At 72.6% G+C, this 52,735-nt stretch carries 61 protein-coding genes, 2 tRNA genes and 1 pseudogene (2 of these 64 only partly in view); 35 read left to right on the top strand and 29 right to left on the bottom strand.

What is annotated here, in order from left to right; translation table 11 throughout:
• Positions 1-56, bottom strand: the 5' end (the start) of a protein-coding gene (locus Q9250_RS12325; RefSeq protein WP_306232174.1) for a hypothetical protein. Its footprint begins 196 nt before the window's first position; 56 of the gene's 252 nt are visible here — the first part of the coding sequence; it begins with the start codon at positions 54-56; its stop codon lies off the left edge, out of view.
• 104 nt (positions 57-160) lie between these two features.
• Here Q9250_RS12325 and Q9250_RS14200 point away from each other — a divergent pair.
• Both Q9250_RS14200 and Q9250_RS12330 read left to right on the top strand, forming a co-directional pair.
• Positions 161-217 (top strand): annotated as a pseudogene (locus tag Q9250_RS14200) (hypothetical protein); the annotation flags it as partial.
• Positions 218-337: 120 nt separating this feature from the next.
• Positions 338-1,057 carry an ABC-2 transporter permease gene (locus Q9250_RS12330; protein ID WP_306232175.1) on the top strand — a complete coding sequence of 240 codons (720 nt, stop codon included), beginning with the start codon at positions 338-340 and terminating at the stop codon, positions 1,055-1,057.
• 73 nt (positions 1,058-1,130) lie between these two features.
• On the opposite strand, the gene Q9250_RS12335 is transcribed toward Q9250_RS12330, so the two are convergent.
• A complete protein-coding gene (locus Q9250_RS12335; RefSeq protein WP_306232176.1) occupies positions 1,131-1,976 on the bottom strand; it encodes a sugar phosphate isomerase/epimerase family protein in 846 nt (281 codons plus the stop codon).
• 100 nt (positions 1,977-2,076) lie between these two features.
• Here Q9250_RS12335 and ilvD point away from each other — a divergent pair, with 100 nt between their 5' ends.
• The 8 genes from ilvD (at position 2,077) to Q9250_RS12375 (ending at position 10,829) form a co-directional block, all read left to right on the top strand.
• Entirely contained in the window at positions 2,077-3,774 is a 1,698-nt protein-coding gene (gene ilvD, locus Q9250_RS12340) for a dihydroxy-acid dehydratase (RefSeq protein ID WP_306232177.1), read from the top strand.
• A gap of 32 nt (positions 3,775-3,806) precedes the next feature.
• Positions 3,807-5,594 (top strand): acetolactate synthase large subunit, encoded by a 1,788-nt coding sequence (locus tag Q9250_RS12345; RefSeq protein WP_306232178.1) that lies wholly within the window; start codon positions 3,807-3,809, stop codon positions 5,592-5,594.
• The gene (gene ilvN / locus Q9250_RS12350; protein ID WP_306232179.1) at positions 5,594-6,112 is read left to right on the top strand and encodes an acetolactate synthase small subunit; all 519 of its coding nucleotides are present in this window, start codon (positions 5,594-5,596) and stop codon (positions 6,110-6,112) included. Before Q9250_RS12345 ends, ilvN begins: the two co-directional genes overlap by 1 nt.
• Before the next feature lie 36 nt (positions 6,113-6,148).
• The gene (gene ilvC / locus Q9250_RS12355; protein ID WP_306232180.1) at positions 6,149-7,174 is read left to right on the top strand and encodes a ketol-acid reductoisomerase; all 1,026 of its coding nucleotides are present in this window, start codon (positions 6,149-6,151) and stop codon (positions 7,172-7,174) included.
• Between the two features lie 152 nt (positions 7,175-7,326).
• Positions 7,327-8,817: an FAD-dependent oxidoreductase gene (locus Q9250_RS12360; RefSeq protein WP_306232181.1), complete on the top strand. Its 1,491-nt coding sequence runs from the start codon at positions 7,327-7,329 to the stop codon at positions 8,815-8,817.
• A 30-nt stretch (positions 8,818-8,847) separates the two neighbouring features.
• Positions 8,848-9,837 carry a DUF2332 domain-containing protein gene (locus tag Q9250_RS12365; protein WP_306232182.1) on the top strand — a complete coding sequence of 330 codons (990 nt, stop codon included), beginning with the start codon at positions 8,848-8,850 and terminating at the stop codon, positions 9,835-9,837.
• Positions 9,838-10,092: 255 nt separating this feature from the next.
• Complete coding sequence (locus Q9250_RS12370; RefSeq protein WP_306232183.1) at positions 10,093-10,485, top strand: hypothetical protein; 393 nt, start codon at positions 10,093-10,095, stop codon at positions 10,483-10,485.
• Positions 10,482-10,829, top strand: coding sequence for a hypothetical protein (locus tag Q9250_RS12375; protein WP_306232184.1), 348 nt, complete (start codon positions 10,482-10,484; stop codon positions 10,827-10,829). Before Q9250_RS12370 ends, Q9250_RS12375 begins: the two co-directional genes overlap by 4 nt.
• A 19-nt stretch (positions 10,830-10,848) precedes the next feature.
• Here Q9250_RS12375 and Q9250_RS12380 read toward each other — a convergent pair whose 3' ends face one another.
• Complete coding sequence (locus Q9250_RS12380) at positions 10,849-11,244, bottom strand: DoxX family protein (RefSeq protein WP_306232185.1); 396 nt, start codon at positions 11,242-11,244, stop codon at positions 10,849-10,851.
• A gap of 128 nt (positions 11,245-11,372) precedes the next feature.
• On the opposite strand from Q9250_RS12380, the gene serA reads away from it, so the two are divergent.
• Positions 11,373-12,965: a phosphoglycerate dehydrogenase gene (gene serA, locus Q9250_RS12385; RefSeq protein WP_306232186.1), complete on the top strand. Its 1,593-nt coding sequence runs from the start codon at positions 11,373-11,375 to the stop codon at positions 12,963-12,965.
• 33 nt (positions 12,966-12,998) lie between these two features.
• On the opposite strand, the gene Q9250_RS12390 is transcribed toward serA, so the two are convergent.
• Positions 12,999-13,712, bottom strand: coding sequence for a hypothetical protein (locus Q9250_RS12390; RefSeq protein ID WP_306232187.1), 714 nt, complete (start codon positions 13,710-13,712; stop codon positions 12,999-13,001).
• A 100-nt stretch (positions 13,713-13,812) separates the two neighbouring features.
• On the opposite strand from Q9250_RS12390, the gene Q9250_RS12395 reads away from it, so the two are divergent.
• Positions 13,813-14,538, top strand: a complete 726-nt coding sequence (locus Q9250_RS12395) for an alpha/beta fold hydrolase (RefSeq protein WP_306232188.1) — start codon at positions 13,813-13,815, stop codon at positions 14,536-14,538.
• Between the two features lie 147 nt (positions 14,539-14,685).
• On the opposite strand, the gene Q9250_RS12400 is transcribed toward Q9250_RS12395, so the two are convergent.
• Positions 14,686-15,876, bottom strand: coding sequence for a sensor histidine kinase (locus Q9250_RS12400; protein ID WP_306232189.1), 1,191 nt, complete (start codon positions 15,874-15,876; stop codon positions 14,686-14,688).
• Between the two features lie 73 nt (positions 15,877-15,949).
• Complete coding sequence (locus Q9250_RS12405; RefSeq protein ID WP_306232190.1) at positions 15,950-16,489, bottom strand: TetR/AcrR family transcriptional regulator; 540 nt, start codon at positions 16,487-16,489, stop codon at positions 15,950-15,952.
• 78 nt (positions 16,490-16,567) lie between these two features.
• On the opposite strand from Q9250_RS12405, the gene Q9250_RS12410 reads away from it, so the two are divergent.
• A complete protein-coding gene (locus Q9250_RS12410; RefSeq protein WP_306233991.1) occupies positions 16,568-18,088 on the top strand; it encodes an MFS transporter in 1,521 nt (506 codons plus the stop codon).
• A gap of 45 nt (positions 18,089-18,133) precedes the next feature.
• Here Q9250_RS12410 and Q9250_RS12415 read toward each other — a convergent pair whose 3' ends face one another.
• Positions 18,134-18,391 (bottom strand): DUF6458 family protein, encoded by a 258-nt coding sequence (locus tag Q9250_RS12415; RefSeq protein ID WP_306232191.1) that lies wholly within the window; start codon positions 18,389-18,391, stop codon positions 18,134-18,136.
• Positions 18,392-18,562: 171 nt separating this feature from the next.
• Between Q9250_RS12415 and Q9250_RS12420 the strand changes: the two genes are divergently transcribed.
• From Q9250_RS12420 to Q9250_RS12440, 5 genes are all read left to right on the top strand, one after another.
• The gene (locus Q9250_RS12420; protein WP_306232192.1) at positions 18,563-19,621 is read left to right on the top strand and encodes a 3-isopropylmalate dehydrogenase; all 1,059 of its coding nucleotides are present in this window, start codon (positions 18,563-18,565) and stop codon (positions 19,619-19,621) included.
• Complete coding sequence (locus tag Q9250_RS12425; protein ID WP_306232193.1) at positions 19,618-20,706, top strand: branched-chain amino acid aminotransferase; 1,089 nt, start codon at positions 19,618-19,620, stop codon at positions 20,704-20,706. Before Q9250_RS12420 ends, Q9250_RS12425 begins: the two co-directional genes overlap by 4 nt.
• Entirely contained in the window at positions 20,706-21,479 is a 774-nt protein-coding gene (locus Q9250_RS12430; RefSeq protein ID WP_306232194.1) for a fumarylacetoacetate hydrolase family protein, read from the top strand. The genes Q9250_RS12425 and Q9250_RS12430 overlap by 1 nt, the downstream gene beginning before the upstream one ends.
• A gap of 84 nt (positions 21,480-21,563) precedes the next feature.
• Positions 21,564-22,271, top strand: coding sequence for a DUF937 domain-containing protein (locus tag Q9250_RS12435; RefSeq protein ID WP_306232195.1), 708 nt, complete (start codon positions 21,564-21,566; stop codon positions 22,269-22,271).
• 75 nt (positions 22,272-22,346) lie between these two features.
• Positions 22,347-22,673 (top strand): helix-turn-helix transcriptional regulator, encoded by a 327-nt coding sequence (locus Q9250_RS12440; protein WP_306232196.1) that lies wholly within the window; start codon positions 22,347-22,349, stop codon positions 22,671-22,673.
• Here the strand turns inward: Q9250_RS12440 and Q9250_RS12445 are convergent.
• Positions 22,642-23,346, bottom strand: coding sequence for a permease prefix domain 1-containing protein (locus tag Q9250_RS12445; protein WP_306232197.1), 705 nt, complete (start codon positions 23,344-23,346; stop codon positions 22,642-22,644). The two genes, Q9250_RS12440 and Q9250_RS12445, sit on opposite strands and share 32 nt — an antisense overlap.
• Before the next feature lie 37 nt (positions 23,347-23,383).
• Here Q9250_RS12445 and gltX point away from each other — a divergent pair, with 37 nt between their 5' ends.
• From gltX to Q9250_RS12465, 4 genes are all read left to right on the top strand, one after another.
• Positions 23,384-24,874 (top strand): glutamate--tRNA ligase, encoded by a 1,491-nt coding sequence (gltX, locus tag Q9250_RS12450; RefSeq protein WP_306232198.1) that lies wholly within the window; start codon positions 23,384-23,386, stop codon positions 24,872-24,874.
• On the top strand, positions 24,874-25,791 hold the full coding sequence (locus Q9250_RS12455; protein WP_306232199.1) for an NAD(P)/FAD-dependent oxidoreductase: 918 nt from the start codon (positions 24,874-24,876) through the stop codon (positions 25,789-25,791). The genes gltX and Q9250_RS12455 overlap by 1 nt, the downstream gene beginning before the upstream one ends.
• Before the next feature lie 125 nt (positions 25,792-25,916).
• Positions 25,917-26,669 carry a hypothetical protein gene (locus tag Q9250_RS12460; protein WP_306232200.1) on the top strand — a complete coding sequence of 251 codons (753 nt, stop codon included), beginning with the start codon at positions 25,917-25,919 and terminating at the stop codon, positions 26,667-26,669.
• A gap of 5 nt (positions 26,670-26,674) precedes the next feature.
• Positions 26,675-27,550 carry an AraC family transcriptional regulator gene (locus Q9250_RS12465; protein WP_306232201.1) on the top strand — a complete coding sequence of 292 codons (876 nt, stop codon included), beginning with the start codon at positions 26,675-26,677 and terminating at the stop codon, positions 27,548-27,550.
• Between the two features lie 22 nt (positions 27,551-27,572).
• Here the strand turns inward: Q9250_RS12465 and Q9250_RS12470 are convergent, their stop codons facing one another.
• A complete protein-coding gene (locus tag Q9250_RS12470) occupies positions 27,573-28,121 on the bottom strand; it encodes a DUF4287 domain-containing protein (protein ID WP_306232202.1) in 549 nt (182 codons plus the stop codon).
• 145 nt (positions 28,122-28,266) lie between these two features.
• Here Q9250_RS12470 and Q9250_RS12475 point away from each other — a divergent pair.
• A tRNA-Gln gene (locus Q9250_RS12475) sits at positions 28,267-28,338 on the top strand.
• 62 nt (positions 28,339-28,400) lie between these two features.
• Here the strand turns inward: Q9250_RS12475 and Q9250_RS12480 are convergent.
• Entirely contained in the window at positions 28,401-28,742 is a 342-nt protein-coding gene (locus Q9250_RS12480; protein ID WP_306232203.1) for a hypothetical protein, read from the bottom strand.
• A gap of 83 nt (positions 28,743-28,825) precedes the next feature.
• The gene (locus tag Q9250_RS12485) at positions 28,826-29,776 is read right to left on the bottom strand and encodes a PLP-dependent cysteine synthase family protein (RefSeq protein ID WP_306232204.1); all 951 of its coding nucleotides are present in this window, start codon (positions 29,774-29,776) and stop codon (positions 28,826-28,828) included.
• A 155-nt stretch (positions 29,777-29,931) separates the two neighbouring features.
• On the opposite strand from Q9250_RS12485, the gene Q9250_RS12490 reads away from it, so the two are divergent.
• Genes Q9250_RS12490 through Q9250_RS12500 form a run of 3 tightly spaced genes read left to right on the top strand, consistent with a single transcriptional unit; the run spans position 29,932 to position 31,008 of the window.
• On the top strand, positions 29,932-30,177 hold the full coding sequence (locus Q9250_RS12490) for a PLDc N-terminal domain-containing protein (protein ID WP_306232205.1): 246 nt from the start codon (positions 29,932-29,934) through the stop codon (positions 30,175-30,177).
• 34 nt (positions 30,178-30,211) lie between these two features.
• Positions 30,212-30,610 carry a DUF1304 domain-containing protein gene (locus tag Q9250_RS12495; protein ID WP_306232206.1) on the top strand — a complete coding sequence of 133 codons (399 nt, stop codon included), beginning with the start codon at positions 30,212-30,214 and terminating at the stop codon, positions 30,608-30,610.
• Positions 30,610-31,008: a DoxX family protein gene (locus Q9250_RS12500; protein ID WP_306232207.1), complete on the top strand. Its 399-nt coding sequence runs from the start codon at positions 30,610-30,612 to the stop codon at positions 31,006-31,008. Before Q9250_RS12495 ends, Q9250_RS12500 begins: the two co-directional genes overlap by 1 nt.
• Before the next feature lie 23 nt (positions 31,009-31,031).
• Here the strand turns inward: Q9250_RS12500 and Q9250_RS12505 are convergent, their stop codons facing one another.
• The 8 genes from Q9250_RS12505 to Q9250_RS12540 form a co-directional block, all read right to left on the bottom strand.
• Positions 31,032-32,306, bottom strand: a complete 1,275-nt coding sequence (locus Q9250_RS12505) for a YihY/virulence factor BrkB family protein (protein WP_306232208.1) — start codon at positions 32,304-32,306, stop codon at positions 31,032-31,034.
• Positions 32,307-32,387: 81 nt separating this feature from the next.
• Positions 32,388-32,927 carry a TetR/AcrR family transcriptional regulator gene (locus tag Q9250_RS12510; RefSeq protein WP_306232209.1) on the bottom strand — a complete coding sequence of 180 codons (540 nt, stop codon included), beginning with the start codon at positions 32,925-32,927 and terminating at the stop codon, positions 32,388-32,390.
• The gene (locus Q9250_RS12515) at positions 32,920-33,753 is read right to left on the bottom strand and encodes an alpha/beta fold hydrolase (RefSeq protein WP_306232210.1); all 834 of its coding nucleotides are present in this window, start codon (positions 33,751-33,753) and stop codon (positions 32,920-32,922) included. The genes Q9250_RS12510 and Q9250_RS12515 overlap by 8 nt, the downstream gene beginning before the upstream one ends.
• Positions 33,754-33,757: 4 nt before the next feature.
• Positions 33,758-34,897: an ABC transporter transmembrane domain-containing protein gene (locus Q9250_RS12520; protein WP_306232211.1), complete on the bottom strand. Its 1,140-nt coding sequence runs from the start codon at positions 34,895-34,897 to the stop codon at positions 33,758-33,760.
• Complete coding sequence (gene cydD, locus Q9250_RS12525; protein WP_306233992.1) at positions 34,894-36,558, bottom strand: thiol reductant ABC exporter subunit CydD; 1,665 nt, start codon at positions 36,556-36,558, stop codon at positions 34,894-34,896. Before cydD ends, Q9250_RS12520 begins: the two co-directional genes overlap by 4 nt.
• Complete coding sequence (cydB, locus tag Q9250_RS12530) at positions 36,555-37,589, bottom strand: cytochrome d ubiquinol oxidase subunit II (protein ID WP_306232212.1); 1,035 nt, start codon at positions 37,587-37,589, stop codon at positions 36,555-36,557. Before cydB ends, cydD begins: the two co-directional genes overlap by 4 nt.
• A gap of 9 nt (positions 37,590-37,598) precedes the next feature.
• Positions 37,599-39,014 carry a cytochrome ubiquinol oxidase subunit I gene (locus Q9250_RS12535; protein WP_306232213.1) on the bottom strand — a complete coding sequence of 472 codons (1,416 nt, stop codon included), beginning with the start codon at positions 39,012-39,014 and terminating at the stop codon, positions 37,599-37,601.
• Positions 39,015-39,113: 99 nt separating this feature from the next.
• A complete protein-coding gene (locus tag Q9250_RS12540; RefSeq protein WP_306232214.1) occupies positions 39,114-39,770 on the bottom strand; it encodes a TetR/AcrR family transcriptional regulator in 657 nt (218 codons plus the stop codon).
• Positions 39,771-39,836: 66 nt separating this feature from the next.
• Between Q9250_RS12540 and Q9250_RS12545 the strand changes: the two genes are divergently transcribed.
• From Q9250_RS12545 to Q9250_RS12565, 5 genes are read left to right on the top strand one after another with little or no spacing between them, the layout of a single operon-like run.
• Positions 39,837-40,511 (top strand): SOS response-associated peptidase, encoded by a 675-nt coding sequence (locus tag Q9250_RS12545; RefSeq protein WP_422665045.1) that lies wholly within the window; start codon positions 39,837-39,839, stop codon positions 40,509-40,511.
• A gap of 53 nt (positions 40,512-40,564) precedes the next feature.
• A complete protein-coding gene (locus tag Q9250_RS12550) occupies positions 40,565-41,602 on the top strand; it encodes an App1 family protein (protein WP_306232216.1) in 1,038 nt (345 codons plus the stop codon).
• Entirely contained in the window at positions 41,599-42,024 is a 426-nt protein-coding gene (locus tag Q9250_RS12555) for an NUDIX domain-containing protein (protein WP_306232217.1), read from the top strand. The genes Q9250_RS12550 and Q9250_RS12555 overlap by 4 nt, the downstream gene beginning before the upstream one ends.
• A 46-nt stretch (positions 42,025-42,070) precedes the next feature.
• The gene (locus Q9250_RS12560) at positions 42,071-42,409 is read left to right on the top strand and encodes a PadR family transcriptional regulator (RefSeq protein WP_306232218.1); all 339 of its coding nucleotides are present in this window, start codon (positions 42,071-42,073) and stop codon (positions 42,407-42,409) included.
• Positions 42,410-42,413: 4 nt separating this feature from the next.
• Positions 42,414-42,896 (top strand): HAAS signaling domain-containing protein, encoded by a 483-nt coding sequence (locus tag Q9250_RS12565; protein ID WP_306232219.1) that lies wholly within the window; start codon positions 42,414-42,416, stop codon positions 42,894-42,896.
• On the opposite strand, the gene Q9250_RS12570 is transcribed toward Q9250_RS12565, so the two are convergent.
• On the bottom strand, positions 42,893-43,507 hold the full coding sequence (locus Q9250_RS12570) for a DUF8185 domain-containing protein (RefSeq protein ID WP_306232220.1): 615 nt from the start codon (positions 43,505-43,507) through the stop codon (positions 42,893-42,895). The two genes, Q9250_RS12565 and Q9250_RS12570, sit on opposite strands and share 4 nt — an antisense overlap.
• 72 nt (positions 43,508-43,579) lie before the next feature.
• Between Q9250_RS12570 and Q9250_RS12575 the strand changes: the two genes are divergently transcribed.
• Both Q9250_RS12575 and Q9250_RS12580 read left to right on the top strand, forming a co-directional pair.
• Entirely contained in the window at positions 43,580-44,464 is an 885-nt protein-coding gene (locus Q9250_RS12575) for an acyl-CoA thioesterase (RefSeq protein ID WP_306232221.1), read from the top strand.
• Positions 44,465-44,469: 5 nt separating this feature from the next.
• Positions 44,470-45,039 carry a GNAT family N-acetyltransferase gene (locus tag Q9250_RS12580; protein WP_306232222.1) on the top strand — a complete coding sequence of 190 codons (570 nt, stop codon included), beginning with the start codon at positions 44,470-44,472 and terminating at the stop codon, positions 45,037-45,039.
• A gap of 44 nt (positions 45,040-45,083) precedes the next feature.
• Here Q9250_RS12580 and Q9250_RS12585 read toward each other — a convergent pair whose 3' ends face one another.
• The 6 genes from Q9250_RS12585 to msrA all read right to left on the bottom strand — a co-directional run bounded on the left by Q9250_RS12585 (position 45,084) and on the right by msrA (position 50,468).
• Positions 45,084-46,613, bottom strand: a complete 1,530-nt coding sequence (locus Q9250_RS12585; protein WP_306232223.1) for a CoA-acylating methylmalonate-semialdehyde dehydrogenase — start codon at positions 46,611-46,613, stop codon at positions 45,084-45,086.
• Positions 46,614-46,724: 111 nt separating this feature from the next.
• Positions 46,725-47,180: an acyl-CoA thioesterase gene (locus Q9250_RS12590; protein WP_306232224.1), complete on the bottom strand. Its 456-nt coding sequence runs from the start codon at positions 47,178-47,180 to the stop codon at positions 46,725-46,727.
• The gene (gene ettA, locus Q9250_RS12595; RefSeq protein WP_306232225.1) at positions 47,180-48,862 is read right to left on the bottom strand and encodes an energy-dependent translational throttle protein EttA; all 1,683 of its coding nucleotides are present in this window, start codon (positions 48,860-48,862) and stop codon (positions 47,180-47,182) included. The genes Q9250_RS12590 and ettA overlap by 1 nt, the downstream gene beginning before the upstream one ends.
• 4 nt (positions 48,863-48,866) lie before the next feature.
• Positions 48,867-49,322, bottom strand: a complete 456-nt coding sequence (locus Q9250_RS12600) for a DUF6993 domain-containing protein (RefSeq protein WP_306232226.1) — start codon at positions 49,320-49,322, stop codon at positions 48,867-48,869.
• A gap of 62 nt (positions 49,323-49,384) precedes the next feature.
• Positions 49,385-49,861 (bottom strand): single-stranded DNA-binding protein, encoded by a 477-nt coding sequence (locus tag Q9250_RS12605; protein ID WP_306232227.1) that lies wholly within the window; start codon positions 49,859-49,861, stop codon positions 49,385-49,387.
• 82 nt (positions 49,862-49,943) lie between these two features.
• Entirely contained in the window at positions 49,944-50,468 is a 525-nt protein-coding gene (msrA, locus tag Q9250_RS12610; RefSeq protein WP_306232228.1) for a peptide-methionine (S)-S-oxide reductase MsrA, read from the bottom strand.
• Between the two features lie 69 nt (positions 50,469-50,537).
• Here msrA and Q9250_RS12615 point away from each other — a divergent pair, with 69 nt between their 5' ends.
• Positions 50,538-50,789: a hypothetical protein gene (locus Q9250_RS12615; RefSeq protein ID WP_306232229.1), complete on the top strand. Its 252-nt coding sequence runs from the start codon at positions 50,538-50,540 to the stop codon at positions 50,787-50,789.
• A 57-nt stretch (positions 50,790-50,846) separates the two neighbouring features.
• Here the strand turns inward: Q9250_RS12615 and Q9250_RS12620 are convergent, their stop codons facing one another.
• The 3 genes from Q9250_RS12620 to Q9250_RS12630 all read right to left on the bottom strand — a co-directional run bounded on the left by Q9250_RS12620 (position 50,847) and on the right by Q9250_RS12630 (position 52,094).
• Positions 50,847-51,521 carry a DedA family protein gene (locus Q9250_RS12620; protein WP_422665046.1) on the bottom strand — a complete coding sequence of 225 codons (675 nt, stop codon included), beginning with the start codon at positions 51,519-51,521 and terminating at the stop codon, positions 50,847-50,849.
• A 9-nt stretch (positions 51,522-51,530) separates the two neighbouring features.
• The gene (locus Q9250_RS12625) at positions 51,531-51,980 is read right to left on the bottom strand and encodes a hypothetical protein (protein ID WP_306232230.1); all 450 of its coding nucleotides are present in this window, start codon (positions 51,978-51,980) and stop codon (positions 51,531-51,533) included.
• A gap of 41 nt (positions 51,981-52,021) precedes the next feature.
• A tRNA-Arg gene (locus tag Q9250_RS12630) sits at positions 52,022-52,094 on the bottom strand.
• A gap of 316 nt (positions 52,095-52,410) precedes the next feature.
• Here Q9250_RS12630 and Q9250_RS12635 point away from each other — a divergent pair.
• Positions 52,411-52,735: the 5' portion of an HAD family hydrolase gene (locus Q9250_RS12635; RefSeq protein ID WP_306232231.1), read on the top strand. The gene runs 317 nt beyond the window's last position; only the first 325 of its 642 coding nucleotides appear in the window; the start codon lies at positions 52,411-52,413; its stop codon lies off the right edge, out of view.

Below are 52,735 nucleotides of genomic sequence, written 5' to 3' on the forward strand. Positions count from 1 at the left end.
CGCACGTCGAGCCGGCTCGCCTCGACGCTCTCGCCGGCCACGTCGAGCAGCCGCACGGGCAGCGGCGGCCGGAAGACGACCGCGGGCCGCGGCGGCCGCCGCGCAGCTCGCCGACGGCCTCGCCCAGCTCGACGGCGGCTTCGGCGCCTCGGTCAGCGGCGCCGCGCAGCTGGCCGACGGCACCGGCTCGCTCGCCGGTGGGCTCGAGGAGCTGGAGACGGGCGCGATCGCGCTCGCCGACGGCACGCGCGCCGCCGGCAGCGGCGCGGCGCAGCTGGGCGACGGCGCGAGCGAGCTCGGCGCGGGACTGCGCCAGAGCGTCGACGCGCTGCCGCAGGTGAGCGACGCCGAGCTGGCCGACCTCTCGGAGGTCGCCACGAGCCCGGTCGGCTTCGACCTCGACGAGCAGGGGGCGCTGCCGAGCGGCGAGGCGCGCGTCGCCTCGCTCGCCGTGCCGATCGGCCTCTGGCTGGGCGCGCTCGCGCTCGTGCTCGCGCTGGCCCGCAGCGCCCGCCGCATCGCCGCCTCGGCCGAGTCCGACGGGCGCGTGCTGGCCACGATGCTGATCCGCTCGGCGTGGGTGGTGGCGCTGCAGTCGGTGCTGGCGACGGTCGTCGTGCACGCCATCGGCGGCGTCAGCTGGGCGGCGAGCCCGGCGACGCTCGGCGTCGCGCTGCTGTTCGCCGGCGTGGCGACCCTGCTGCACCTCGCCTTCGTCGCGTGGTGGGGGCCGGTGGGCACTGCGGTGTCGGTTGTGCTGCTGGGCCTGCAGGCGGTCGCCGCCGGCGGGATCCTGCCCCGCGACGTGCTCGGCGTGCCGTTCGCCGACATCGCGCCGGTGCTGCCGATGACGCACGCGGTGGATGCGCTGCAGGCGATCGCGGCCGGCACCGGGGGAGCGGCCGGCACCGCAGCGGTGGGCGGTGCGGTCGCGATGCTCGTGCTGTTCGTGCTGCTGGGGCTGCTGGCGGCCTTCCTGGCGGTGCGCGCCGCCCGGCGACGCATGACCGGGGAGCGGATCCGGGCGCTCGACGCCCTCGCCTCCGCGGGAGCGTGACGGAGCCGAGCGCGACCTGCGGAGGACCGCGCCCCGGGGGCGGTCGCCGACGGCTGAGCGGCCGAGCCCCGGCTCAGGCCGGCGGCTCGGGGACGGAGCCGACCGACTCGGCGGGCTGCGCCGCCGCGTCGCGCTGCCCCAGGTGCTCGCGCGCGAACTCGAGCGTCTCGACGAGCAGCCGCATGCGGTCGCGCTCCGACCGCGCGTGCCGCGTCTTGATCTCGGCGATCACCTGCCCCGTCCACTGCTGCTCGGCGAGCATCTGCAGCACCTCGGCGACCGGCTCGTTGCCGTGGCCGGGAATGAGGTGCTCGTCGAACACGCGCCCCTCCTCGGCGGCCACGCCGTCGGTGAGGTGCAGGTGCCGCAGCCGGTCGCCCAGGTCGCGCGCGAGCTGCATCGAGTCGCGCTTCGCGAGCGCGCAGTGCGAGAAGTCGAGGGTGGCGTGCTCGACGTCCATCAGGCTCGGGTCGATGCCGGGCAGGTAGGCCTGCCGGTCGATGCCGCCCGCCGCCCAGGGGAACATGTTCTCGACCGCCACCTCGACGCCGTGCTTCTGCTCGGTCTGCCGCACCGCATCCTCGAAGGTCCTGGCGTACTTGCCCTGCCACCGGAAGGGCGGATGCACGACCACGGTGGGCGCGCCGACCTCGACCGCGAGCTCGGCGGAGCGGTCGAGCTTCACGAACGGGTCGCGGCCCCAGACGAAGGTGGTCAGGAGCACCACCGGCGCGTGGATCGCCATGATGGGCTGCTCGTAGCGCTCCGCGAGCTCGAGGAGGCGCTCGGGCGAGCGGGTCTTGGCATCGGTGGTGACCATCACCTCGACGCCGTCGTAGCCCGCGTCGCGCGAGAGGCGGAAGCCGTCCTCGACCCCCTTGGGGAAGACGGAGATCGTGCTCAGGCCGACCTGGATCATGCTGACGACGGTAGACCCTCCCGGTGGGCGACATGCTCCACGAACGCCTCGGACTCTGCGCGAGACCGATCTGACATCCCGCGCGGCGTAGGATCGGGCCATGCCTGAGATCGACATCAAACCGCGCTCGCGCGCCGTCACGGACGGCGTCGAGGCCACCACCAGCCGGGGCATGCTGCGTGCCGTCGGCATGGGCGACGGCGACTGGGAGAAGCCGCAGATCGGCATCGCCAGCTCGTGGAACGAGATCACCCCCTGCAACCTCTCGCTCGACCGCCTCGCGCGCTCCTCGAAGGAGGGGGTGCACGCCGGCGGCGGCTACCCGCTGCAGTTCGGCACCATCTCGGTCTCGGACGGCATCTCGATGGGCCACGAGGGCATGCACTTCTCGCTCGCCAGCCGCGAGGTGATCGCCGACAGCGTCGAGACCGTCGTGATGGCCGAGCGCCTCGACGGCACCGTGCTGCTGGCCGGCTGCGACAAGTCGCTGCCCGGCATGCTGATGGCCGCGGCCCGCCTCGACCTGGCGAGCGTCTTCGTCTACGCCGGCTCGATCGCGCCCGGATTCGCGAAGCTCGAGGACGGCACGATCCCGCAGTCGATGACGATCATCGACTCGTTCGAGGCCGTCGGCGCCTTCAAGGCCGGCAAGATCTCGGCCGAGGACCTGCACCGCATCGAGTGCGGCTTCGCCCCGGGCGAGGGCGCCTGCGGCGGCATGTACACCGCCAACACGATGGCGTGCGTCGCCGAGGCGCTCGGCATGAGCCTGCCCGGCTCGTCGACGCCGCTGTCGGCCGACCGCCGCCGCGACTTCTACGCCCGCCGGTCGGGCGAGGCTGTGGTCGAGCTGCTGCGCAAGGGGATCACCGCCCGCGACATCCTCACCAAGGAGGCGTTCGAGAACGCCATCACCGTCGCCATGGTGCTCGGCGGCTCCACCAACGCGGTGCTCCACCTGCTCGCGATCGCGCACGAGGCCGAGGTCGAGCTGACCCTCGACGACTTCCGCCGCGTCGGCGCGCGCTCGCCGCACCTGGCCGACGTGAAGCCCTTCGGCGCGTACGTCGCGCAGGACTTCGACCGCGTCGGCGGCATGCCGGTGGTCATGAAGGCGCTGCTCGACGCCAGCCTGCTGCACGGCGACGTGCTCACCGTGACCGGCCGCACGCTCGCCGAGAACCTCGCCGAGCTCGCGCCCGCCCCGATCGACGGCACGGTCGTGCGCGCGCTCGAGAACCCCCTGCACGCCACCGGCGGCCTGACGATCCTCGACGGCACGCTCGCCCCCGACGGCGCGGTCGTGAAGACGGCCGGCTTCGACGCCGAGGTGTTCGAGGGGCCGGCGCGCGTCTTCGACCGCGAGCGCGCCGCGATGGACGCGCTCACCGAAGGCCGCATCCAGGCGGGCGACGTCGTCGTGATCCGCTACGAGGGCCCGAAGGGCGGCCCGGGCATGCGCGAGATGCTGGCGATCACCGCCGCCATCAAGGGCGCTGGCCTCGGCAAGGATGTACTACTCTTGACGGACGGCAGATTCTCAGGCGGCACAACCGGCCTGTGCATCGGCCACATCGCCCCTGAGGCGGTCGACTCCGGTCCGATCGCCTTCGTGCGCGACGGAGACCGCATCCGTGTCGACATCGCCGCTCGCTCGCTTGACCTGATCGTCGACGAGGCAGAGCTCGCCTCCCGGCGTGAGGGCTGGGAGCCGCTGCCACCGCGCTACACGCGCGGAGTCCTCGCCAAGTACGCCCGACTCGTGCAGTCCGCCGCCCAAGGCGCTGTCACGGGCTGACGTCCGTCATGCGTGACGAGTCCAGGAGAGCCATGTCCATCGCACCCAGGCCTGCCGCACCGCGCAGCGCCGAACCACCGATCCTGACCGGATCCGGTGCCGTCCTGAAGTCGCTGGAGCTGCTGGGCGTCACCGACGTCTTCGGCATCCCCGGCGGCGCGATCATCCCGTTCTACGACGAGCTCATGCAGCAGACGGCGATCCGCCACATCCTGGTGCGCCACGAGCAGGGCGGCGGCCACGCCGCCGAGGGCTACGCCGCCGCCACCGGCAAGGTGGGCGTGTGCCTGGCCACCTCCGGCCCCGGCGCGACCAACCTGGTCACGGCCATCGCGGATGCGTACATGGACTCGGTGCCGATGGTCGCGATCACCGGCCAGGTGTTCAGCCACCTGATCGGCACGGATGCTTTCCAGGAGGCCGACATCACCGGCATCGTGATGCCGATCACCAAGCACACCTTCCAGGTGGCGCGCCCCGAGGACGTGCCGGCCGTGCTGCGCGCCGCGTTCCACATCGCCTCGACCGGCCGCCCCGGACCGGTGCTCGTCGACATCACGAAGGATGCGCAGCAGGACTCGGCGCCGTTCGTCTGGCCCGACAAGGTCGACCTGCCCGGCTACCGGCCGGTGCTGAAGGCGCACGGCAAGCAGATCACCGCGGCCGCGCAGCTGCTGTCGGCCTCGGAGCGCCCGCTGCTCTACGTCGGCGGCGGCGTGATCCGCGCGAAGGCGTCGGACGAGCTGATGGAGTTCGCCGAGGCGACCGGCGCGCCGATCGTGACGACCCTGATGGCGCGCGGCGCGTTCCCCGACTCGCACCCGCAGCACCTCGGCATGCCCGGCATGCACGGCTCGGTGCCGGCGGTGCTGGCGTTCCAGGAGTGCGACCTGATCATCGCGCTCGGCGCCCGCTTCGACGACCGCGTCACCGGCAAGGTCAAGGAGTTCGCGCCGAACGCGAAGGTCATCCACGTCGACGTGGACCCTGCGGAGATCTCGAAGATCCGCGCCGCCGACGTGCCGATCGTGGGCGACGTGCGCGAGGTGCTCACCGACCTGTCGATCGCCTTCCAGGAGCTCGCCCAGAGCGAGCGGCCCGACCTCACCGACTGGTGGGAGCGGCTGCAGGGCCTGCAGGAGCGGTTCCCGCTCGGCTTCTCGCAGCCGACCGACGGCAAGCTCTCGCCGCAGCACGTGATCCAGCGCATCGGCGAGCTCACCGGCCCCGAGGCGATCTACGCCGCCGGCGTCGGCCAGCACCAGATGTGGGCGGCGCAGTTCATCAAGTACGAGCGCCCGAACGCGTGGCTGAACTCCGGCGGCGCCGGCACCATGGGCTACTCGGTGCCCGCGGCGATGGGCGCGAAGGTCGCGGAGCCCGACCGCGTGGTCTGGTCGATCGACGGCGACGGATGCTTCCAGATGACCAATCAGGAGCTCGCCACCTGCACGCTGAACGACATCCCGATCAAGGTCGCGATCATCAACAACTCGTCGCTCGGCATGGTGCGGCAGTGGCAGAGCCTCTTCTACGAGGGTCGCCACTCGTTCACCGACCTCGAGACCGGCGACGACGCGAAGATGATCCCCGACTTCGTGAAGCTCGGCGAGGCCTACGGCTGCCTCGCGATCCGCGTCACGAAGCCGGAGGAGATCGACCCGGCGATCAAGCTGGCGCTCGAGACCAACGACCGCCCGGTCGTGATCGACTTCATCGTCTCGAAGGACGCCATGGTGTGGCCGATGGTGCCGCAGGGCGTCTCGAACTCGTTCGTCCAGTACGCCAAGGAACACAGCCCCGTCTGGGAGGAGGAGTGATGAGCACCCACGTCCTGTCGCTCCTCGTCGAGGACAAGCCGGGTCTGCTGACCCGCGTCGCGGGCCTGTTCGCCCGCCGCAGCTTCAACATCGAGTCGCTCGCCGTCGGCAAGACCGAGGTGCCGGGCCTCAGCCGCATCACCGTCGTCGTCGACGTCGAGGACCAGCCGCTCGAGCAGGTCACGAAGCAGCTGAACAAGCTCATCAACGTCGTGAAGATCGTCGAGCTCGAGCCCGGCCAGTCGGTGCAGCGCGAGCACATGCTGATCAAGGTCAAGGTCGACAACTCGACCCGCTCGCAGATCCTCGAGGCGGTCACGCTCTTCCGCGCGCGCGTCGTCGACGTGAACGCCGACGCGCTCGTGATCGAGGTCACCGGCGACTCGCCGAAGTGCCAGGCGCTGCTGCGCCTGCTCGAGCCCTACGGCATCAAGGAGATCGCGCAGTCGGGCCTCCTGGCCGTCGGCCGCGGCGGCAAGTCCATCAGCGAGCGCGTGCTCAAGTCCGACAACCGCTGATCACCCAAGCTTCAGAAACCAACGAAGGAGAGACTCATGACTGAGGTCATCTACGACGACGGTGCCGACCTCGGCATCATCCAGGGCAAGAAGGTCGCCATCATCGGCTACGGCTCGCAGGGCCACGCCCACGCGCAGAACCTGCGCGACTCGGGCGTCGAGGTGCGCGTCGGCCTGCAGCCCGAGTCGAAGAGCCGCGCGAAGGCGACGGAGGCGGGCTTCGAGGTGGGCACGCCCGCAGAGGTCGCCGAGTGGGCGGACGTCGTCGTCCTGCTCGCGCCCGACCAGCACCAGCGCGGCATCTACGCGAACGAGATCGCCCAGCACATGGGCGAGGGCAAGACGCTCGTCTTCAGCCACGGCTTCAACATCCGCTTCGGGTACATCGAGGCGCCCAAGGGCGTCGACGTGGTGCTCGTCGCGCCGAAGGGCCCGGGCCACACCGTGCGCCGCGAGTTCCAGGCCGGCCGCGGCGTGCCCGTGATCGTCGCGGTCGAGAACGACGCGACCGGCTCGGCATGGGCGATCGCCTGGTCGTACTCGAAGGCGATCGGCGGCCTGCGCGCCGGCGGCATCACCACGACGTTCACCGAGGAGACCGAGTCCGACCTGTTCGGCGAGCAGGCAGTGCTCTGCGGCGGCGTCTCGCAGCTCGTGCAGTACGGCTTCGAGACCCTCACCGAGGCCGGCTACCAGCCCGAGATCGCCTACTTCGAGGTGCTCCACGAGCTCAAGCTCATCGTCGACCTCATGTGGGAGGGCGGCATCGCCAAGCAGCGCTGGTCGGTCTCCGACACGGCCGAGTACGGCGACTACGTCTCGGGCCCGCGCGTCATCGACCCGAGCGTCAAGGCCAACATGCAGGCGGTGCTGAAGGACATCCAGACGGGTGCCTTCGCCGAGCGCTTCATCGCCGACCAGGACGCCGGCGGCCCCGAGTTCAAGGAGCTGCGCGCCAAGGCCGAGGGCCACCCGATCGAGGCGACCGGCCACAAGCTGCGCGGCCTGTTCGCGTGGGAGCAGCCGGACGCCGACTACACGGACGGCTCGGCGCAGCGCTGACCCGGCAGTCGATCGAGTAGCCGCCGCAGGCGGCGCATCGAGACGTGATGCGACGAAGGGCGGGAACCCATGAGGGCTCCCGCCCTTCGTCGTGCGCGGACCTTGGAGCCCGCCGATTGCGCGGCGACGCCGCCGGGCGTTGAGTGGGCGGCATGACCTCCCTCTGGCATGCCTCCGGTCCGACGATCGCGCTCGAGAAACCTCAGCAGCGCGACGGCTTCGACGCCGTGGTGGTCGGCGCCGGCATCACCGGTCTCACCACCGCAGCGCTGCTGGCCGAGCGCGGCGCCCGGGTCGTCGTGCTCGAGGCGCGCGAGGTGGGTGCCGCCGCGACCGGCAGCACCACCGCGAAGCTCAGCCTGCTGCAGGGCGATCGCCTGCACCGCATCCTGGGGCTCGCGCCCCGCGACGCGGTGCAGGCGTTCGTCGACGGCTCGCTCGAGGGCGCCCGGCAGCTGCGCGCGATGCTCGACGGCACCGAAGCGCTGCGCTCGAAGCCGGCGGTCTCCTATGCGACGACCGCAGAGGGCGCCGAGGCGGTCGACCGCGAGCTGCATGCCGCGGCCGAGCTCGGGCTGCCCGTCGAGCGCGGCGGCGCCGCCTCGCTGCCGTTCGAGATGAGCGCGGCGATCCAGCTCGCCGACCAGGGCGAGCTGGATCCGATGGCGATGCTGGCCACCCTCGCCGAGCTGCTGCGCAGTCGCGGCGGGCGCATCGTGCGCGCCTCGGTGCGCCGCGTGCGCGTCAGCGGCGGCCGTGTCTCGGTCGAGACGGATGCGGGGGCATGGTCGGCGCGCACCGTCGTGCTCGCCACGGGTGCGCCCGTGCCGGCGCGCGGCAGCGCCGCGATGCTGGGCGCGCACCGCTCCTATGCCGCGTCGTACCGCACCTCGGCGCCGCTGCCGGCCGTGATGGCGCTGGGGGTCGACGCTCGCGGGCACTCGCTGCGGACCGCCCGCATCGACGGCGAGGAGCTGCTGATCGCCGGCGGCGGCGGCCACGCCGTGGGCCGCCATCACGATCCGCGCGAGATCGTGGCTGAGCTCGACCGCTGGGTGCACGCGCACTGGCCCGATGCCGAGCGCACGCACGCCTGGAGCGCGCAGGACTACCGCACGCCCGATCGCTTGCCGTGGATCGGCGCTCGGCCGGGGTCGCGCGGCCGCGTGCTGCTGGCGACCGGCTTCGACAAGTGGGGCATGAGCTCGGGCGCGATGAGCGCCCTGGCGCTGGCGGGCCGCATCGACGGCGCCGAGCCCGAGTGGGCGGAGATGCTCCGTCGCCGCGGCACCACGCCCGCCGCCGCGGGCTCGCTCGTGGGCACGGTCGCCGCGACGGCCCGCGCACAGGTCGTCGCGGTCAGCCGGGCGCTCGCGCCGGCGTCGCCCCCGGCCGAGGGCGAGGGTGCGCTCGGCCGCAGCGGCCTGCGACTGGTGGCGACCTCGACGGTCGACGGCGAGACCCGGCAGGTCTCGGCCGTCTGCCCGCACGTGGGGGCGCTCGTGCAGTGGAACGCGCAGGAGCGCAGCTGGGACTGCTCGGCGCACGGCTCCCGCTTCGCGCCCGACGGCACCCGCCTCGAAGGGCCGGCCGCGTGCCCGCTCAGCGCCGCGCGAGCACCGGAGGGCGCGCAGCGGCACTGACCGGCGCTCGCCTGCTGGCAGAGTGGGCGGGTGGAGAGCGTGCGCGACGACCAGCGAGTGAGCCAGGCCTACCTGCGGTGGGCCGAGGTCGAGGCCGAGGGTCGCTCGCCCCGCTACGCCGAGTGGGCGCGCGGCGTCGCAGGCGACGAGGCGCTGTGCGCTGCGCTCGGCGAGCTCGAGCCGCTCAAGCGGCAGCCGAACCTGCTGTTCGCGGCGGCCCGCTTCGAGGGGGTGCCGCTGCAGCCGTGGAGCGCGGTCCGCGACATGATCGCGGGGGCCTGGGAACCCATCCGCTCGACCATGCTCGCGCGCATGACGCAGACCAACGAGGCACGCCGCATGGCCACGCTGCTGCCCGCGATCGCGCACCTCGAGGGCCCGATCGCGCTCGTCGAGGTGGGCGCGTCGGCGGGGCTGTGCCTCTACCCCGACCGCTGGCGCTACCGCTTCGGCGCCGGCAAGTACGTCGGCGACGCGAACCTGCCGCTGCTCGAGACCGACGCCTCCCCGTCGACGCCGCTGCCCGCCACGCTGCCGCAGATCGCCTGGCGCGGCGGGCTCGACCTGCAGCCGCTCGATCCCGACGACCCCGACACCAAGGCGTGGCTCGAAGCGCTGGTGTGGCCGGATGCCTCCGGTGGCGTCGACGGGGCACGCGTCGACCGGGTGCGCACCGCGATCGCGATCGCGCGCAGGGAGCGCGCGCACCTGCGCCGCGGCGACCTGACGACCGACACGCGCGCCCTCGTCGAGGAGGCGGCGCAGCAGGCGCCGACCGTCGTCGTCTGGCACTCCGCCGTGCTCGCCTACGTCGCCGCGTTCGAGCGCGCCGCGTTCGCCGACCTGATGGGCGAGCTGCCGGTCACCTGGGTGGCGAACGAGGGGGCGACGCTCGAGATCGGCCCGCCGGCGCCCTGGGCGCAGCCGGGCGACTTCGTGCTGCGCCGCGACGCCGAGCCGGTCGCGGTCACCGACCCGCACGGCGCCGCCATCACCTGGCTCGACGACATCCCGCGCTGACGGCCCGACCTCGCCCTCGCACAACGCAAGCCCGATCGATGGTCTGCGGGCGCGGCAGCCGCCGCCTGTCGCCTGGCGGCCGATTCCGGCGGATGGGCTTGCGTTGTGCGCGAGCAGGTTCTCAGCTCCAGCGGTGCCGGTGCCGGTGCCGGTGCCCGGTGCACAAGGCCCGGGACGGGCCTCGGCGCTGGGGTCGCGGCGGAGACCCGAAAGGGGCTCCGCTCCAGAGCTCCACCGCGCAGTAGGCTCGATCGGGTGAGCCGCGACGAGGAAGCCTTCCGCTGGGAGGGCGACGACGAGCCCGATCCCCCTACCCTCGACGACGACCGGGCGGCCGACGACGCGGCCGGGCGCGACGCATCCGCCGTCGTCGAGCGCCCGGCGCGCGGCCCCCTCGGCTGGCTGACGCTCGCGCTCGCGGTCGCCGCGACCGCCGGCTGGATCGTCGTCATCGTCGCCAACCCGGTGCAGCAGCCGAGCCTGCTCGGCCTCGTGATGTACCAGCTGGGCGAGCTGCTCGCGGTCATCGCGCCGCTGCTGTGGTGGTGGTGCGTCGACCGGCTGGCGACGGCCCGTCGTGCGCCCTGGTGGCTCGCGGGCCTGGTCGTCACCGCGCCGTGGCCGCTCGTGGCGGGGGTGCTCGCATGACCGAGCGCGCGCCGGGCGAGGAGCGTGGCGGCGACGCATGGATCGTCGCGCTGCTGCTCGCCCTCTTCTTCGCCTACGACACGGTCGAGGCGGCCACCAACCTGCAGCAGCTGCCGCTGCTGTACACCGGCGCCGACATCGCCGGCGCGATCCCGTGGTGGCTGCTGATCGCCGGCGTCGCCCTGCCGGGCCTGCTGTTCGCCCTGTCGCTGTGGGTCGGTCGGCGGATGCGCCTGGTCGCCCGGGCGGGCATCATGCTGCTCGCGCTCGCCGTCAGCGCGCAGGCCAGCCTGCTCGCCGAGCAGCTCGCGCGGCAGATCGCCGTCGCGGCGCTGGGCGGCTAGCCCGAGGGGACTTCGGGCCTCAGATCACCGCGACGAGCAGCAGCACGCCCAGCAGCGCCTGCCCGATGGCGCGCGGCACGACGGGCACCGCCGCGGGGCCGAAGCGCTCGGGCTCGCGCGCGGCCTGCACGTTGGCGGGGAAGACGGCGATCAGCAGCGCGATGAGACCGAGCCCGGCCGCGAAGCGCACGCCCCACCACGGTGCGAGGAGGCCCACGCCGCCGATGATCTCGGCGATGCCCGAGACGGTCACGAGCGTCGGCGCCCAGCGGCGCTCGGGCCCGGCGAGGCCGGCGGGGATCATCGCGGCCATCGCCTTCCGCACGCGCGGCACGAAGTGGGTCGCGCCCATGCCGATGAAGATCAGGGCGAAGAGGATGCGCAGCACCAGCTGCGCGATTGCGAAGGCGTCCATCGTCCCCATTCTCCCGCACGCCCGTGGCGCCCCGTGACGCCCGCTCGCGAGCGGGCACGCGTCGCTCGGTAGAGTTGGGGCTCTTGGCACGACGACGTGCTGCCTGCCACACACCGCGAGGAGTCCGCATGTCCAAGCCCGTCGTCCTGATCGCCGAGGAGCTCTCGGCCGCCACCGTCGATGCCCTCGGGCCCGACTTCGAGGTGCGCAACGTCGACGGCACCGACCGTGCCGCGCTCTTCGCGGCCCTCGCCGACGCATCCGCCGTGCTCGTGCGCAGCGCGACGCAGATCGACGCCGAGGCGCTCTCGCACGCGCCGAAGCTCAAGGTGATCGCCCGCGCCGGCGTCGGCCTCGACAACGTCGAGATCCCCGCCGCCACCAAGGCCGGCGTCATGGTCGTGAACGCGCCCACCTCGAACATCGTCTCGGCCGCCGAGCTCGCCATCGCGCACCTGCTGGGCCTCGCCCGGCACATCCCGGCAGCGGATGCTTCGCTGAAGGCCGGTCAGTGGAAGCGGTCGGCGTTCACCGGCGTCGAGCTCTACGAGAAGACCGTCGGCATCGTGGGGCTCGGCCGCATCGGCGTGCTCGTCGCCGAGCGCCTCGCCGCCTTCGGCACGAAGCTCATCGCCTTCGACCCGTTCGTCAGCCCCGCCCGCGCCGCCCAGCTGGGCGTCGAGCTGCGCTCGCTCGACGAGCTGATGGCCGAGAGCGACTTCATCACGATCCACATCCCGCGCACGCCCGAGACGGTCGGCCTCATCGGCGAGGCGCAGTTCGCGCTCGCGAAGCCGACCTTGCGCATCGTCAACGCGTCGCGCGGCGGCATCATCGACGAGGCCGCGCTCGCCTCGGCGCTGCGTGCGGGCACGATCGCCGGCGCCGGCATCGACGTGTTCGTCTCCGAGCCGCCGAAGGACGACGCGCTCACGAGCGCCCCGAACATCCAGGTCACCCCGCACCTGGGCGCCTCGACCGACGAGGCGCAGGAGAAGGCCGGCGTCGCCGTCGCCCGCTCGGTGCGGCTCGCGCTCGCCGGCGACCTGGTGCCGGACGCGGTGAACGTCGCGGGCGGCATCATCGACGAGTACGTGCGCCCCGGCATCGCGCTCGCCGAGCGCCTCGGCCAGTTCGCCGCGGGCCTTGCGGCCGGCCCGGTCGAGGCCGTCGACGTCGCGGTGCACGGCGAGCTCGCCGCCTACGATGTCAAGGTGCTGCGCTTGGCCGCGCTGAAGGGCTTCTTCTCGTCGATCGTGAGCGAGCAGGTGACGTTCGTGAACGCGCCGGTGATCGCCGAGTCGCGGGGGGTGACCAGCGACCTGAGCGCCGACGAGCGCAGCGACGAGTACCGCAACGTGGTCGAGATCGTCGTCGCCTGCAGCGACGGCCGCCGGGTGAGCGTCGCCGGCACGCTGACGGGCCCGAAGCAGATCGAGAAGATCGTCGCCGTCAACGGGCAGTCGGTCGAGGTGCCGATGGCCGAGCACTTCGTGGTGATGGAGTACGAGGACCGCCCGGGCATCGTCGCCGCCTACGGCGCAGCGTTCGGCGAGGCCGAGATCAACATCGCCGGCATGCAGATCGCCCGCACCACGGCAGGCGGCACGGCGCTGTCGATCATCACGATCGACCAGGCCGCGCCCGACGCGCTGGTCGACCAGCTCGGCACGCAGATCGCGGCGAAGGCGATCCGGCAGATCGAGATGCGCGAGCTCTAGCGGGCAGGCGCCGGCGGGCGGCCGCCGGCCGGTTCATCCCGCCGGCCAGACGTCCATCGTCTCGAGGAACGCCTCGAGCACCTCCCGTGCAGACCCCATGCCCCGCACGGGGAAGCTTGAGGCGCGCCAGACGGCGAGGGTGACGATGCGCGAGGCGTGGTCGCCGCCGGTGACGTAGGCGTGCACGTCGAACTCGAACGGCACGAGCAGGCCCGGGTGGCAGTCGCGCCGCTCGAGGCAGAGCGGCTCGGCGCGCTCGCCGATCGTCGCGCAGCTCGGGTCGCCGATCTGCAGGCAGAGCTCCTCCGCCCAGGTCTGCACGCCCTCGAGCGTCTCCCCGCCGCTGTACGGCACCGACCAGAGCGTGATCCAGACGTCGCCCGCCGCCGACATGAAGCCGTCCTGACCGGGGCTCTCGATCGCGCCCGCGTCCTCCGCCATCGACCACTCGCGCTCGGCCGGCACGACCGTCCAGCCGGGCGGATGCGCGAGGTCGACATCGTGGATCTCGGAGGAGTAGCGGATCCATGCGCGGGCGTCGACCGCCTCGCCCACCGGCGTGCCGAGGATCGACGGCGTGGGCGTGGGCGTGGGCGCCGGTTCGGCCGGGGCCGCGGTGGGTGCGGGGCTCTGCTCGGTCGGCGTGCTGGCCGGGGGCGACTCGGTGGGCTCCGGCGGGGTCGCGGTGCACCCCGCGGCTCCCGCGGCGAGCAGGATCACCAGCGCTGCGCATCGCATCCACGACATGGCGCGACCCCCTCCGAGACCATTCACGCTACGCCCGATGCGCGCCCCGCAGAAGCGTCGACCTGGCAGGGTGTCAGCCGCCGCCAGTAGCGTCGCAGCCATGGACACCACGAGATCCGCCCGCATCATCCTCGTCCCCGGCTTCTGGCTCGGCGCTTGGGCGTGGGACGAGGTCGCCGCCATCCTGCGCGAGCAGGGTCGCGACGTCACCGCTCTCACCCTGCCGGGCCTCGAGCCCGAGCATCCGGCGCGCGGCGAGGTCTCGCTCGAGGATCACGTCGGCGCCATCGAGGCCGCCATCGGGGCGGGCGAGGGCCCGGTGCTGCTGGTCGCGCACAGCGGCGCCGCGATCCCCGCGACCGTCGCGCTCGACCGGAACATCGACCGGATCCCGCGCACCGTCTGGGTCGACACGGCCCCCGTCGTCGACGGGAGCGCGATGGACGCGTCGTTCGAGGGCGACGAGATGCCGCTCGATGCATTGTGGGAGGAAGAGCTCGGGCAGGGCTCGATGCGCGACCTCACCGACGAGCAGCTCGCCCAGTTCCGCCGCCGCGCGGTGCCCGAGCCTGCGGGCGCGGTGCGCGACCGGCCGTCGCTCACCGACGACCGGAGGCTCGACGTGCCGGCGACGATCGTCTGCACCGCCTACTCGGCCGACGACTACCGCTCGTACGCCGAGCAGGGCGCATCGTTCCTGGCCGGTGTGCTCGAGCATCGGGCGCTGACCATGATCGACCTGCCCACGGGCCACTGGCCGATGTGGTCGAAGCCCGCAGAGCTCGCCGCCATCATCGCCGACGAGGCAGACGCCGCGGCGCGCTGATCGGTCGCTGCCCTGCGGCGCCGGCCCTGACTTGAGACGCCGGCACAGACTTGCGGCGCCGGCCCTGACTTGAGACGCCGGCACAGACTTGCGGCGCCGGTCAGCGCTCGGGCAGCAGCACCCACACGCTCGCGCCGCCAAGGGGCNTCAGCGCTCGGGCAGCAGCACCCACACGCTCGCGCCGCCAAGGGGCGAGTCGTCGATGCCGATGCGCCCGCCGTGCGCCTCGACGATCCGCCGACAGGTCGACAGGCCGATGCCCAGCCCCTCGACGTCGCTCGCGCCCCGCTCGAGCAGCGCGAAGACGCGCTCTCGCTGCTCGAGCGGCACGCCGGGGCCGTCGTCGTCGACGGTGATGCGCCAGCCGCCGCTGAGCAGCTGCGCCCGCACCTCGACGACCGGGGCCTCGCGGGTCGCGGCGCTGAACTTCACGGCGTTCGCCACCAGGTTCTGCAGCAGCGCCCGCAGCTGCGTCGCGTCGCCATCGACCTGCGGCAGCTCGCCGACCGACACCGTGGCCGACGACGCGCGCAGCTGAGCATCGAGGTCGTCGACGACGTCGCGGAGCACCGCGCCGAGATCGACCGGCTCGCGCCGCGCCTGCCCGCCGAGCCGAGCGAAGTCGAGCAGGTCGGCGACCATCGCGCCCATGCGGGAGGCGGCCGACTCGGCGCGCTCGAGCGCTCGCGACGCCTGCGGCGCATCTGCCAGCTCAGGGCTGTCGGTCGCGAGCTCGAGGAAGCCCTGCAGGGCCGCGAGGGGATTGCGCAGGTCGTGGCTGACCTGCGCGGCGAAGTGGGCGAGCTGGTCGTTCGAGCGGCCCAGCTCGCGGGTGATGCGTCGCAGCTCGAGCACGTCGATCACCTGGTGGGCGAGCAGCCGCAGCGAGCGGCTCGCCTCCTCCGTCAGGTCGCCGACCGCCTCGTCGAAGACGCAGAGCGTGCCGATCGGCACCCCGTCGGGCGTGATGAGCGGGCTCGAGGCGTAGAAGCGCACGTCGGCGATCTCGCCGGTCACGAACGGGTTGTCGCGGAAGCGGTCGTCGGCCCGGGCGTCCGGCACGACGACGTGGCCGGGCTCGCGGAAGACGACGGCGCACATGGAGTCCTCGCGCGAGCAGACGCTCGGCTCGAACCCGATGGCGGCGATCTGGTGCTGATCGCGGTCGTCGATGATGTTGATCACCGCGGTCGAGACCCCGCAGATGACGGCGGCGAGCTGCACGAGCCCCTCGAGGTCGGGCTGCGGCGGCTGCCCGATGACGCGGTACTCGGCGATCGCCTCGCGCCTGGTCACGTCCTCCGCCTCGCGGCGCGTGATCTCCTCGACTGCGCTCACGCACATCCCTCCGTCGCTCGTGCGGCCAGGCTATCCATGGTGAGAGCGCAGACGGCGGATGCGGTGGGTCGCGTCAGGCGCCGAGCCGGCGCGCGATGCGCAGGAGCACCTCGACCTCGTCGCCCGCCCGCTGCGCCTCGAGGGCGCCGAGGGCGGAGCGCAGGTAGACGCCGTCGGAGAGCAGCACGATCGCGAGGGCGAGCTCCTCGTCGCCCAGGCGCTCGGTGAGCGCGGCGGCGTAGTCGTCGTCCTGCCGCTGGAGCGCGGCACGCGCGAGGGCGCCGCTGGGCGCCTGCGCGAGCCGCACCACCGCCACGATCGCCCGGTCGAGCGGCGAGCCCGATGCGACCGAGGTGCGCAGGAAGGTCTCGACCATGTCGTCGGCCTCGCGCAGCGCCTGGATGTCGGCGGCCCCGAGCTCGTCGAGGCGCTCGATCAGCCCCGCCTCCAGCGCCGCCTTGGAGCCGAAGTGGTAGAGCAGTCCGCCCTTGGAGACGCCCGCGCGATCGGCGACGGCCTGCACCGTCGCGGCGCGCTCGCCGCCCTCGATGAGCAGGCTCTCGTAGGCGTCGAGCAGCTGTGCTCGAACGGTGCCGGAAGCGACGCGGGCCATGGCTCCGAGCATAGCCTTTCCAGCAAACCGTCCAGACGGTACAGTTGCGTGGTCATGGATGCGGAAGAGGAGCGGCAGATGCTGGAGCAGCGCGAGACCGACGGCGCGATCGCGCCGCGCGCGGGTCGTCGGGAATGGGTGGCGCTCGCGGTGCTGATGCTGCCGGTGCTCGTCATCTCGATCGACAACACCGTGCTGGGCTTCGCGCTGCCGCAGATCGCGCTCGATCTCGAGCCCGACGCCGCGCAGCAGCTGTGGATCGTCGACGCCTACTCGCTGGTGCTCGCCGGCCTGCTCGTCGCGATGGGCGGCCTGGGCGACCGCTTCGGGCGCCGACGGATGCTGCTCATCGGCAGCGCCGGCTTCGCGGTCGTCTCGGTGCTGGCCGCCTTCGCGCCGACCGCCGCCGCGCTGATCGCCGCCCGTGCCGCGCTCGGCTTCTTCGGCGCGATGCTCATGCCCTCGACGCTGTCGCTGATCCGCTCGACCTTCCCGCACCGCGGCGACCGGCGACTCGCGATCGCGGTCTGGGCGACCGCGTTCTCGGTCGGCAGCGCTGTCGGCCCGACCGTCGGCGGGGTGCTGCTCGAGCACTTCGCCTGGGGCTCGGTGTTCCTGCTGGCCGTGCCGCTCTTGGTGCCGCTGCTCGTGCTCGTGCCGCTGCTCGTGCGCGAGAGCCGCGACCCCCGTCCCGGGCGGTTCGACGCCCTCGGCATCCTGCTGTCGATCCTGGCGCTCGGCGCGCTCGCCGCCGGCATCAAGCACGTGGCGCTCGAGGGGCTCGACGTCGTGGCGCTCGGCCTCGCCGCCGTCGCCGTCGCGGCGGGCTGGGGCTTCGTGCGCAGGATGCGGGCGTCGGCCGCGCCGATGCTCGACGTCGACCTGCTGCGCATCCCCGCGTTCTCCGGGGCGATCGCCATCAACCTGCTCAGCGTGATGGCGCTGGTCGGCGCGATCTTCTTCCTCACCCAGCACCTGCAGCTGGTCGAGGGCATGTCGACCCTCGACGCGGCGCTGCTGCTCATCCCGGGCACGGTCGCGATGGTGGCCACCGGCCTCGGTGTGGTGCCGCTGGTGCGGCACATGCCGGCACACCGGGTCGTCGCCCTCGGCCTGGCCAGCTCGATGGCGGGATACCTCGTCGTGGCGCTCAGCGGCGATGCGCTGTCGCCGCTGCTCGTCGCGGTCGCCTACGGGCTGCTCGGCGCCGGTGTCGGCGCGGCCGAGACGCTCTCGAACGAGATCGTCGTCAACACCGCACCGCCCGAGCGGGCCGGTGCCGCGAGCGCGGTCAGCGAGACCGCCTACGAGCTGGGCGCCGTGCTCGGCACGGCGCTGCTGGGCGGCGTCGTCAGCGCCGTCTACCGCGGGTCGCTGGTGCTGCCGACGGGCATCGGTGCGACGGATGCCGTCGCGGCGCAGGAGACGCTCGCCGGCGCGCTCGACGTCGCGGAGCGCCTGCCGGCGGCGCTGGGCGACGCGCTAGCCGCCGCGGCGAAGGCCGCCTTCGACGCCGGAGCGCTCGCGACGGCCGTCACTGGCGCGGCGCTGATGGCCGTGTCGATCGTGATCGCGCTGCGGGCGCTGCGCCGGGCATAGCGAAGCGGCAGGGGATCGATGCCCCTGCCGCTTCGGCCGATCGTGTCAGAGCAGGTCGTCGTTGCGCTCCGTGCGCTCGACGCGGGTGCCCGTGTCGGGATCGACGCGCGACCGCGAGACCGAGGTGCTGCGACCGGCTCGCGCCGCCATGATGATGCCGAAGAGGGTGACGAGCGCACCCGCCGCCAGCAGGATGTAGCCGATGAGGGTCCAGTTCGCGCCCTCCACCGCCCAGAGGGCGGGCACCGCCCACGCGACGATCGCGCCAACGGCCATGAGGAAGATGCCGAAGCCGATGCTCAAGGTGCTCTCCATTCGTCGGGGCGCCCCGGGACCAGGCCGCCGCTGGGGGGAATGTACCCCGCGAACCTGCACGCATCGCGGGAATCCTCTGCGCGGCTAGGCTGGATCCACGGTCCGCGAGGTCGCGGGAGCCGGTCGACGCGCACCTTCGCGTGCGCCCAGGGAGGAACTGTGGAGCAGCTGCGCCTTGCCGTCATCGCAGGAGACGGCATCGGTCAGGAGGTCACCCTCGAGGCCCGCAAGGCCATGCGAGCGGCGCTCGACGGGGTCGAGCTGGTCGAGACCGAGTACCGGCTCGGCGCGGCGCACTACCTCGAGACCGGCGAGGTGCTCGACGAGGCCACCCTCGCGAGCCTCGCGCAGCACGACGCGATCCTGCTCGGCGCGGTCGGCGGCGACCCCGCCGACCCGCGCCTGGCCGGCGGCATCGTCGAGCGCGGACTGCTGCTGCGCCTGCGCTTCGCGTTCGACCACCACGTGAACCTGCGGCCCACTCGGCTGCACCCCAAGGTCGAGAGCCCGCTGCGCGACCCCGGCGAGATCGACTTCGTGGTCGTGCGCGAGGGCACCGAGGGTCCCTACGTCGGCAACGGCGGCTCGATCCGCACCGGCACACCGCACGAGGTGGCGAACGAGACCAGCGTCAACACGGCCTTCGGCGTCGAGCGGGTGGTGCGCTTCGCCTTCGAGCTCGCCGAGCAGCGCAGCAGACGACTGACGCTCGTGCACAAGAAGAACGTGCTGGTGCACGCCGGCGGCCTGTGGCAGCGCATGGTCGACCAGGTCGGCGCTGAGCACCCCGATGTCGCCGTCGACTACCTGCACGTCGACGCCGCCATGATCTTCCTCGTCGACCGGCCCAGCCGCTTCGACGTGATCGTCACCGACAACCTGTTCGGCGACATCATCACCGACCTCGCGGGCGCCGTCGGCGGCGGCATCGGCCTGGCAGCCTCGGGCAACCTGAACCCGAGCGGCGAGTTCCCCAGCATGTTCGAGCCCGTCCACGGTTCGGCGCCCGACATCGCCGGCCGCGGCATCGCCGACCCCACCGCCGCGATCCTCTCTGCCGCGCTGCTCCTGGAGCACACCGGCCAGCCCGAGGCGGGCCAGCGCATCCGCACCGGCGTCGACGCCGACGTCGACGCGCGCGACGGCAGCGCCCGCACCACCAGCCAGGTCGGCGACGCCATCGCCGACCGCATCCGCACCGCGAAGGAGCAGGCATGACGCTCGAGTTCACGCTGACGCGATCCGCGCAGCCCGTCGCCGGCGACACCCGCCAGGGCGTGCTCGCCGAGCCCGGCTTCGGCCGCCACTTCACCGACCACATGGTCTCGATCGACTGGACGGTCGACGGCGGCTGGCACGACGCCCGCGTCGAGCCGTACGGCCCGCTGCAGATGGACCCTGCGTCGGCCGTGCTGCACTACGGCCAGGAGATCTTCGAGGGCATGAAGGCCTACCGCCGCGCCAACGGCTCGGTCTGGACCTTCCGCCCCGAGGAGAACGCGAAGCGCATGCAGCGCTCGGCCGCCCGCCTGGCGCTGCCGCAGCTGCCGGTCGACGACTTCGTCGAGGCCGTGCGGCAGCTGGTCGAGGTCGACGAGGCCTGGGTGCCCGAGGGCGGCGAGAACTCGCTGTACCTGCGCCCCTTCATGATCGCGAACGAGGTCTTCCTCGGCGTGCGCGCTGCGCAGACCGTGCGCTTCATGGTGATCGCCAGCCCGGCCGGCCCCTACTTCGCGGGCGGCGTGAAGCCCGTCTCGATCTGGCTCTCGACCGAGTACAACCGGGCGGGCAAGGGTGGCACCGGCGCCGCGAAGTGCGGCGGCAACTACGCCGCGAGCCTGCTGCCCACGCAGCAGGCGGCTGAGAACGGCTGCGCGCAGGTGCTGTTCCTCGACGAGTCGGGCAGCGACCTCGAAGAGCTCGGCGGCATGAACGTCGTGCTCGTCAAGGCCGACGGCACGCTCGTCACCCCCGAGTCCGAGTCGATCCTCGACGGCGTCACGCGCAACTCCCTGCTCCAGTTGGCGGCGGATGCCGGCCACACGGTCGAGCGACGCCCGGTCACCCTGTCGGAGTGGCGCGACGGCGTCGCCGACGGCTCGATCACCGAGGCCTTCGCCTGCGGCACCGCCGCCGTGCTGACCCCGATCGCCGCGCTGAAGAGCCCGGACGAGGTGATCGGCGATCCCGACGCGCCCGCCGGCCCGGTCGCGACCAGCCTGCGCAAGCAGCTGACCGACATCCAGTACGGCCGTGCCGACGACCGCCACGGCTGGATGCACCGGCTGACGGGTGCCCGCTGATGCGCGTCGCGCGCTTCGCCCACGGCGAGCGGATCGGCTACGGCGTCGTCGACGAGGACGCCCTGGTCGAGCTCGTCGGCGACCCGATCGTCGCTGGCTTCGACACCACCGGCACCCGCATCCCGCTCAGCGAGGTGCGCCTGCTGGCACCGGTCATCCCGCGCTCCAAGGTGGTCGCCGTCGGCCGCAACTACGCGAAGCACGCGGCCGAGCTGGGCAACGAGGTGCCGACCGAGCCGCTGGTGTTCCTGAAGCCCAACACCTCGGTCGTCGGCCCCGGCGACGCGATCGTGCTGCCGCCGGAGTCGCAGGACGTGCACTTCGAGGGCGAGATCGCGCTCGTGATCGGCCGGGTCGCTCGCCGGCTCACGAAGGCAAACGCGCTCCACGCCGTCTTCGGCGTGACCGTCGCGAACGACGTCACCGCCCGCGACCTGCAGCAGCGCGAGCCGCAGTGGGCGCGCGCGAAGGGCTTCGACACCTTCTGCCCGCTCGGCCCGGCGATCGAGACCGAGCCCGACTACAGCGCGCTCCGGCTCATCACCCGCGTCGACGGCGAGGTGCGGCAGGACGGGGTCTCGAGCGACTGGATCTTCGACGCACCGACCGTGCTCGAGTGGATCACCGCATCCATGACCCTGCTGCCCGGCGACGTCGTGCTGATGGGCACGCCCGAGGGCGTGGGCCCGATCGTGGCCGGCCAGACCGTCGAGGTCGAGGTGCCGGGCGTCGGCACGCTGCGCAACCCGGTGATCGCGCAGACCGTCGTCTGAGATCGACCTCCGCCCTCGGAGGTCGCGCCCCTAGGCTCTGCACCAGCGGCGGCGCCGGTCGCCGAGAGACTCGAGGAGGAGTCCATGTCGGAGATCCAGCAGCTGCTGTCGCAGCTTCCCGTGCAGCAGATCGCCCAGCAGGCGGGGGTGGGGGAGGACGAGGCGCGGCAGGCGCTCGAGGCGATCGTGCCGACGCTCGTCGGCGGCATGCAGGCGAACGCGCACGACCCGGCAGGGGCGCAGTCGCTGATGGGAGCGCTCGGCGCGCACGCAGGGCACTTCGACGAGCGCGTCGCGGGCGACGTCGACACCGCCGACGGCGAGAAGATCGTGCACAACATCTTCGGCGACAACACCGACCAGATCGCTCGGGCCGCGGGTGGCGGCGGCGCGCTCGGCGACATCATCAAGAAGATCCTGCCCATCGTCGCGCCCATGGTGATCGCCTGGATCGCCAATCGGCTCTTCAACCGGGGCGGCGGCCAGGCGGCCCCGACCGAGCAGGGGCAGGCGCCCACGCCCACGCAGGGCGGCGACTCGCCCTTCGGACAGGGCTCGGCAGGCGCAGAGCAGAAGATCCAGGTCCCGCAAGGGCAGTCGCCCACGCAGGGCCAGGGCCAGGCCCAGCAGCAGAGCGACGGCTTCGGCCTCGACGACCTGCTCGGCGGCATCCTCGGCGGCGGCTCGGGGCAGAGCGGCCAGGGCGGCGGCCAGAGCGGCGGCCAGGGCAGCGGCCCGCTCGGCCCGCTGGGCGACCTGCTCGGCGGCCTCCTCGGCGGCGGCCGCCGCTGACGCACGGGCGTCAGGGAGCCACGCCTTCCTGCAGTCTGTCTGCATATGCAGACAGGCTCACGCTAGAGTGTGCGCATGGCTTCCCCTGACGCGCTCCGCGGCCACGTCGACGCGATGCTGCTGTCGGTGCTCTCCGACGGTCCCGTGCACGGCTACGGTGCGATCGAGCGCATCCGCGCCCGCTCCGGTGGCGAGCTCGACTTCCCGAGCGGCACCGTCTACCCGGCGCTCAAGCGCCTCGAGCGGCGCGGCCTGATCGAGGGGGAGTGGGAGGCCGCGGGGCGCTCGAAGCGCGTCTACCGGCTGACGCCGGCTGGCGAGCGCTCGCTCGCCGAGCAGCGCAGCGAATGGGCGCTCACGGCGTCGCTGATCACGCGCGTGCTCGGCGCGGCGCGAGCCTGACGGCTCCCCACCGCACGAGCAGCATCGCCGCGGCCGCGGCCATCGCGCCGCCGACCAGCACGGTCAGGGTCACGAGCGCGATGAGCGTGGCCTGACCGTCAGCGGGCACGGCCACCATGCCGACCAGCGCGACGGCGCCGAGCACCAGTGCCGACGCGAACGCCAGCTGCAGCGCGGCGACGGCGACCAGCGCGGCCAGCGAGCCGGTGCGCCTGATCGCGAGCCAGCCCGCGACCGCGGCACCCGCACCGATCCATCCCGTGACGTCGAGCGCCCGCGAGACCGGCAGCATCCACGCCGCCGCGATCGGCACGCTGAACCCCGGCACCGCAGCCAGCGTCGTCATGCCGACGAACCACGCCAGCAGCAGGCCCACGGCGGCGATCGCCGCGACCGGCGCGAACCTGCGGCCGCGCTCGGCGAGCAGCTCCACCGACAGCTCGGTCGCCACCTGACGCGCATCGCCGAACTCTGCGACGACGGCGGATGCGGCGGTCGCCTCGGGCGCGCCGGCCCCGACCCGCGCGGCGACGGCCTCGCGCAGGTCGCCCTCGATCTCGCGCAGCAGCTCGCTGCGCTCGCGGCGCGAGGCCACGACGCCGCGCTCGAGGCGGCCGAGCAGCTCGGCGAGCGGTTCGGCGGCGGGGCGTGCCCGGGGGCGGAGGGACGGCATCGTCGGCGATTCTCCCACGCCTAGACTGGGATCCATCATGAGCGTCCCCTTCTCGACGGCGACGGGCAGCGATGTCGTCGTCCGCTTCTGCCCATCGCCCACCGGCACCCCGCACGTCGGCCTGATCCGCACCGCGCTGTTCAACTGGGCCTACGCGCGCCACCACGGCGGGAAGCTGGTCTTCCGCATCGAGGACACCGACGCGGCGCGCGACAGCCAGGAGTCGTACGAGCAGCTGCTCGACGCGATGCGCTGGCTCGGCATCGACTGGGACGAGGGCGTCGAGACCGGCGGCCCGCACGAGCCCTATCGGCAGTCGCAGCGCGGCGAGATCTACGCCGAGCTCGTCGAGCGCCTCAAGGCGGCGGGCCACCTCTACGAGTCGTTCGCGACCGCCGAGGAGATCGAGGCGCGCAACCTGGCGAACGGCCGCGACCCGCGGCAGGGCTACGACAACTTCGAGCGCGAGCTCACCGACGCCGAGCGGGCAGCACTGCGCGCCGAGGGCCGCCAGCCCAGCCTGCGGCTGCGCGTGCCCGACGAGGACCTCTCGTTCGACGACCTGGTGCGCGGCGAGATCACCTTCCCCGCCGGCTCGTTCAGCGACTTCGTGGTCGTGCGCCCCAACGGCGCCCCGCTCTACACGTTCGTGAACCCCGTCGACGACGCCCTGATGGGCGTCACCCACGTGCTGCGCGGCGAGGACCTGCTGTCGTCGACGCCCCGCCAGATCGCGCTCTACCGCGCGCTCGCCGACATCGGCGTCGCCACCGCGATCCCGCGCTTCGGCCACATGCCCTACGTGATGGGCGACGGCAACAAGAAGCTCTCGAAGCGCGACCCGCAGTCGAACCTGTTCCTGCTGCGCGAGGCCGGCTTCATCCCCGAGGGGCTGCTGAACTACCTGGCGCTGCTCGGCTGGTCGATCGCGCCCGACCGCGACGTCTTCAGCCGCGACGAGCTGATCGCGGCGTTCGACGTCGAGGACGTCAACCCGAACCCGTCGCGCTTCGACCCGAAGAAGGCCGAGTCGATCAACGGCGACCACGTGCGCATGCTGGCGCCCGACGACTTCGCGAAGCGCCTCGAGCCGTACCTCGGGCAGGTCTTCGGCGGTGCGCCCAGCGACGCGGAGCGCGCCCTGCTGCAGCAGGCGGCGCCGCTCGTGCAGGAGCGCATGCAGCTCATCGGCCAGGCCGAGGACATGCTGGGCTTCCTCTTCCTCGACGCCGAAGACATCCATCACGACCCCGACGCGGTCGCGAGCCTGGGCGACGACGCGCACGCGGTGCTCGAGGCCTCGCGCCGCGCGCTCGCCGAGCTCGAGACGTTCGATACCGCATCCATCGAGGCTGTGCTGCGGGAGGTGCTCATCGACGGGCTCGGCATCAAGCCGCGCTTCGCGTTCACGCCGCTGCGCGTGGCCGTCACCGGCCGCCGCGTCTCGCCGCCGCTGTTCGAGTCGATCGAGCTGCTCGGCCGCGAGTCGGCGCTCGCCCGCATCGACCGGCTGGCCGCGAGCGTCTGATGGCGACCGACGTCGACGTCGTCGTGATCGGCGCGGGGCCGGCGGGGCTTGCGGCGGCGCTCAACCTCGCTCGGCAGCAGCGCACGGTGCGGCTGCTCGACTCCAACCGCCCGCGGCACGCGGCGACGCTGCAGTCGCACGGCTTCCTGACGCGCGACGGCATCTCGCCGCTCGAGCTGCGCACGCTCGGCCGCGAGGAGGTGCTGCGCTACCCGACGGTCGAGCACGAGCGCACGATGGTGCGCCAGGTGGTCGCGGTCGAGGGCGGCTTCGCGGTGCAGGCCGAGCAGCCCGGCTCGCGCGCCGAGAGCGAGACGCGCGCCGCGGCGGTGCTGATCGCGACGGGCCTCAGCGAGACGCTGCCGCTGTCGCAGCACGTGCGGCCCTGGTACGGCACGAGCCTGCACTCCTGCATGGACTGCGACGGCTACGACAAGCGGGGCCAGGCGCTCGCCCTGATCGGCGAGACGCCCGACCTGGTCGACCGCGCGATGGTGATCCGCCGGCACACGGCCGACCTCGCGGTGTTCACGAACGGGTCGGATGCGGTGGGCGAGGCCGGTGAGGCACGGCTCGTCGAGCACGGGGTCACCCTCGTGCGCACGCCGATCGCGGCCATCGAGGGCGATCGCGACGGCATGCAGGCGATCGTGCTCGAGGACGGCAGCCGCAGCGTGCGCACGGGCGGCTTCGTGCGGCCGTGGTGGCACCCGCAGCTCGAGTTCGCCGAGTCGCTGGGCCTCGAGACCGACGAGGAGGGCCTCGTCGTGGTCGACCGGGCGCAGCGCGCCTCTGCCGAGGGCGTCTACGCCGCCGGCGACATCACGCCCGGCTTCCGGCAGCTGGCGGTCGCCGCGGGCGCCGGCACGATCGCGGCTTCGGTCATCAACCGCGACCTCATCGCGCGCGGCCGCTGACCGAGCGCGCGGGCGCAGTCGGAGGGCGCAGGACGCACGGCCCGCAGCCCAGCCCGCGCCTATCCCGCCCGTCGCCCGGGGAGTAGCCTGATCTGCACGCGGGACGCCGCGGAGGAGGCACTGCGATGACGCTCATCGACGAACGACCGGCTGAGTCTGGAGCGAGGCCGCTGTCGGCGCCGGAGCGCAAGGCGCGGCGCCGCAAGCTCTTCACCTGGCTGCTGCCGGCCATCGGGGTGGCGCTGATCGCGGGCCTGTTCGTGCTCACCCAGTCGCTGCTCGCTGGCGGCCTCGGCCAGGCGCGCGAGCCGCTGCCCGAGGAGGTGTCGGCGAACAACACGACGCAGTTCACCGAGGCAGGCACCTCGTACGCCGTGCAGTTCCAGGTCGTCACCCTCAACCTCACCGACGTGCCGATGGCGGCCGACCAGCTGGGCATGCCCGCCAACGGCCAGTCGGTGATCGCGCCGGGCTACGGCTTCCTCGACACCACCTTCTACGTCGGCGAGGGCGGCGGCCTCAACGGCCAGGGCTACTTCACCGAGATGATGTCGTCGGTGACCGCGACCACCGAGAACGGCGTCGTGCAGCGCTTCGACATGGCGCGCTCGCCGGTCGGCTGGGCCGAGTTCCCGTCGGCCATGCGCGCGGTCGAGACGGGCGCGGTCGCCTTCGGCTGGGCGATCGATCCGGCCGACATCGACGCGTTCGCCAGCGAGACCGCCGAGGCCGTGCGCCAGGGGCAGCCGAGCAGCTGGGAGATCTCGGCCGCGAACGCCATGGGCGTGCCGGTGAGCGGCCTGGTGCAGTGCACGGGCGACGGCATGTGCACGCTCAGCTACTCGGTCGACGTGAGCGGGCAGGGCGCCGGGCGCTGACGCCGGTGCGCTACCTCGAACGAGCTGCCCCCGCGGCGCTCGCGGGCATCGCGACGCGGCTGTGGGTGCTCGAGGTCGACGCCGAGCGGCCGTTCGAGAAGATCCTGCCGATGCCCTTCGTGCACCTGATCGTCAACCTGTCGGCGCCCTACCGCATCCATGACGCCGATGGCGGAGCGACGGTGGTGGCGGATGCCTTCGTCTCCCGTCTGCAGTCCGGGTGCCTGGTGATCGAACCGCCCGACCGCATCCGCCATGTGGGGGTCGAGCTGACGCCCGTGGGGCTGAGCGCGCTCGCGCCGGCAGAGCGCGCGCCGACGGCCACTGACCCGCCGAAAGCCGGCGCAGCCGCGGTGCGCGATGCCCGGGAGCTGCTCTTCGGCGTCGACGCGCTGGTCGAGCAGTTGGAGTCGATCGCGGCCGGTGCCGCGCCCCTCGAGTCGGCGCTCGACGTGCTCGAGGCGTTCCTGCTCGCGTCGACGGTGCGTGCGCCCGACGCGCTCGTGGTGCGGGCGCTCGCGGCGATCGACGACGACCCCGCGACGCCGGTGGCGGCGCTCGCCGCGGCGCTCGGCGTCTCGCAGCGCACGCTGATCGCGCGCTTCCGCGCTGCCACCGGCACCACCCCGAAGCAGCACCAGCAGGTGCTGCGGTTCCACCGCTTCATCGATGCGCTGCACGCCGCCCCGCAGGCGCGGCACGAGCCCGACTGGGCCGTGCTCGCGGTCGAGTCGGGCTTCTACGACCAGCCGCACGTCATCCGCGCCTTCCGGCGCTTCAGCGGCTGGACGCCGACCGGCTACCTGCGCATGGTCGCCGAGCACGGGCCGGATGCGGCGCACTTCGTGCCGCTCGACCGGCTGCCCTCGGCCGCGGCCTGACCGCCTCCGCTGCGGGGCCTGCTCACGCGATCGCGTACGCCTCGCGCAGCCAGCCCCGCAGCTCGTCGTCGACGTCGTCGATCGAGCCGAGGTCGACCCGGTGCGTGCACATGCCGCCCGCGGCCTTCAACCGCTCGGTGGGCGTCGCGGCGCCGAGGTTGATGCCGAGCTGCACGCGCTTGCCGCTCGCCGCCTCGACCACCGCGAACTGCTTGCGGCGGCGCAGCGACACGCTGGTGCGCTTCGGCGCGATCTCGACGTCGTGGCCGTAGCCGCGCACCTCGGCCAGCAGCGCATCGAGGATGGGTCGCAGCGCCGCCTTCGCCCCTGCGTACTGCGCGTCGACGAGGTCGTCGGCGCTCGAGTCGCCGGCGTGACGCGAGCGGTGCAGCAGCACGATCAGGTTGGCGAAGCCATGGCTGACGCCGTGCTCCGACTTCAGCAGCGCCATCGCCTGTCCGTGCTTCTCGAGCCCTGCGGCGTCGAGCACGCCGAACCACTCGTCGAGGCTCCGGCCGGTCTTCGCCGGCACGTTGTCGATCATCGTCTGCGTCGCAGCATCCACGTCCATGGGGCCGACGCTAGCGGCTCGTCGACCGCGGGGGATTGGACGAAGTTGACCCCGCCGCGGCGCCGTGCGCCGGGCGCGATTGGCGCGAACGGCCGGAGTTCGGTATGCTCGACTCTTGGTTCGCTTCGCCTCGGCGCGCGGCCATTGGGGTATGGTGTAATTGGCAACACGGAGGTTTCTGGTACCTTTGTTCTTGGTTCGAGTCCAGGTACCCCAGCACTTCGAAGCCCCCGCGACGCGGGGGCTTCTTCGCGTTCCGGGGTGGGCGCAGGCCGCGGATCAGCTCCAGATGTACTCCTCCGAGATGGCGCCGTCCTGCCAGTGCGCGACGGTCACCATGCGGCCTCCGCCCTCGAACTCGCCGACCACGCACGTCCACTCGCCGTCTCCGAAGCGAATCGGATGCGACGCGATCTGCGGCACCTCGCCGACGCTCTCGACGTAGGCCTTCATGGCGTCGATGTGCGCCAGCACGCCTTCGGTGCGGGGCTGACCCTTCCAGTCGACCACTACGTCGTCGGTGTGGTGGTCGGCGAAGACGCCTTGCCAGTCGGCCCTGTTCCAGCCCTCGAAGTCGAGCTTGTCCATGCCGTCGAGGTTCCGCTGCACGTCATCGGCCACGATGGCCTCCTCTGCTCGGGCGCGCCCAGCCGACGAGCGGTCGCACGACGGCGGCGTCGCAGCTCGACCGTACGCTCGTCGGCTCAGCTCCGGAAGAGGTCGCCCGCGAGGTACTTGAGGCCGGTGGCCGTGGCCACGGTGACGATCGTGCCGCCAGGCCCAAGTGCCATCGCGAGCTGCAGCGCCCCGGCGACGTTGAGGGCGCTCGACGTGCCCGCGAAGATGCCCTCCTGCTGGGCCAGCGGCAGGGCCAGCGCCCGCGCGTCGGCCTCGTCGATCGCGCGCGCGTCGTCGACCATGCCCGGCGTCAGCATGGGCGGCACGATGCCGGTCGCGACGCCCTCCACCCGGTGCGGGCCGGCGCGGCCCTCGGTGAGCATGGGGGAGGAGGCCGGCTCGAGCGCGACCACCCGCACGTGCTCCGGCTGCTGCCGCAGCGCCGAGGCGACGCCGACCAGCATGCCCGCGGTGCCGACGCCGGCGCAGAACGCGTCGATGCGCATCCCCGCGGCCGCGGTCTCGTCGAGCACCTCCCTGCCCATCGCCGCATACCCGACCAGGGCATCCGTGTTGTGGAACTGATCGACCCAGTGGGCGCCGTCGCGCTCGACGATCGCATCGACCGCCTGCCGCATCCGCACGAACAGGTCGGGCGTGATGCGCCCGCCCCCGCTCGGCACGATCGTGAGGTCGGCGCCGAACGCGCGCATGGTGGCGAGCTTCTCGGGCGAGAAGGCGTCGGAGGAGACGATCGACAGCGGGTAGCCCTTCACGGCGCAGACGAAGGCGAGCGACGACCCGGTGCTGCCGCCCGAGAACTCCACGAGCCGCTGGCCGGGCCGCAGCTCGCCGCGCCGCTCGGCGCCCTCGACGACGGCGAGCGCCATGCGGTCCTTGTAGCTGCCGGTCGGGTTGCCGCCCTCGAGCTTCACGAGCACGGTCGCCGCGCCCTCGGGCACGAGCCGCCGCAGTCGCACGAGCGGCGTGCTGCCGATCGCCTCGAGCGCAGACTCGCGGATGCCGTCGGTCGCCATGCGCACCTCGCCTTCGCGCGGAGCGCCGACGTCGCGCCGGCGAGCGGGCCGCGCAGCTCGGAATCTACTCCGGCACGCAGGCGCCGGGGAGGGGCGGATCCCGCGCAGCTCGTCGGCGATGTGCGATGATGCGGCGAACAGACGGAAGGCTGGTCATGGGCGACTTCTTCTTCGGCCTCAGCACGGTGATGACGGTGCTGCCCCTCGTCGCCTTCCTGGTGTGGGCCGCGACCTGCGTCTGGGCGATCGGGAAGCTGCTGCGCATGGACGTGGCGCTCGTGAGCAAGCTGCTCTGGGCGCTGGCGATCCTCGCCTTCCCGCTCTTCGGCCTCGTCGCCTTCCTGCTGCTCGCCGACCGCACGACGCAGCTCGAGCGCGAGCTGGGCATCCGCCGCTACTGACCGGCTCAGCCACCGCGCGCCTAGACTGCCGCGCATGGACCTCGCCGTCATCGCCTGCATCGCCGCCGCGCTGGCCGCGGCCGTGCACGGCTACATCTTCGTGCTCGAGACGCTCCGCTGGGAGGAGCCGGGCACCCGGCGCGTGTTCGGCACGACCCCTGAGCAGGCGGCGCAGTCGCGGCAGCTCGCTGCCAACCAGGGCGTCTACAACCTGCTGCTCGGGCTCGCGGCGCTCGCGGGCGTCGTCGCGATCGTCGCCAGCGCACGCGTGCCGGGCCTCGCGGTGCTGCTGACGGCGACGGGCATCATGCTGGCCGCGGCGCTGTACCTCGTGGTCTCTGACCGCACGAAGGGCCGGGCGGCGCTCGTGCAGGGCTTCTTCCCGGCGATCGCCGTCATCACCGGGCTGATCGCGCTTGGCCAGGCGGGCTGATGGGCGCCCGGGGCGTCGCCCGCGTCGCGCTCGGCGGCGCGCTGATCTTCGCCGGCATCAGCCACCTCTCCTTCGCGCGCAAGGACTTCCGGGCGCAGGTGCCCGACACGGTCGTCGAGCTCTCGCCGCTCAGCGAGGACGCCGTCGTGCTCGGCTCCGGCGTCGTCGAGGTCGCGCTCGGCAGCGCGATCGCCTTCGCGCCGCGACCGCACCGCCCGCTGGTGGGCACGGTCGCCGCAGCGTTCTTCGCGGCGGTGTTCCCCGGCAACATCTCGCAGTGGCTGCACGGCCGCGACGCGTTCGGCCTCGACACCGACGAGCGCCGCTTCAACCGCCTGTTCTTCCAGCCCGTGCTGATCGCCTGGGCGCTCTTGTCGACGCGCGAGCCGCGCCGCTGACGCTGCCCTGACGCCCCGTCGGCTCAGTCCTTGTCGCGACGCGGGAAGATGCCGAGGAACCGGCGCCGGCCCGGTCGGTCGCGCCCAGCGCTGCCGACCGGCTCGCGGGCGGATTCCCGGCCGCGCTCCTGCGCTTCGCGTCCCTCGGAGCCCTCGGACGCATCCGCACCACGACTGTCACCGGCGTCGTCGGGGTCATCGTCGTCGGCGTGCCGCTCGCGCAGCTCCCGGCCCTCGGACTCCAGCGTCGCGCGCTGCTTCGCCAGCTTCTCGACCTTCTTCGTGCCGCGCGGCGGCAGCTGGATCGCCGACTCTGCCTCGATGCCCGCCTGCAGCTGCCGGGCGCGCTCGACCTCCGCGTCGATCTCGGCGCCCAGCAGCAGCACGATGTTGAAGATCCAGAGCGCGAACAGCAGCGCCATCACCGCGCCGATGGCGCCGTAGGCGCTGTAGCCCGAGGAGAGCGCGAAGTAGATCGACAGCCCGGCCGCAGCGAGGGCGATGCCGATCACGGCGACGACCGACCCGATGCTGACCCAGGTGAACTTGGGCTGCTGCAGGTTGGGCGCCAGGTAGTAGAGCAGCGCGATCATCAGCACGACGAGCACGAGGATGACGGGCCACTTCACCCATGCCCAGATCGGCAGGAACGTCTGCGACATGAACGCCAGCAGATCGCCGAGGCCGAGCGGCTCGGCGATCGGGCCCAGCACGCCCAGCACGAGCGTCTCGTTGACCGCGAGCGACAGCAGCACCAGCACGATGCCGACGAGCAGCGCCACGGTGATGAGCAGCATCGTCGCGGTCTGCTTGATGAGGCCGCGCCCCTCCTCGATGCCGTAGACGATGTTCATGCAGCGCGAGAACGCCTTCACATAGGCGGATGCGGCCCATACGGCCGTCGCGATGCCGATGATCAGCGCGATCACGCCGCCGGTCGCCGACGTCGTCAGCGTCTCGACCAGGTCGACGACGAGGGACTGCGCGTCGCCGGGCACGTACTGCTGCACGACGTCGTCGACGAGCGTCGTCACCGTGTCGGCGTTGCTGGCGAGCACCAGCGCGATGATCGAGAAGACCGCGAGCAGCCCGGGCGCGAGCGAGAGCACGGTGTAGTACGTGAGCATCGCCGCGAGGTCGGTGCCGTGATCGGTGCTGAACTCCTTGAGCGCGCGCTTGACGGCGTACTTCCAGCTCGCCCCCTCGAGCTTGGGCGGATCGTCGGGCTTCTCGTCGTGATCGGGTGCCGGCGCATCCGCGGCGTCGAGGGTGGCATCGATGGGGTCTCTGCTCGACACGGGGTCTCCTCTGCTCGCGCTCCGTCGTGGGGGTCGCACTGTACCCCAGTCGGCTCGATCTGTCCCCCGAAGAGGGGCGCCTCAGCCCCCGACGATGCGATCGACCAGGAGGCCGAAGGATGCGTCGAGGTCGGTGGGCAGGCCGAAGCCGCCGGCCGCCTCCAGCGTCGCGAAGCCGTGCGCGGCCGCGCGCAGGGCGCGCAGCGCGTGGACGGCGTCGTCGCCCCGGCGGTCGGCCACCGCGCGCTCGGCGAGCGCCATCACGCGGGCGCCCGCAGCCTCGAGCTCCGGGTGCCCGACGGGGCGCGCAGGGAGCGCGCGGTAGCGCGCCGGGTGCCGCACCGCGAACGACCGGTACGCGTGCAGGAACGCGCGTGCCGCATCCGCCCCCGAACGCTCGCCCACGGCGGCCTCGAGCGCATCGCCGAGATCGCGGTAGATGCGCGCGCCGACGAGGGCTTCGAGCTCGGCGAGCCCGGCGACGTGCTTGTAGAGCGACGGCGGCTTGACGTCGGCTCGGGCGGCGACGGCACCGAGCGACAGCGGAGCCCCGCCGGTCGCGTCGAGCTCGGCGAGCGCGAGGTCGACGAGCGCTGCGGGCGAGAGGCCTGCCCTAGGCACGGGGCGCCGCCACGCTCCAGCCGACGCGGCGCGCGAGCTCGAGCACGGCCTCGGCCGTCTCGGCGGGGCGCTCGCTGTGCGGGTAGTGACCGGCGCCCGCGATCATGCGCACCTCGCTCGCGCCGCCGACGGCATCGGCGTAGGCGCGCGCCTCGGCCGCGGGGTCGGCGAAGTCGGGATCGCGATCGCCCATCAGCACGAGCACCGGCGCCTGCTGCGCGGCGCGCGCGCCGACGGCGTCCTTGGTGGTGCCCGCGCCCATCGCGACCAGCGCGTCGGTGCCGCCCGGCCGCCGCAGCGACGCGACGATGCGGCGGCGGTGGGCCGCGAGGTCGGCGGGCGGGGCCTTGTGCAGCGAGCGGTAGAACAGCGACCAGAGCAGTGGCGTGCGGGTGACGAGCCGCGTGATCGCCGCCATCGCGCGCGACGGCTTCGGCGTCGTCGCCCAGGGCGCGATCGCGACGGCGCCGACGATCGCGGTCGGGGCGAGCTGGGTGGCGAGCAGGGCGCTGTCGGGCGTGAACGAGTGGCCGACCACGATCGCCGGCCCGCCGAGCCGCTCGACGAGCGCGACCGCAGCGCGGGCGATCTGCTCCTGCCCGACCGGCGCCGGGCTGATGCCCGAGTCGCCGTGCCCGGGCAGGTCGAGGGTCGCGACCCGCAGCCCGGCTGCGGTCAGCAGGGGCACGACGTGGCGGTAGGCGCTGCGCAGATCGCCCATGCCGGGCAGGCAGACGACGAGCGGCCCGTGCGCGGGGCCGGCGAGCTCGTAGGCGAGCGCGACCCCGTCGAGGTCGAAGGTGGCGGATGCGTCGGTGGGGCTCATGCAGTCAGGCTAATGGCATTAGCCAACTCGCGCAAGGGATGCATGGCGGTGCGCAGGCGTCCGTGCCGGATCCACGGGCAGTGCCCGGCGGGCAGCCGCACGCGGCTACTCGCCGGGCGCGCGGCGACCCCTCGCCTGAGCGGGCCGGCGCCGATCGCCGTCGCAGGCTGGTGACGCGCCTAGGGCGTGTCTCCCATACGTGGGGTGATTGACGCGCGATTGCGGCGACCCGCTCGGCGGCCGCGCGCGACTCGCGCCAGGCGATCACGGCGGGCGGCACGGCGCCCCACACCTCGAACACCGCGAGGCCGATCAGGGCGACGAGCGCGGCGGTGCGGCCGTCGAGCGCGCCGCTCGCGACCTCGGGCGCCGCGATCAGCACGGCGACGAGCACGCTCCCGCCGGCGGCGAGCGCGATGAGCGCGCTGCCGGCGCCCGCGGCGAGCGCGTGCCGGCGCGCGCGCCGGGCGATCTCTGCGTCGAGCTGCTCGATCTCGGCGCGCCGCTGCCGCTCGGCGCCGTAGGCGCGCAGCAGGTCGAGCGCGCGCACGTGGTCGACGAGCGCGCTCTCGAGCTGCGAGCGCAGGGGTCCGAGGGATGCGTCGGCCCGGCCCGCGATGCGCGCCGTCAGGAGCGCAGACACGCCGCCCGCGAGCAGCACAGCCACCAGCAGGGCGAGGCCAGCCGCCGGCAGGAGCCAGGCCACGGTGGCGATCGCGAGGCCGACGGCGATGCCGCTCGACGTCAGCGGGCCGAGCACCCGCAGCGGCCAGTCCTGCAGCCGGTCGACGTCGCCGACGAGCCGCGGCATCAGCTCGCTCGAGCGCCCCACCCCGACGGGTGCGACGGGCCGCAGCCGCTCGAAGGCCGAGCGGCGGGCGTTGCCGAGCATGCGGAAGGCGGCGTCGTGCGAGACGAGCCGCTCGAGGTAGCGGCCGCTCGCGCGGCCGACGGCGAAGGCGCGCACTCCGACGATCGCCATCTGCAGGTGCAGGATGGGCGGCTGGAACCAGGCTGCGGCCAGCAGCCAGCCCGCGGTGGCCATGAGCGCGATCGACATCACCGACGTCAGCGCCGCCGCCGCGATCGCGCCGGTCAGCTGCCGCCGCTGCCCGAGCGACGCGAGCACCTCGCGGCCGGTCATGCGGGCACCTCCGCACCGACCCGCACGACGCGGTCTGCCGCGGCGATCACGGCGGGCCGGTGGCTGGCGACGAGCACGATCGCGCCGTCGTCGGCCGCGGCACGCAGGCCCGCGACCACCTGGCGCTCGGTGCCCTCGTCGAGAGCGCTGGTCGGCTCGTCGGCCAGCAGCACCGCAGCCCCCGTCGCGACCCGGTGCAGCGCGCGGGCGAGCACGACCCGCTGCGCCTGACCGCCGGAGAGGCCGAGCGAGCCGCCGGTCGCGGGCTCGATGCGGGCGTCGAGCTCCACGGCCACGCCCGCGCGGGCGAGGGCCGACCGCAGCGCGTCGTCGTCGGCGTCGGCCGCGCCGAGCGCGAGGTTCTCGCGCACGGTGCCGGTGACCACCGCGTCCCACGACCCCTGCGGCGCCCAGGCCCAGGACGACGCATCCGGCACCCCACCGTCGAGCGTCACGCGGCCCCGCGCCGGGGCGAGGCCGAGCAGCCCGGCGATCAGGCTGGTCTTGCCGGCGCCGGAGGGTCCGGCGATCACCACCAGCTCGCCAGGGGTCGCCGTGAGCGACACGGGCGGCAGCCAGCGGTCGCCGCGGCGCACCTCGAGCGCGTCGACCACAAGGCCGTGCGCCTGGACGTCGCGCGCCGTGGCCGATCCCGCGTCGCCCGTGGGCCGCTCGTCGACCGCCGGCGCCTCGATCAGGTCGATCACGGCGCGCGACGCCTCGATGCCCTCGGTGGAGGCGTGATAGGCCGCACCGACCTGCCGGACCGGCAGGAACGCATCCGGCACCAGGATCAGCACGCTGAACGCCAGGCCCAGTGCCATGTCGCCGTCGACGAGGCGGATGCCGACCGAGACCGCCACGACCGCGACCGAGAGCGCGCCGGCCAGCTCGAGCACCATCGACGAGACGAACGAGACGCGCAGCACCGACATCGTGCGCTCCCGGTGCTCGTCGCTCAGCGCGTCGACCCGCTTGGCCGCGCGGCGGTCGCGGCCGAACAGGCGCAGGGTCGCGAGCCCCTCGAGCGTGTCGAGCCACGAGCGGGCGAGCTTGCTGGTCGCGGCCCACTGGTCGCGCTGCACCTTCTCGGTGGCGAGGCCGATCAGCACCATGAAGATCGGGATGAGCGGCAGGCAGACGAGCACGGCGATGCCGCTGAAGGAGTCCTGCAGCCACAGCGCGACGACGATGATCGGGGTCGCGACGAACGTGCGCACCAGCTGCGGCAGGAACTGGCCGAACCAGCCGTCGAGGGCGGTCAGGCCGCGGCCCAGCGCCGTCGCGGTGTCGGCGGCCCCAGTCGGGCTGCCGTGCTCGCCGATGCGGGCGAGCGCAGCCGTGCGCAGCTGCGACTGCACCCGGGCCGCCGCCACCGGCGCCATCGATGCGGACGCCCAGCTCGCCCCGGCCCGCACCAGCACCGCGACCGCCGCGGCCGCGACGTCGGGCACGATCGCGGCGGGCGGCGCGCCCTGCACGAGCGCGCCGATGGCGTGCCCGGCGAACCACGCGAAGGCGATGATCGCCGCGGTCTGCACCAGCGCGACGAGGCCCTCGACCAGCAGGTGGCCGCGTGCCCCGGGAGCGTGCCGGAGCAGGCGCGGATCGAGCGGGCCGCGCCTGGCGCGGCCGCCCGGGAGCGGTGCGGCGTCGCTCAGTGCGCTGCCGTCTCGAGGGCCTGCACGGTGACCCGCTTGCGGAACACCCAGTAGGTCCAGGCCTGGTAGGCGAGGATCATCGGCAGGCAGATGAGCGCCGCCCACGACATGACCTCGAGCGTGTACTGCGACGACGACGCGTTCGCGATCGTGAGCCCCACGAAGCCGTCGGTCGGGTTCGACGCCGGCATGACGAAGGGTCCGCCGACGCGCGTCGCGAGCGACATGTAGAGCGTCAGCACGGCAAGGCCGACGGTCGCTGCCGTGAATCCGAACGCCCAGCCGTCGCGCTGCACGCGGTTCGCGATCCACGCGGCGACGCAGGTGACCACGGCCAGCGCGGCGAGCACGATGACGAGGAGCGTCGGGTTCTGCAGCACCGTCCAGACCAGGAACACAACGGCCAGCACCGCGGCGCCGATCAGTGCCTTGTCTGCCAGACCGTGCGCGCGCTCCTTGAGCTCGCCGTCGGTCTTCAGCGAGAGGAACACGGCGCCGTGCGCCAGGCACAGCGCCACCAGCACGATGCCGCCGAGCAGCGCGTAGGGGTTGATCAGGCTGAGCAGGCCGCCGGTCATCAGCGCGCCGCCCTGGTGGGGCTCCATCGGGAGGCCCTGCGCGAGGTTCGCGAACGCGACGCCCCAGACGAGGGCGGGCACGACCGAGCCGACGGTGATGCAGAGGTCCCAGCCGGCGCGCCACCGCGCGGAGTCGCGCTGATGACGGAACTCGAACGAGACGGCGCGGGCGATGAGCGCCAGCAGCAGCACGAGCAGGGCCAGGAAGAAGCCGGAGAACATCGTCGCGTACCACTCGGGGAACGCCGCGAACATGCAGGCGCCGGCGACGATGAGCCAGGTCTCGTTGAGGTCCCAGACAGGACCGATGGCGTTGATGATGCGGCGGCGGTCGGTCTCGGAGCGGCCGAGCACCGGCAGCGCCATGCCGACGCCGAAGTCGAAGCCGTCGAGCACGAAGTAGACGACGAACATGGCGCCGATGATGAGGAACCAGACGAGCTGCAGATCCACGAGCGCCTCCTAGTAGACCGTGACGGGCTGGGACGGCTTGCCGGTGTCGTCGAGCTCGGGCGCCTCCACCGGGCCCTTCTGCGCCGCCTTCTGCATGAGGCGGAACTCGATGACGCCGAGGATGCCGTAGATGAGGGTGAAGGCGATGAGCGAGATGAGCACCTCGACGCCGGTGACACCGGGGCTCACGCCGTCCTCGGTGCGCATCTGCGAGAAGACCAGCCACGGCTGTCGGCCCATCTCGGTGAAGATCCAGCCCACGGTCATGGCCAGCAGCGGCAGGGGCAGGCTCCAGATCGCCACGTTCCACACCCACTTGGGCTGGGTGACGCGCCGCTTGCGCGTGACCCACAGGCCGACGGCGGCGATCGCGAAGGCGAGGAAGCCGAGGCCCATCATCCAGCGGAACGACCAGTAGGTCACCCAGATGATCGGCTTGTAGTCGCCCTCGCCCCAGAGCGCGGTGTACTCGGCCTGCAGGTCGTTGATGCCCTCGACGGTGCCCAACGGGTCGTGGGTCGACAGCAGTGCCAGCAGGTAGGGCACCCGCACCGAGAAGAGCTCGTGCTCGCCATCGGGCGTGCCGAGCGTGAAGAGCGAGAACGAGGCGTCGTAGCCGGATGCGGTGTTGTAGAGGCCCTCGGCCGCGGCCATCTTCATCGGCTGCGCGGCGACCATCGCGATCGAGACCATGTCGCCGGTGATGAAGGTGAGCATGCCGCCGCCGATGACGCTCCACAGGCCCACGCGCAGCGACTTGTACATCATGTCGATGTGCTGGCCGCGCTTCAGGTGCCAGGCCGAGACGCCCACCATGACGGCGCCCGCGACCATGACGGCGGCGAACATCGTGTGCGGGAACGACGCGAGCAGCACCGGGTTGGTGAGCACCGCGCCGATGTCGGTGAGCTCGGCGCGCTCGCGCGCCTCGTTCACGGCGAAGCCGACCGGGTTCTGCATGAACGCGTTCGCGGCGAGGATGAAGTACGCGCTCGCCATCGAGCCCAGCGCCACCATGTAGATCGTCAGCAGGTGCAGCTTGGGCGACAGGCGGTTCCAGCCGAAGATCCACAGGCCGATGAACGTGGCCTCGAACGAGAAGGCGATGAGGCCCTCGAACGCCAGCGGGGCGCCGAACACGTCACCGACGAAGCGGGAGTAGTCCGACCAGTTCATCCCGAACTGGAACTCCTGCACGATGCCGGTCGCGACGCCGATGGCGAAGTTGATGAGGAAGAGCCGACCGAAGAAGTGGGTCAGCTGGAGGTACTCGACCTTGGCGGTGCGCATCCACGCGGTCTGGAACCCGGCGGTCAGCCACACCATGCCGAGGGTGATCGGCACGAAGAGGAAGTGGTAGATCGTGGTGAGCCCGAACTGCCACTGCGAGAGCACCAGCGGGTCGAGCTCCTGCAGGAGCGGCATCACGGGCATGCAACCACCTTTCGCGATACCCATTCAACGCTGAAGGGAGGCTGAACGCGAACGACACGCCGTCGATATCAGATACCTATGAGGACGCCCTCAAGGCTGCGGCGCTGATGCCTCCGGCAGCCCGGGGATGATGGCGCGCAGCCGCTGGTGGAGCAGCTCGGCGCCGAGCTCGAGATAGCGCGGATCGCCGTCGGCGTCGTGCAGGAAGGCATAGGTGACCAGCGCGTCGAGCACTCCGATCGCCACCTCGAGCTCGTTGCGCTGCGCGTCGTCGAACTCGATCCCCCAGCGCTCGTGCAGGTGCTCGGCGACGTCGCCGACGAACATCGGCACCACGGGGTCGCGGCTGACCGGCCCGAGGTCGAGCCCCTCGCCGGCGCGCAGGGAGCGGAACGACGGCACGTCGCGGAACGTGTCGACCATCGCGCCGAGCATCGCGTCGATGGTCGCGGCGACCGACGGCTGCTCGGCCATCAGCACGCGCTCGAGCGCCAGGCGGAGCCGCTCGAGGTTGCGCTCGGCCAGGGCCACCAGCACGGCAACGCGGTCGGGGAAGTAGCGGTAGACCGTGCCGATCGACGCGCCGGCGCGCTCCGCCACCAGCGCGGTCGTGAGGTGCTCGATGCCGTGCTCGACGACGACGGCGGCCGCAGCGTCGAGCAGCGCCTCGATGCGCAGCGCGGCACGCGCCTGCACCGGTTCGTGCCTCACGGTGACCGAAGGTGCGACGGTGCGTCGATCGTTCATGTGCACATCATCGCGCATGGATGGGTCACAGGTGAGAGCATGTCGCCTATGTGCGGACGCTACGTGATGGCCACTCCCGCGAGCGACCTGGTCGCGCTGTTCGAGATCGACGAGCAGGGCGACGGGCTCCCGGAGGCGAACTGGAACATCCCGCCGACCGAGACGGTGCCGATCGTCGTCGAGCCGCAGCCTCGCGACGACTCCCCGCCGATCCGCCGGCTCGAGGCGGCGCGCTGGGGGCTGGTGCCGGCGTGGGCCGACGACGTGTCGGTGGGCGTCCGCGCGTTCAACGCCCGCAGCGAGACGGCGGCCGAGAAGCCGATGTTCCGCGACGCGGTGCAGGGGCGTCGCGCGCTGGTGCCGGCCGATGGCTGGTACGAGTGGCAGAAGCACGGCGACGCGAAGACGGCCTTCTACATCCACGACGACGCGCCGATCTCGTTCGCCGGCCTGTATGCCTGGTGGAAGCAGCCCGACGGCACCTGGCTGCTGTCGACGAGCATCCTCACGACCGCGTCGGCGGGCGAGCTCGCCGCGATCCACGAGCGCATGCCGCTCGTCGTCTCGCCCGAGATGCGGGATGCGTGGCTCGATCCGAGCGAGGACGGCGAAGCCGCGCTCGAGGCGGTCGTGGCGGAGGCGCCGCAGGTCATCGAGTCGCTGTCGATGCACGAGGTCGATCGCCGCGTCGGCAACGTGCGCGAGACCGGACCCGAGCTCATCGCACCCGTCTCCGCGTAGGCCATCGGTCACCCAGTAGGGTCGTCTCGGGTTTCGCGGATCGGGGGTCGTGCATGGAGGAGCTGGTGCCGCTCGCCCTGATCCCTGAGCCGATCAAGCACACCGCCGCACGCATCGAGGACTGGGTGCACGAGCAGCGGGAGGCCGGGGCGCTGCGCTCGGGCAGGCTGCCGGCCATCGTCTCGTATCCCGGCTACGGCGGCGACGGCTGGGTGCGCGTGCTCGCGCGCGTGCTGCTGGTCGAGCCCGGCGGCGAGCGCGGCGCGCAGTACGAGGACGTGCGCGGCTGGCGCTCGTTCACCTCGCTGACGCTCAACGACGTCGACGTCACGATCTCGGGCGCCGGCACGACGCACGTGGTCACGGCCGACCGCGGCGGCGTGGTCGACGCGATCGTGCGCATCCGCCTCGAGCCCGGCTGGCAGACGGTGACCGTCTCGGTCGCCGGCTCCGCGCCCGTCGAGGCGCCGGTGTTCGTCGTGCACCCGGACACCCGCTTCGGGATCGTCAGCGACATCGACGACACCGTGATGGTGACGTCGCTCCCCCGCCCGCTGCTGGCGGCCTGGAACGCCTTCGTGCTCGACGAGCACGGCCGTACCCCCGTGCCCGGCATGGCGGTGCTCTACGAGCGGCTGTCGCAGGCCAACCCGGGCAGCCCCTTCATCTACCTCTCGACCGGCGCCTGGAACGCGGCGCCGGCGATCACGCGCTTCCTCGCCCGCAACCTCTACCCCTCGGGCAGCCTGCTGCTGACCGACTGGGGGCCCACGCACGACCGCTTCTTCCGCTCGGGCAAGGAGCACAAGCGCGCCGAGCTGCGTCGGCTCGCGCGCGAGTTCCCGCAGATGAAGTGGCTGCTGGTCGGCGACAACGGCCAGCACGACGAGGAGCTCTACGGCGAGTTCGCGAACGCGCACCCGCAGAACGTGCGGGCGGTCGCGATCCGCGAGCTCTCCCCGCAGGAGGCGCTGCTCGCCGGTGGCCGCAAGCACGCCGACACCCGCTCGATGCACCCGTGGGTGTGGTCGCCGAACGGCGGCGGCATGGTCAAGGAGCTGCGCGCGATCCCCGACCTCGACGTGCTGTGACCGCCGAGCCGGCCGAGCGCATCCGCCCCATCGCCATCGCGGTCGTGCGCGACGCGGCGGGCGCCCTGCTCGTGACGAGCGCCGTGGATCCGTCGACCGGCCGCACGCTCGCGCGCCCGCCAGGCGGCGGCATCGAGCCGGGCGAGCTGGCCGCCGACACGGTCGTGCGCGAGCTGCTCGAGGAGCTCGGGCTCGAGGTCACCGGGCCCCGGCTGCTCGGCGTGCTCGAGAACGTCTTCCCGTTCGCCGGCCGCACCCTGCACGAGCACGTCTTCGTCTTCGCCGTCGAGGCGGGGGCGGATGCGTCGCTCCCGTCGACCACGGACGCCGGGCACCCGGTGTGGTGGCTCCCCGAAGCCCGCTTCGACGACCCCGAGCTCGACCTCGTGCCCGCAGGTCTGCGGGAGCTGCTGGACCGGTAGCGCCGCGCGCTCGACTTGCTGTGCGTCGCAAGGTATCGTGCGGTGCATGACAGCACCGTCGGCGGCTCCCCAGCTGCGCCGCGGCGTGCTCGGGCCACTCGTGCTGGCGCTGCTCGAGCGGCGTGAGCGCTACGGGCTCGAGATCGTGCGCGAGCTGTCGGCGCTCGACCTCGTGGCCAGCGAGGGCACCGTCTACCCGCTGCTGACCCGGCTGCAGGAATCCGGCGCGATCGCCAGCGAGTGGGTCGTCTCCGACCTCGATCGCCCTCGCCGCTACTACCGGCTGACCGCCGCGGGCCGCGACGAGCTCGCCGCCTTCCGCGGGGACTGGCCGGTGTTCGCGCGCGCCGTCGAGACGATCCTCGCCCCGCCGAACGAAGGATGACGCCATGACCGACGCGACGCTGCCCCTCGAGGCCGAGCTGTACCTGCGCGATCTCGAGCGCGAGGCGGCGGTGCTGCCGCCGCTCGAGCGCGAGCGGCTGCAGGCGCAGATCCGCGAGCACCTCGCGGACGCCCTCGACGAGGAGGCCGATGTCGCCTCGGTGCTGCGGCGGCTCGGCAGCGCACGCGAGCTCGTCGGCGCCGCCGCCCCCGCGGCAGCGCCGCCCACCGTCGGCGACGCTGCGCAGCTGGTGCCCGACGCGCGCGCCGTCGGGTCGTCGGCGGCCTCGGCGCACGCGCCGCTGCTGATCGCCGGCCTCGTCTGCACGCTGCTCGGCTGCCTCGCGCTCCTGTGGGGCGGGCTGATGCTCGCGCTGACCGGCAACCCCCGGTCGATGCTCTTCCCGGCCGCGGCGGTCGTGCTGCTGGCGCCGGGCATCGCGATGCTGCTGCACGTGCGCCGATCGAGGCGCCGCGATCGACGCTAGCGGGCGAGCACCTCGCCGGCACGGCCCGAGGCGCGCACCCACCCGCCCGACTCGGTGACCCGCACGGGCGCGTCGCCCAGGAACCGCATGGCGACGAGCGCCGCCGCCTGGCCCGCGGTCAAGCCGCTCGGGTCGACGACCCGCGCCCACACCGCGCGCTCGGCGCGCCGCCGCACCGCCTCGCCGGGTGAGACCGGCAGCGCCGCCTCGACGTCGGAGGCCGCCTGCGTCGCCAGCTCGCGCACCACCGCGGGCTCGACGTCGCCCGCGAGCGCCCAGCCCGACCGCGGCGGCGAGACCGCGGCCCACGCGGGGCGACCCACGGCATCCGGGATCTCGATGTCGGCCCCCTGCTGCAGCGCGTCGCGCAGCGCGGCCAGCGCGACCACGCCGTCGAAGCGGGCGGGCGCGCGCATGCGGGATGCGCGAGCGACGAGGATCGTCGGCCCGGTGTCGAGCAGACCCGCGGATGCGGTGAGGGGCGTCGTGAGGAGCGCCACGTCGCCGTCGGCCACCAGTCGCACCGTGCCGTCGCCGAAGACGGCGGCCCGGTCGAGCAGCAGGACGAGGTCGGCGCGCGAGCGGTCGTCGAGGGCGAGGATGGCGTGCATGCGCTCTCTAGACTAGGCCGAGCCCGAGGGGCGCCCAGAGCGCTCGCCTCGGCACCGGCTGAGAGGAACCGCATGACCGACCGCATCCGCATGCTGCTCGACACCCTCGACCTCACCGACACGGGCGCCCGCACCAGCGAGGACATCTACACCGGCAACAGCCACCCCATGCCGTTCGGGCGGGTCTTCGGCGGGCAGGTGATGGCGCAGGCCGTGGTCGCGGGCCAGCGCACCGTCGCGGCCGACCGCAGCGTGCACTCGGTGCACGGCTACTTCGTGCGGCCCGGCGACGACCAGCTGCCGATCACCTTCTCGGTGGAGCGGATCCACGACGGGCGCTCGTTCTCGACGCGACGGGTGCAGGCCTACCAGAACGGTGTGCCGATCATGTCGATGATCTCGTCGTTCCAGGACCTCGACGACGGACCCAGCTCGCAGCATCCGATGCCGCAGGGGCTGCCGCGACCGGAGGAGCTGTCGAGCTCGGAGGACCTGCTGGCGCCCTACGCCGGCCACCCGCAGGCGCGCGCCGTCATCGCGCGCCCGTTCGACATCCGTCACGTCGAGGGGCCGGTCTACCTGCCCGATCCCCAGCGGGCGCGGCACGGCAAGCAGCACGTCTGGATCAAGGCGAAGGATCGGCTGCCCGACGACGATGCGCTGCACCGCGCGGCACTCGCCTACCTCTCGGACTACGCGATCCTCGAGCCGATCGTGCGCATGCACGGCGCCGCCTGGACGACGCCGGGCCTCAAGGCGGCGAGCCTCGACCACGCCGTGTGGTGGCACCGCCCGGCGCGCGTCGACGAGTGGCTGCTGCTCGAGCTCGAGACCAGCTCGTCGGGCGGCGGCCGTGGTCTCAGCCACGGGCACGTCTACACCGCCGACGGCACGCACGTCGCGACCGTCGCCCAGGAGGGCATGGTGCGGGTGCCGGCCGACGGCGGCGAAGCCTGATGCCCGTGCAGCCGATCGCACCCGCCGAGGCGATGCGCACCATGCGGGCAGCGCTGCCGCTGCGCACCGAGCGCCTGGTGCTGCGGCTGCTGCGGCCCGACGACCTCGAGGCCGTGCGCGCCTACCGCAACGCCCCCGGTCAGCGGCGCTGGACCTACAACGCCGACCAGACCGAGGCCGAGCTGATGGCGTGGACCGCCGGCGGCGCCCCGGTGTTCCTGCGCGACGGCGACGCCGTGCAGCTGGGCATCGAGCTCGACGGCGCGCTCGTCGGCGACCTGATGGTGCGCATCACCAGCCTGGGCAGCCGCCAGGCGGAGCTGGGCTGGACCGTCTCGCAGGCGGTGCAGGGCAAGGGCGTCGCGACCGAGGCGGCGCGGGCTGCCCTGGAGCTGGCCTTCGCGCTCGGCGCCCACCGCGTGATGGCGCACCTCGACGAGGAGAACGTGGGCTCGCGCAAGGTCGCCGAGCGCATCGGCATGGCGGTCGAGGGCCGGCACGTCGACGACGAGCTCAACCCCGCGACCGGCGAGTACGGCACCTCGCTGATCCTGGCGGTGCGGCGGCCCGCATAGCGAAACGGCGCCCCTCCCCGGAGGAGGAGGGCCGTCGCACTCGGTCAGTCGTGCTGCGGGAAGCCCAGGTTCAGGCCGCCGTGGCTCGGGTCGAGCCAGCGGCTCGTGATGACCTTCTCGCGCGTGTAGAACTCGAACGCGTGCTTGCCGTAGGCCTTGCCCTGACCGAAGATCGAGCGCTTCCAGCCGCCGAACGAGTGGTAGCCGACCGGCACGGGGATCGGCACGTTGATGCCGACCATGCCCACCTGCACCTCGTTCTGGAAGCGCCGCGCAGCGCCGCCGTCGTTCGTGAAGATGGCCGTGCCGTTGCCGTACGGGTTGCTGTTGATGAGCTCGAGGCCCTCCTCGTACGAGGCGACGCGCACGACCGACAGCACCGGTCCGAAGATCTCCTCCTTGTACGCGGCGGAGTCGGTGGGCACGTTGTCGATGAGCGTCGGCTTCAGCCAGAACCCGTTCGGGTCGCCGTCGACCTCGGGATCGCGCCCGTCGACCACCACGTCGGCGCCGTCGTCGCTCGCGGTCTGGATGTAGCCGGCGACCTTGTCGCGGTGGGCGCCGGTGATGAGCGGGCCCATGTCGTTGTCGCGCGTGCCGTCGCCGGTGCGGATCGCCGCCATCTTCTCCTTGATCTTGGCGGTCAGCTCGTCGGCGATCGAGTCGACGGCGACGACGACCGAGATCGCCATGCAGCGCTCCCCCGCCGAGCCGAAGCCCGCGTTCACTGCCGCGTCGGCTGTGACGTCGAGGTCGGCGTCGGGCAGCACCAGCATGTGGTTCTTGGCGCCGCCGAGGGCCTGCACGCGCTTGCCGTGCTTGGAGCCGGTCTCGTAGACGTACTCGGCGATCGGCGTCGAGCCGACGAACGAGATGGCCTGCACGTCCGGGTGGGTCAGCAGCGTGTCGACCGCCTCCTTGTCGCCGTGCACGACGGTGAGCACGCCGTCAGGCAGACCGGCCTCCTGGAAGAGCTCGGCGATGAACACCGCCGCCGACGGGTCCTTCTCGCTCGGCTTGATGACGACCGCGTTGCCGGCGGCGAGCGCGACGGGCGCGAACCACAGCGGGATCATCGCCGGGAAGTTGAACGGGCTGATGATGCCGACCACGCCGAGCGGCTGGCGCAGCGAGTAGACGTCGACGCCGGTCGAGGCGTTCTCGGAGTACTCGCCCTTGGTGAGCAGCGGGAACGCGGTGGCGAGCTCGGCGACCTCGATGCCGCGGGCGATCTCGCCCAGCGCGTCGGAGTGCACCTTGCCGTGCTCGCGCGTGACGATGGCGGCCAGCTCGTCCTTGCGCTGCACGATCAGCTCGCGGAAGCGGAACATGATCGACTGGCGCTTCGCGATCGACAGGTCGCGCCATGCCGGGAAGGCGGCCTTCGCGGTCGCGATGGCCTCGTTGACCTCGTCGGCGCTCGCGAGGCCGACCTCGGAGACGACGCGGCCCAGGGCCGGGTTGTAGACGGGCGCGGTGCGGCCGTGGCCCTCACGGCGCTGGCCGGCGACCCAGTGCGGGATGCGGGTCGGTGCTTCGGTCTGCTCGGTGGTCTCGACGACGGTGTCGGTCATGGTGGAGCTCCTCAGGGGCTGTGCGACGGTGCCCGCCCAGTCTACCGACCCTGTTGTCAGATGTCGCTACCGCGCGTCGCCGCACCCTTCGTGCTCGCGCCGGTGCAGCGCTCAGCTGCGGCGGAACGCGATCGGCGCCTCGAGGTACGGCTCCCAGGCCGCGCGCTCCGCGTCGGTGAGCCGACGCGGTCGGCCCGTCGACGCATCCAGCATCACCACGGTCGTCGATGCCCGCGCGTACACCTCGGTGCGGTCGGGCGAGAGCACCTCGTAGCAGACGACCATGCTGGCGCCGCCCATCTGACCGATCCAGGTGTCGACCACGATCGGCTCCCGGTGGTGCGGGATCTGGCCGAGGTACTCGGCCTCCTGCCGGGCGATCACCGTGATGCTCGTGGCGCCGGCCCCGGCTTCGAGGATGGCGGTGGAGGGCGAGCCCTCGGGCCCGCCCGCCCAGAACGCCGAGATGCGGGCCTCCTCGAGCAGCGTCAGCAACGAGGCGTTGTTGACGTGCCCGTAGGCGTCGAGATCCGACCAGCGGACCCGGACCGGCACCGCGAGGCGCATCAGTCCCTCGTGAGCTTCCGGTACGCCGAGCGGTGCGGCTTCGCGGCCTCGGGCCCGAGGCGCTCGATCTTGTTCTCCTCGTACGCCTCGAAGTTGCCCTCGAACCAGTGCCAGTAGGCCGGGTTCTCGTCGGTGCCTTCGTAGGCGAGGATGTGCGTCGCGATGCGGTCGAGGAACCACCGATCGTGGGTGATCACCACCGCGCAGCCGGGGAACTCGAGCAGTGCGTTCTCGAGGCTCGAGAGCGTGTCGATGTCGAGGTCGTTGGTGGGCTCGTCGAGCAGCAGCAGGTTGCCGCCCTGCTTGAGCGTCAGCGCCAGGTTGAGGCGGTTGCGCTCACCGCCGGAGAGCACCCCGGCCTTCTTCTGCTGGTCGGGCCCCTTGAAGCCGAACTTGCTGACGTAGGCGCGCGAGGGGATCTCGACGTTGCCGACCTGGATGTAGTCGAGCCCGTCGGAGACGACCTCCCACAGGTTCTTGTTCGGGTCGATGTTCGAGCGGCCCTGGTCGACGTAGCTGAGCTTGACGGTCTCGCCGATCTTCAGGTCGCCGCCGTCGAGCGGCTCGAGCCCGACGATCGACTTGAAGAGGGTCGTCTTGCCGACGCCGTTCGGGCCGATGACACCGACGATGCCGTTGCGCGGCAGCGTGAACGAGAGGCCATCGATGAGCTGGCGGTCGTCGAAGCCCTTCTCGATGCCCTTCGCCTCCAGCACGATCGAGCCCAGGCGCGGGCCCGGCGGGATCTGGATCTCGTCGAACTCGAGCTTCTTGGTGCGCTCGGCCTCGGTCGCCATCTCCTCGTAGCGGGCGAGGCGGGCCTTCGACTTCGCCTGGCGGCCCTTCTGGTTGCTGCGCACCCAGTCGAGCTCCTCGGAGAGGCGCTTCGCGAGCTTCGCGTCCTTCTTGCCCTGCACCTGGAGGCGCTCGGCCTTCTTCGCCAGGTAGGTCGAGTAGTTGCCCTCGTAGGGGTAGAGGCGGCCGCGGTCGACCTCGCAGATCCAGCCTGCGACGTGGTCGAGGAAGTACCGGTCGTGCGTGACGGCCATGACGGCGCCGGGGTACTTCGCGAGGTGCTGCTCGAGCCACAGCACGCTCTCGGCGTCGAGGTGGTTGGTGGGCTCGTCGAGCAGCAGCAGGTCGGGCTTCTCGAGCAGCAGCTTGCAGAGCGCGACGCGACGGCGCTCTCCACCGGAGAGGTTCGTGACGGGCCAGTCGCCCGGCGGGCAGCGCAGCGCGTCCATGGCCTGCTCGAGCTGGGAGTCGAGATCCCACGCGTCGGCGGCGTCGATCTCCTCCTGCAGCGTGCCCATCTCGGCCATCAGCGCGTCGAAGTCGGCGTCGGGGTTCGCCATCTCTGCGGAGATCTCGTTGAAGCGGGCGAGCTTCACCGTCAGGTGGCCGAAGGCCTCCTGCACGTTCTCGAGCACCGTCTTCGACTCGTCGAGCTCGGGCTCCTGCATGAGGATGCCGACGGAGTAGCCGGGCGAGAGCTTCGCCTCGCCGTTCGACGGGGTGTCGAGCCCGGCGATGATCTTGAGGATCGTCGACTTGCCCGCACCGTTCGGCCCGACGACGCCGATCTTGGCGCCCGGGATGATCGCGGTCGTGACGTCGTCGAGGATCACCTTGTCGCCCACGGTCTTGCGGGCGCGGACCATCGAAAAAATGTACTCGGCCATGCCCTCAGTCTAGGGCGATCACGTCGCCGACCAGACATCGCCCCCCGCCGAGCGCGGCGACGCGCAGCGCGAGCGGCTCGCCGTCGCCCACCTGGCCGATGAGGCAGCTCTCCCCCAGCAGCACCGCGATCTCGACGAACGTCACGGGCTGGTCGAGCGAATCGCGCTCGTGGGTGCGCTCGATCGCCGAGCGCTCGAAGCCCGCGGCCTCGACCGCGGCGACCAGCGCATCGGGCTGCGCGGGCGACTGCCCCTCGAGCGCGGCGCGGAACGCGTCGAGCTGCGGGTCGGTGGCGGCATCGGTGGCGGGCGCCGTGACCCCGGGGTCGGTCGGGACCGACCCCGGGGCTGCACTGCCGGACGTCGCCTCGGTCGAGGGCGTGGTGGGCTGCGGCTCGGCGGGCGTGCAGCCCGCGAGCGCGAGCGCTGCCACGAGCGCGACTGCGGCAAGCTGGCGCACGCGCCCTCCTTCGGTGCCGGATGAGTCGCTCCAGCCTATGGCTGGCGCGGCGTCGTCCAGGCTCAGAAGACGGGCTCGTCGTCGGGCCGCGGCGCGCCCCAGTCGGACTGCCCGGCGAGCTGCAGCTCACGCTGCGGCTCGCCGCTGGGCAGCGCGTGCTCCGCCTCGCCGGCATGCTCGAGGGCCGGGTCGACCGCGCGACGCTCCCGACGCGACGGCCCGACGCGCAGCGAGTGGCCGATGTGCTCGGCACGGATCCGCACGCTCGTGCCGCGCTTGTCGCCCGACTCCCACTGGTCGACCTTCAGCTTGCCCAGCACCATGACGACATCGCCCTTGCGGAGCGACTCGACGACGTTCGGCGCGATCTTGCCCCACGCCTCGATGGAGTACCAGTTGGTGTGGCCGTTGACCCACTGGTCGCCCTCCTTGCGGCGGGCGGTGCAGCCGAGCCGGAACTCGGCCACCTGGTCTCCGTTGACGGACTTCAGCGCCGGGTCGCCTCCGAGGGACCCGACGACGGTGATTGCATCGTTCATGGGGCCGAGCATGCGTCGCCGCGCGCCCGCCGTGTGCGGGCAGGCGGCCGGCCTGTGGAGAACCCGCTGCGCGGGCGGGCGCTCAGACGCGCAGGTAGTCGGCGAAGCCAGCCCGGATCTTGTTGACCTTCGGCGCTGCCACGGCGAGGCAGTAGCCCTGCGTGGGGTTCTTCGCGAAGAAGTCCTGGTGGTACTCCTCGGCGTCGTAGAAGGCGCCCAGCGGCTCGAGCGTCGTCACGATCTCGCCCGGCCACCATTCGCCCGCGCGCTCGATCGCGGCCTCGAACAGCTCGCGCTCCGCCTCGTCGCGGTAGAACATCGCCGAGCGGTACTGCGTGCCGACGTCGTTGCCCTGGCGGTTCAGCTGGCGCGGGTCGTGCATCGTGAAGAACATGTCGAGCACGACCTGCGTCGGCAGGCGCGCCTCGTCGTAGACGACCTTCACGGCCTCGGCGTGCCCGGTGCGGCCGGTGCACACGGCCTCGTAGCTGGGGTGGGCCGGCTCACCGCCGGTGTAGCCGGAGACGACGTCGTCGACGCCGTCGACGACGCGGTACGCGGCGTCCAGGCACCAGAAGCAACCACCGGCGAGCACGATCTCCTGCATGCTCCGAGCCTAGCCCTCCCGCCTGTGTGGGCGGCCTGACGTAGCGTCTGCGGCATCGAGAGGAGCGTCATGGCCATCATGTCGACTGCACAGCGTCGCACCGCCCCGCAGGCGGCGCACGTCGCCACCCGGCGCGTGCGCGACGACCTCTGGCGCGTGGTCAGCGCATCCGGTCTCGCCCTCGGCTACATCGCGAGGGTCGACGGCCCCGCCGGTTCGCGCTTCGAGGCGCGCAGGCTGCTGCCGGGCGGCACCGCGATGCTGCCGATCGGCTCGGGCTGGGCGCTCGACGACGCCCTCGCATGCTTCACCGGGCCGTGACCGGCCGCCGGCGCAGGCAGCGGAGCGCCGGTGCAGCGGGCCTGCCGTCGAGGCGAGTCACTCGCCGTGGAGCAGGTGCTTGCCCTCCCGGTGGTTCTGACGCATCCGCAGCGCCACGAGGATCACGATCGCCAGCACGACGCCGCCGATCACGACCCACTGCAGCCAGTCCATGTACGGCTCGATCGCGTGGTAGTTCCGGCCCAGCGTCACGCCGATCATGATGAAGATCGTGTTCCAGATGGCCGAGCCGACGAGCGTCAGGCCCAGGAACAGCAGCACCGGCATGCGCTCGATGCCTGCCGGGATCGAGATGAGGCTGCGGAAGATCGGCAGGAACCTTCCGAACAGCACCGTCTTCCACCCGTGCTTCGCGAACCAGGCGGTCGTCTTGTCGATGTCGCTGGCGCGCACCAGCGGCATCTTCCGCGCGATCGCGGCCAGCCGCTCGTGACCGAGCCAGCGCCCGAGCAGGTAGAGCACGAGGGCACCGACGACCGAGCCGAGCGTCGTCCAGATGATCGCCTCGGCGATCGTGAACCCGCCCTGCGCAGCGGTGAAGCCGGCGAGCGGCAGGATCACCTCGCTGGGGATCGGGGGGAAGAGGTTCTCGGCCGCGATCGCGAGGGCGGCGCCGGGAGCGCCGATCGCCTCCATCAGGCCGACGGCCCAGCCGGCGACGCCGGTGAGGTCGCCGGAGTCGGCGGCGGTCTGAGTGAGAGAAGCGAGCACCCAGACAGCCTACGGTCGTCGCCCTGACAGGCTCGGCAAGTAGGCCTCATGCCACGACACCCCTCGGCGCTCGATCGTCACGATCGCATGGCAATTCCGACAGCGCACTTCGCATTTCGCCATCTCCGCCTGGATCATGGCCAACGAACGCCCTCTTCGCACCATGCTTCCGACGCTGGCGACCTTCACGCCGCGCACATGGTCGAACTCCAGCACTCGGATGTCCTTGCAGCCACAGTCCACACAGCCGTTGGAGAACTGGATCATGATCGCGTCGAGCGCCTGCTTGCGCCGAGCTTTCCTGATACGCCGTACGTTCGCCTTGTGCCGAACCGCGTTGTCCCGGTAGTGAGCCTTCTGGCACGCACGACAGTACGAATGCCGGCCGTCCTTGTTGCGCGGGCCTCGGTTGAACTCGCCGACAGGCTTCTCGGTCTGGCACCGCGAGCAGCGTTTCATGGGCGAAGGCTAGAGTGCAGCACTGACAGATCGTGCGGACGCGCCCCCGGCGGGAGTCGAACCCGCGACAAAAGGATTAGAAGGCCTCTGCTCTATCCGCTGAGCTACGGGGGCCCACCCAATCTACCGGCTGGCGCTCGCGCAGCTCGGCGTCGGGCGATCGCTCAGCCTGCTTGCGTCGGGGCTCGGCGATCGGCGCTCGGTCGCGTTCGCGAAGTACCACGACGTTGGCTACGCACCCGGGCCCGACTCGTGGGCGGACGCAGCGGGCGGGGGCTGCTGCGCGTCATCACGCCGGGGACGGCGATGGCCTGGTCGGCGTTCCCGCACGACGTCGCGCTTCCGCTGGTGATCAGGCGCCCGCAGCTCGGTCACGGAGCCGGTGATCGCCTTGACGAGCCCGGACCGACCGCCGTGGCAGGCTGGTGCCATGACCGCCGCACTCCTGTTCGACATGGACGGCACGCTCATCGACTCGGAGCCCGTGTGGCACGAGCAGATGCGCGCCTTCGCGAAGATCCACCGCATCGAGTGGACCACCGAGGACGCCCACTGGACGACGGGGCGCCCCATGATCGAATGGGCAGACCGGATGCGTGACCGCGGCGTCGCGCTCGACCGCGCGTCGATCATCGACACCGTGGCCTCCGCTGTCGCGGACGCGGTGCGCGACGACGTGCCGTGGCTGCCCGGCAGCCTCGCGCTGCTGCAGCGCGTGGCCGACGCCGGCGTCCCCGCGGCGCTCGTCACGAACG

Origin of the sequence: Agrococcus beijingensis (assembly GCF_030758955.1) — a bacterium.
Lineage (GTDB): Bacteria > Actinomycetota > Actinomycetes > Actinomycetales > Microbacteriaceae > Agrococcus > Agrococcus beijingensis.

What these genes read in the sequence shown, in the direction of transcription:
- Q9250_RS12335 (WP_306232176.1), bottom strand. Translation starts at nt 1,976, where the DNA reads ATGATCCAGGTCGGCCTGAGCACGATCTCCGTCTTCCCCAAGGGGGTC.
- ilvD (WP_306232177.1), top strand. Translation starts at nt 2,077, where the DNA reads ATGCCTGAGATCGACATCAAACCGCGCTCGCGCGCCGTCACGGACGGC.
- Q9250_RS12345 (WP_306232178.1), top strand. Translation starts at nt 3,807, where the DNA reads ATGTCCATCGCACCCAGGCCTGCCGCACCGCGCAGCGCCGAACCACCG.
- ilvN (WP_306232179.1), top strand. Translation starts at nt 5,594, where the DNA reads ATGAGCACCCACGTCCTGTCGCTCCTCGTCGAGGACAAGCCGGGTCTG.
- ilvC (WP_306232180.1), top strand. Translation starts at nt 6,149, where the DNA reads ATGACTGAGGTCATCTACGACGACGGTGCCGACCTCGGCATCATCCAG.
- Q9250_RS12360 (WP_306232181.1), top strand. Translation starts at nt 7,327, where the DNA reads ATGACCTCCCTCTGGCATGCCTCCGGTCCGACGATCGCGCTCGAGAAA.
- Q9250_RS12375 (WP_306232184.1), top strand. Translation starts at nt 10,482, where the DNA reads ATGACCGAGCGCGCGCCGGGCGAGGAGCGTGGCGGCGACGCATGGATC.
- Q9250_RS12380 (WP_306232185.1), bottom strand. Translation starts at nt 11,244, where the DNA reads ATGGACGCCTTCGCAATCGCGCAGCTGGTGCTGCGCATCCTCTTCGCC.
- serA (WP_306232186.1), top strand. Translation starts at nt 11,373, where the DNA reads ATGTCCAAGCCCGTCGTCCTGATCGCCGAGGAGCTCTCGGCCGCCACC.
- Q9250_RS12390 (WP_306232187.1), bottom strand. Translation starts at nt 13,712, where the DNA reads ATGTCGTGGATGCGATGCGCAGCGCTGGTGATCCTGCTCGCCGCGGGA.
- Q9250_RS12395 (WP_306232188.1), top strand. Translation starts at nt 13,813, where the DNA reads ATGGACACCACGAGATCCGCCCGCATCATCCTCGTCCCCGGCTTCTGG.
- Q9250_RS12405 (WP_306232190.1), bottom strand. Translation starts at nt 16,489, where the DNA reads ATGGCCCGCGTCGCTTCCGGCACCGTTCGAGCACAGCTGCTCGACGCC.
- Q9250_RS12410 (WP_306233991.1), top strand. Translation starts at nt 16,568, where the DNA reads ATGCTGGAGCAGCGCGAGACCGACGGCGCGATCGCGCCGCGCGCGGGT.
- Q9250_RS12425 (WP_306232193.1), top strand. Translation starts at nt 19,618, where the DNA reads ATGACGCTCGAGTTCACGCTGACGCGATCCGCGCAGCCCGTCGCCGGC.
- Q9250_RS12430 (WP_306232194.1), top strand. Translation starts at nt 20,706, where the DNA reads ATGCGCGTCGCGCGCTTCGCCCACGGCGAGCGGATCGGCTACGGCGTC.
- Q9250_RS12435 (WP_306232195.1), top strand. Translation starts at nt 21,564, where the DNA reads ATGTCGGAGATCCAGCAGCTGCTGTCGCAGCTTCCCGTGCAGCAGATC.
- Q9250_RS12440 (WP_306232196.1), top strand. Translation starts at nt 22,347, where the DNA reads ATGGCTTCCCCTGACGCGCTCCGCGGCCACGTCGACGCGATGCTGCTG.
- Q9250_RS12445 (WP_306232197.1), bottom strand. Translation starts at nt 23,346, where the DNA reads ATGCCGTCCCTCCGCCCCCGGGCACGCCCCGCCGCCGAACCGCTCGCC.
- gltX (WP_306232198.1), top strand. Translation starts at nt 23,384, where the DNA reads ATGAGCGTCCCCTTCTCGACGGCGACGGGCAGCGATGTCGTCGTCCGC.
- Q9250_RS12455 (WP_306232199.1), top strand. Translation starts at nt 24,874, where the DNA reads ATGGCGACCGACGTCGACGTCGTCGTGATCGGCGCGGGGCCGGCGGGG.
- Q9250_RS12460 (WP_306232200.1), top strand. Translation starts at nt 25,917, where the DNA reads ATGACGCTCATCGACGAACGACCGGCTGAGTCTGGAGCGAGGCCGCTG.
- Q9250_RS12470 (WP_306232202.1), bottom strand. Translation starts at nt 28,121, where the DNA reads ATGGACGTGGATGCTGCGACGCAGACGATGATCGACAACGTGCCGGCG.
- Q9250_RS12485 (WP_306232204.1), bottom strand. Translation starts at nt 29,776, where the DNA reads ATGGCGACCGACGGCATCCGCGAGTCTGCGCTCGAGGCGATCGGCAGC.
- Q9250_RS12490 (WP_306232205.1), top strand. Translation starts at nt 29,932, where the DNA reads ATGGGCGACTTCTTCTTCGGCCTCAGCACGGTGATGACGGTGCTGCCC.
- Q9250_RS12495 (WP_306232206.1), top strand. Translation starts at nt 30,212, where the DNA reads ATGGACCTCGCCGTCATCGCCTGCATCGCCGCCGCGCTGGCCGCGGCC.
- Q9250_RS12500 (WP_306232207.1), top strand. Translation starts at nt 30,610, where the DNA reads ATGGGCGCCCGGGGCGTCGCCCGCGTCGCGCTCGGCGGCGCGCTGATC.
- Q9250_RS12515 (WP_306232210.1), bottom strand. Translation starts at nt 33,753, where the DNA reads ATGAGCCCCACCGACGCATCCGCCACCTTCGACCTCGACGGGGTCGCG.
- Q9250_RS12520 (WP_306232211.1), bottom strand. Translation starts at nt 34,897, where the DNA reads ATGACCGGCCGCGAGGTGCTCGCGTCGCTCGGGCAGCGGCGGCAGCTG.
- Q9250_RS12535 (WP_306232213.1), bottom strand. Translation starts at nt 39,014, where the DNA reads ATGCCGCTCCTGCAGGAGCTCGACCCGCTGGTGCTCTCGCAGTGGCAG.
- Q9250_RS12540 (WP_306232214.1), bottom strand. Translation starts at nt 39,770, where the DNA reads ATGAACGATCGACGCACCGTCGCACCTTCGGTCACCGTGAGGCACGAA.
- Q9250_RS12545 (WP_422665045.1), top strand. Translation starts at nt 39,837, where the DNA reads ATGGCCACTCCCGCGAGCGACCTGGTCGCGCTGTTCGAGATCGACGAG.
- Q9250_RS12550 (WP_306232216.1), top strand. Translation starts at nt 40,565, where the DNA reads ATGGAGGAGCTGGTGCCGCTCGCCCTGATCCCTGAGCCGATCAAGCAC.
- Q9250_RS12560 (WP_306232218.1), top strand. Translation starts at nt 42,071, where the DNA reads ATGACAGCACCGTCGGCGGCTCCCCAGCTGCGCCGCGGCGTGCTCGGG.
- Q9250_RS12565 (WP_306232219.1), top strand. Translation starts at nt 42,414, where the DNA reads ATGACCGACGCGACGCTGCCCCTCGAGGCCGAGCTGTACCTGCGCGAT.
- Q9250_RS12570 (WP_306232220.1), bottom strand. Translation starts at nt 43,507, where the DNA reads ATGCACGCCATCCTCGCCCTCGACGACCGCTCGCGCGCCGACCTCGTC.
- Q9250_RS12575 (WP_306232221.1), top strand. Translation starts at nt 43,580, where the DNA reads ATGACCGACCGCATCCGCATGCTGCTCGACACCCTCGACCTCACCGAC.
- Q9250_RS12585 (WP_306232223.1), bottom strand. Translation starts at nt 46,613, where the DNA reads ATGACCGACACCGTCGTCGAGACCACCGAGCAGACCGAAGCACCGACC.
- Q9250_RS12590 (WP_306232224.1), bottom strand. Translation starts at nt 47,180, where the DNA reads ATGCGCCTCGCGGTGCCGGTCCGGGTCCGCTGGTCGGATCTCGACGCC.
- ettA (WP_306232225.1), bottom strand. Translation starts at nt 48,862, where the DNA reads ATGGCCGAGTACATTTTTTCGATGGTCCGCGCCCGCAAGACCGTGGGC.
- Q9250_RS12605 (WP_306232227.1), bottom strand. Translation starts at nt 49,861, where the DNA reads ATGAACGATGCAATCACCGTCGTCGGGTCCCTCGGAGGCGACCCGGCG.
- msrA (WP_306232228.1), bottom strand. Translation starts at nt 50,468, where the DNA reads ATGCAGGAGATCGTGCTCGCCGGTGGTTGCTTCTGGTGCCTGGACGCC.
- Q9250_RS12615 (WP_306232229.1), top strand. Translation starts at nt 50,538, where the DNA reads ATGGCCATCATGTCGACTGCACAGCGTCGCACCGCCCCGCAGGCGGCG.
- Q9250_RS12625 (WP_306232230.1), bottom strand. Translation starts at nt 51,980, where the DNA reads ATGAAACGCTGCTCGCGGTGCCAGACCGAGAAGCCTGTCGGCGAGTTC.